50 protein-coding genes (1 of these 50 running past the window's edge) are annotated in these 56,093 nt (G+C 72.4%); 19 read left to right on the top strand and 31 right to left on the bottom strand.

What is annotated here, in order from left to right; translation table 11 throughout:
- From Q7A36_RS24615 to Q7A36_RS24595, 5 genes are all read right to left on the bottom strand, one after another.
- Positions 1-822: the 5' portion of a CaiB/BaiF CoA transferase family protein gene (locus tag Q7A36_RS24615; RefSeq protein WP_305106411.1), read on the bottom strand. The gene continues 396 nt to the left of window position 1, outside the view; the window shows 822 of its 1,218 coding nt (coding positions 1-822); the start codon lies at positions 820-822; the stop codon falls past the left edge of the window.
- A 144-nt stretch (positions 823-966) separates the two neighbouring features.
- Positions 967-1,389 carry a CBS domain-containing protein gene (locus Q7A36_RS24610; protein WP_305106410.1) on the bottom strand — a complete coding sequence of 141 codons (423 nt, stop codon included), beginning with the start codon at positions 1,387-1,389 and terminating at the stop codon, positions 967-969.
- A gap of 186 nt (positions 1,390-1,575) precedes the next feature.
- Positions 1,576-2,721: an iron-containing alcohol dehydrogenase gene (locus tag Q7A36_RS24605; protein ID WP_305106409.1), complete on the bottom strand. Its 1,146-nt coding sequence runs from the start codon at positions 2,719-2,721 to the stop codon at positions 1,576-1,578.
- Positions 2,722-2,773: 52 nt separating this feature from the next.
- Positions 2,774-3,538, bottom strand: coding sequence for an endonuclease III domain-containing protein (locus Q7A36_RS24600; RefSeq protein ID WP_305106408.1), 765 nt, complete (start codon positions 3,536-3,538; stop codon positions 2,774-2,776).
- Positions 3,539-3,666: 128 nt separating this feature from the next.
- Positions 3,667-4,623 carry a Bug family tripartite tricarboxylate transporter substrate binding protein gene (locus tag Q7A36_RS24595; RefSeq protein WP_305106407.1) on the bottom strand — a complete coding sequence of 319 codons (957 nt, stop codon included), beginning with the start codon at positions 4,621-4,623 and terminating at the stop codon, positions 3,667-3,669.
- Between the two features lie 203 nt (positions 4,624-4,826).
- Between Q7A36_RS24595 and Q7A36_RS24590 the strand changes: the two genes are divergently transcribed.
- Complete coding sequence (locus Q7A36_RS24590) at positions 4,827-5,501, top strand: DUF1194 domain-containing protein (protein ID WP_305106406.1); 675 nt, start codon at positions 4,827-4,829, stop codon at positions 5,499-5,501.
- A gap of 14 nt (positions 5,502-5,515) precedes the next feature.
- Entirely contained in the window at positions 5,516-6,688 is a 1,173-nt protein-coding gene (locus tag Q7A36_RS24585; protein WP_305106405.1) for a 2-aminoethylphosphonate--pyruvate transaminase, read from the top strand.
- Between the two features lie 41 nt (positions 6,689-6,729).
- Here Q7A36_RS24585 and Q7A36_RS24580 read toward each other — a convergent pair whose 3' ends face one another.
- The 3 genes from Q7A36_RS24580 to Q7A36_RS24570 all read right to left on the bottom strand — a co-directional run bounded on the left by Q7A36_RS24580 (position 6,730) and on the right by Q7A36_RS24570 (position 8,283).
- On the bottom strand, positions 6,730-7,386 hold the full coding sequence (locus Q7A36_RS24580) for an OmpW/AlkL family protein (RefSeq protein ID WP_305106404.1): 657 nt from the start codon (positions 7,384-7,386) through the stop codon (positions 6,730-6,732).
- Positions 7,387-7,542: 156 nt separating this feature from the next.
- Positions 7,543-7,755, bottom strand: a complete 213-nt coding sequence (locus Q7A36_RS24575; RefSeq protein WP_305106403.1) for a DUF1289 domain-containing protein — start codon at positions 7,753-7,755, stop codon at positions 7,543-7,545.
- Between the two features lie 57 nt (positions 7,756-7,812).
- Positions 7,813-8,283 (bottom strand): cupin domain-containing protein, encoded by a 471-nt coding sequence (locus Q7A36_RS24570; protein WP_305106402.1) that lies wholly within the window; start codon positions 8,281-8,283, stop codon positions 7,813-7,815.
- Positions 8,284-8,448: 165 nt separating this feature from the next.
- Here Q7A36_RS24570 and Q7A36_RS24565 point away from each other — a divergent pair, with 165 nt between their 5' ends.
- Together Q7A36_RS24565 and Q7A36_RS24560 are read left to right on the top strand one after the other, a co-directional pair.
- The gene (locus Q7A36_RS24565) at positions 8,449-10,119 is read left to right on the top strand and encodes a formate--tetrahydrofolate ligase (protein WP_305106401.1); all 1,671 of its coding nucleotides are present in this window, start codon (positions 8,449-8,451) and stop codon (positions 10,117-10,119) included.
- Positions 10,120-10,403: 284 nt separating this feature from the next.
- Positions 10,404-10,940, top strand: coding sequence for an RNA polymerase sigma factor (locus tag Q7A36_RS24560; RefSeq protein WP_305106400.1), 537 nt, complete (start codon positions 10,404-10,406; stop codon positions 10,938-10,940).
- Positions 10,941-10,981: 41 nt separating this feature from the next.
- On the opposite strand, the gene Q7A36_RS24555 is transcribed toward Q7A36_RS24560, so the two are convergent.
- Positions 10,982-11,152 carry a hypothetical protein gene (locus tag Q7A36_RS24555; RefSeq protein WP_305106399.1) on the bottom strand — a complete coding sequence of 57 codons (171 nt, stop codon included), beginning with the start codon at positions 11,150-11,152 and terminating at the stop codon, positions 10,982-10,984.
- A gap of 252 nt (positions 11,153-11,404) precedes the next feature.
- On the opposite strand from Q7A36_RS24555, the gene Q7A36_RS24550 reads away from it, so the two are divergent.
- A complete protein-coding gene (locus Q7A36_RS24550) occupies positions 11,405-12,613 on the top strand; it encodes a methyltransferase domain-containing protein (RefSeq protein ID WP_305106398.1) in 1,209 nt (402 codons plus the stop codon).
- A 101-nt stretch (positions 12,614-12,714) separates the two neighbouring features.
- On the opposite strand, the gene Q7A36_RS24545 is transcribed toward Q7A36_RS24550, so the two are convergent.
- The 7 genes from Q7A36_RS24545 to Q7A36_RS24515 all read right to left on the bottom strand — a co-directional run bounded on the left by Q7A36_RS24545 (position 12,715) and on the right by Q7A36_RS24515 (position 20,503).
- Positions 12,715-14,415, bottom strand: a complete 1,701-nt coding sequence (locus tag Q7A36_RS24545; RefSeq protein ID WP_305106397.1) for a dihydroxy-acid dehydratase — start codon at positions 14,413-14,415, stop codon at positions 12,715-12,717.
- Positions 14,416-15,102: 687 nt separating this feature from the next.
- Complete coding sequence (locus Q7A36_RS24540) at positions 15,103-15,750, bottom strand: GNAT family N-acetyltransferase (protein ID WP_305106396.1); 648 nt, start codon at positions 15,748-15,750, stop codon at positions 15,103-15,105.
- A gap of 85 nt (positions 15,751-15,835) precedes the next feature.
- Positions 15,836-16,948, bottom strand: a complete 1,113-nt coding sequence (locus Q7A36_RS24535) for a formyltransferase family protein (protein WP_305106395.1) — start codon at positions 16,946-16,948, stop codon at positions 15,836-15,838.
- A 291-nt stretch (positions 16,949-17,239) separates the two neighbouring features.
- A complete protein-coding gene (locus tag Q7A36_RS24530) occupies positions 17,240-18,190 on the bottom strand; it encodes a tripartite tricarboxylate transporter substrate-binding protein (RefSeq protein ID WP_305106394.1) in 951 nt (316 codons plus the stop codon).
- A gap of 266 nt (positions 18,191-18,456) precedes the next feature.
- Positions 18,457-19,578 (bottom strand): toxic anion resistance protein, encoded by a 1,122-nt coding sequence (locus Q7A36_RS24525; protein ID WP_305106393.1) that lies wholly within the window; start codon positions 19,576-19,578, stop codon positions 18,457-18,459.
- Positions 19,575-20,333: a hypothetical protein gene (locus tag Q7A36_RS24520; protein WP_305106392.1), complete on the bottom strand. Its 759-nt coding sequence runs from the start codon at positions 20,331-20,333 to the stop codon at positions 19,575-19,577. Before Q7A36_RS24520 ends, Q7A36_RS24525 begins: the two co-directional genes overlap by 4 nt.
- Complete coding sequence (locus Q7A36_RS24515; RefSeq protein ID WP_305106391.1) at positions 20,333-20,503, bottom strand: hypothetical protein; 171 nt, start codon at positions 20,501-20,503, stop codon at positions 20,333-20,335. Before Q7A36_RS24515 ends, Q7A36_RS24520 begins: the two co-directional genes overlap by 1 nt.
- Positions 20,504-20,641: 138 nt before the next feature.
- Between Q7A36_RS24515 and Q7A36_RS24510 the strand changes: the two genes are divergently transcribed.
- On the top strand, positions 20,642-21,571 hold the full coding sequence (locus Q7A36_RS24510) for a 3-hydroxyacyl-CoA dehydrogenase (protein WP_305106390.1): 930 nt from the start codon (positions 20,642-20,644) through the stop codon (positions 21,569-21,571).
- Positions 21,572-21,636: 65 nt separating this feature from the next.
- On the opposite strand, the gene Q7A36_RS24505 is transcribed toward Q7A36_RS24510, so the two are convergent.
- Both Q7A36_RS24505 and Q7A36_RS24500 read right to left on the bottom strand, forming a co-directional pair.
- On the bottom strand, positions 21,637-27,393 hold the full coding sequence (locus Q7A36_RS24505) for a PAS domain-containing protein (protein WP_305106389.1): 5,757 nt from the start codon (positions 27,391-27,393) through the stop codon (positions 21,637-21,639).
- 8 nt (positions 27,394-27,401) lie between these two features.
- A complete protein-coding gene (locus Q7A36_RS24500) occupies positions 27,402-28,055 on the bottom strand; it encodes a Crp/Fnr family transcriptional regulator (protein WP_305106388.1) in 654 nt (217 codons plus the stop codon).
- 713 nt (positions 28,056-28,768) lie between these two features.
- On the opposite strand from Q7A36_RS24500, the gene Q7A36_RS24495 reads away from it, so the two are divergent.
- A complete protein-coding gene (locus Q7A36_RS24495; protein ID WP_305106387.1) occupies positions 28,769-29,929 on the top strand; it encodes a serine hydrolase domain-containing protein in 1,161 nt (386 codons plus the stop codon).
- A 30-nt stretch (positions 29,930-29,959) separates the two neighbouring features.
- Here the strand turns inward: Q7A36_RS24495 and Q7A36_RS24490 are convergent, their stop codons facing one another.
- Positions 29,960-31,540: an ABC transporter substrate-binding protein gene (locus Q7A36_RS24490; RefSeq protein ID WP_305106386.1), complete on the bottom strand. Its 1,581-nt coding sequence runs from the start codon at positions 31,538-31,540 to the stop codon at positions 29,960-29,962.
- 112 nt (positions 31,541-31,652) lie between these two features.
- On the opposite strand from Q7A36_RS24490, the gene Q7A36_RS24485 reads away from it, so the two are divergent.
- Entirely contained in the window at positions 31,653-32,435 is a 783-nt protein-coding gene (locus Q7A36_RS24485) for a class II aldolase/adducin family protein (RefSeq protein ID WP_305106385.1), read from the top strand.
- 32 nt (positions 32,436-32,467) lie between these two features.
- Positions 32,468-33,901, top strand: coding sequence for an amidohydrolase family protein (locus Q7A36_RS24480; RefSeq protein WP_305106384.1), 1,434 nt, complete (start codon positions 32,468-32,470; stop codon positions 33,899-33,901).
- A 10-nt stretch (positions 33,902-33,911) separates the two neighbouring features.
- Here the strand turns inward: Q7A36_RS24480 and Q7A36_RS24475 are convergent, their stop codons facing one another.
- Positions 33,912-34,127: a hypothetical protein gene (locus tag Q7A36_RS24475; protein WP_305106383.1), complete on the bottom strand. Its 216-nt coding sequence runs from the start codon at positions 34,125-34,127 to the stop codon at positions 33,912-33,914.
- A gap of 181 nt (positions 34,128-34,308) precedes the next feature.
- Here Q7A36_RS24475 and Q7A36_RS24470 point away from each other — a divergent pair, with 181 nt between their 5' ends.
- On the top strand, positions 34,309-35,475 hold the full coding sequence (locus Q7A36_RS24470) for an iron-containing alcohol dehydrogenase (protein ID WP_305106382.1): 1,167 nt from the start codon (positions 34,309-34,311) through the stop codon (positions 35,473-35,475).
- Between the two features lie 91 nt (positions 35,476-35,566).
- Positions 35,567-35,902, top strand: a complete 336-nt coding sequence (locus tag Q7A36_RS24465; RefSeq protein WP_305106381.1) for a hypothetical protein — start codon at positions 35,567-35,569, stop codon at positions 35,900-35,902.
- A gap of 72 nt (positions 35,903-35,974) precedes the next feature.
- Here Q7A36_RS24465 and Q7A36_RS24460 read toward each other — a convergent pair whose 3' ends face one another.
- Together Q7A36_RS24460 and Q7A36_RS24455 are read right to left on the bottom strand one after the other, a co-directional pair.
- A complete protein-coding gene (locus Q7A36_RS24460) occupies positions 35,975-36,742 on the bottom strand; it encodes an arginyltransferase (RefSeq protein ID WP_305106380.1) in 768 nt (255 codons plus the stop codon).
- Between the two features lie 69 nt (positions 36,743-36,811).
- Positions 36,812-39,274: a penicillin acylase family protein gene (locus tag Q7A36_RS24455; RefSeq protein WP_305106379.1), complete on the bottom strand. Its 2,463-nt coding sequence runs from the start codon at positions 39,272-39,274 to the stop codon at positions 36,812-36,814.
- Between the two features lie 101 nt (positions 39,275-39,375).
- On the opposite strand from Q7A36_RS24455, the gene Q7A36_RS24450 reads away from it, so the two are divergent.
- Together Q7A36_RS24450 and Q7A36_RS24445 are read left to right on the top strand one after the other, a co-directional pair.
- Positions 39,376-40,299, top strand: coding sequence for a dihydrodipicolinate synthase family protein (locus tag Q7A36_RS24450; RefSeq protein ID WP_305106378.1), 924 nt, complete (start codon positions 39,376-39,378; stop codon positions 40,297-40,299).
- A 126-nt stretch (positions 40,300-40,425) separates the two neighbouring features.
- Positions 40,426-41,475, top strand: coding sequence for a zinc-dependent alcohol dehydrogenase family protein (locus Q7A36_RS24445; RefSeq protein WP_305106377.1), 1,050 nt, complete (start codon positions 40,426-40,428; stop codon positions 41,473-41,475).
- Positions 41,476-41,496: 21 nt separating this feature from the next.
- Here the strand turns inward: Q7A36_RS24445 and Q7A36_RS24440 are convergent, their stop codons facing one another.
- The 6 genes from Q7A36_RS24440 to Q7A36_RS24415 form a co-directional block, all read right to left on the bottom strand.
- Entirely contained in the window at positions 41,497-41,652 is a 156-nt protein-coding gene (locus tag Q7A36_RS24440; protein WP_305106376.1) for a hypothetical protein, read from the bottom strand.
- Between the two features lie 173 nt (positions 41,653-41,825).
- The gene (locus Q7A36_RS24435) at positions 41,826-42,011 is read right to left on the bottom strand and encodes a hypothetical protein (protein WP_305106375.1); all 186 of its coding nucleotides are present in this window, start codon (positions 42,009-42,011) and stop codon (positions 41,826-41,828) included.
- Between the two features lie 131 nt (positions 42,012-42,142).
- On the bottom strand, positions 42,143-42,466 hold the full coding sequence (locus Q7A36_RS24430; RefSeq protein ID WP_305106374.1) for an I78 family peptidase inhibitor: 324 nt from the start codon (positions 42,464-42,466) through the stop codon (positions 42,143-42,145).
- Positions 42,467-42,471: 5 nt separating this feature from the next.
- Positions 42,472-43,983, bottom strand: a complete 1,512-nt coding sequence (locus Q7A36_RS24425) for an aldehyde dehydrogenase family protein (protein WP_305106373.1) — start codon at positions 43,981-43,983, stop codon at positions 42,472-42,474.
- A gap of 62 nt (positions 43,984-44,045) precedes the next feature.
- Positions 44,046-44,363, bottom strand: coding sequence for a hypothetical protein (locus tag Q7A36_RS24420; RefSeq protein WP_305106372.1), 318 nt, complete (start codon positions 44,361-44,363; stop codon positions 44,046-44,048).
- Between the two features lie 151 nt (positions 44,364-44,514).
- Positions 44,515-45,258 (bottom strand): GntR family transcriptional regulator, encoded by a 744-nt coding sequence (locus Q7A36_RS24415; RefSeq protein WP_305106371.1) that lies wholly within the window; start codon positions 45,256-45,258, stop codon positions 44,515-44,517.
- 101 nt (positions 45,259-45,359) lie between these two features.
- Here Q7A36_RS24415 and Q7A36_RS24410 point away from each other — a divergent pair, with 101 nt between their 5' ends.
- The 6 genes from Q7A36_RS24410 (at position 45,360) to Q7A36_RS24385 (ending at position 52,693) form a co-directional block, all read left to right on the top strand.
- A complete protein-coding gene (locus Q7A36_RS24410) occupies positions 45,360-46,841 on the top strand; it encodes a malonyl-CoA decarboxylase domain-containing protein (protein WP_305106370.1) in 1,482 nt (493 codons plus the stop codon).
- Positions 46,842-46,862: 21 nt separating this feature from the next.
- Positions 46,863-48,188 (top strand): SLC13 family permease, encoded by a 1,326-nt coding sequence (locus tag Q7A36_RS24405; RefSeq protein ID WP_305106369.1) that lies wholly within the window; start codon positions 46,863-46,865, stop codon positions 48,186-48,188.
- 89 nt (positions 48,189-48,277) lie between these two features.
- The gene (locus Q7A36_RS24400; RefSeq protein ID WP_305106368.1) at positions 48,278-49,483 is read left to right on the top strand and encodes a CaiB/BaiF CoA transferase family protein; all 1,206 of its coding nucleotides are present in this window, start codon (positions 48,278-48,280) and stop codon (positions 49,481-49,483) included.
- A gap of 145 nt (positions 49,484-49,628) precedes the next feature.
- The gene (locus tag Q7A36_RS24395) at positions 49,629-50,471 is read left to right on the top strand and encodes an alpha/beta fold hydrolase (RefSeq protein WP_305106367.1); all 843 of its coding nucleotides are present in this window, start codon (positions 49,629-49,631) and stop codon (positions 50,469-50,471) included.
- Positions 50,472-50,795: 324 nt separating this feature from the next.
- Positions 50,796-51,563, top strand: coding sequence for an acyltransferase (locus Q7A36_RS24390; protein ID WP_305106366.1), 768 nt, complete (start codon positions 50,796-50,798; stop codon positions 51,561-51,563).
- A gap of 83 nt (positions 51,564-51,646) precedes the next feature.
- Complete coding sequence (locus tag Q7A36_RS24385) at positions 51,647-52,693, top strand: alpha/beta fold hydrolase (protein WP_305106365.1); 1,047 nt, start codon at positions 51,647-51,649, stop codon at positions 52,691-52,693.
- On the opposite strand, the gene Q7A36_RS24380 is transcribed toward Q7A36_RS24385, so the two are convergent.
- From Q7A36_RS24380 to Q7A36_RS24370, 3 genes are all read right to left on the bottom strand, one after another.
- Positions 52,671-53,465: an SDR family NAD(P)-dependent oxidoreductase gene (locus Q7A36_RS24380; protein WP_305106364.1), complete on the bottom strand. Its 795-nt coding sequence runs from the start codon at positions 53,463-53,465 to the stop codon at positions 52,671-52,673. The genes Q7A36_RS24385 and Q7A36_RS24380 overlap by 23 nt on opposite strands.
- 73 nt (positions 53,466-53,538) lie before the next feature.
- On the bottom strand, positions 53,539-54,600 hold the full coding sequence (gene hemB / locus Q7A36_RS24375) for a porphobilinogen synthase (RefSeq protein WP_305106363.1): 1,062 nt from the start codon (positions 54,598-54,600) through the stop codon (positions 53,539-53,541).
- Complete coding sequence (locus Q7A36_RS24370; RefSeq protein ID WP_305106362.1) at positions 54,600-55,916, bottom strand: O-acetylhomoserine aminocarboxypropyltransferase/cysteine synthase family protein; 1,317 nt, start codon at positions 55,914-55,916, stop codon at positions 54,600-54,602. Before Q7A36_RS24370 ends, hemB begins: the two co-directional genes overlap by 1 nt.
- Positions 55,917-56,093 lie beyond the last annotated feature (177 nt).

Below are 56,093 nucleotides of genomic sequence, written 5' to 3'. Positions count from 1 at the left end.
CCATTCGGGGTGGCCGACGGCCCTGGCAAAAATGTCCCAGAGCTTGGGGGAGGAGGCCGCGATGTTGATCGGCTTGTCGGCGGTCGGGAAGACGCCCATCGGGATGTTCACGGGGTGGTCGTTGCCGGCCTGGCCCGGGACCTCCTTGTCCATCAGCCAACGCGTCGCCTGGAAGTCCAGCATGAAGACCTGGGCCTCGAGCAGCGAGGTATGGACATAGCCGCCCTGGCCCGTGCGCTCCCGGTCGTAGAGCTTCATCATGATCCCCATGGCCAGCAGGTTGCCGGCCGTGAGGTCGTTGATCGGGATGCCGACGCGCATCGGGCCGCGGCCCGGCTCGCCGGTGATGGACATCAGCCCGCCCATGCCCTGGGCGATCTGGTCGACGCCGCCGCGGGTGGAATAGGGGCCGGTCTGCCCGAAGCCGGAGATCGAGGCGTAGATCAGCCGCGGATTGATGCCCTTGAGGTCGTCATAGGCGATCTTCAGGCGGTGCTTGACCTGCATCCGCATGTTCTCGACCAGGATATCGGCGGTCGCGGCGAGCTTGAGGAAGGCGGCATGCCCGGCCGGGTTCTTCAGGTCGATCGAGAGGCCGCGCTTGTTGCGGTGCAGGTTGATCTGGTCGAAGCCGTCGCGCGCCCCGCCGAGGCCGTCGCCCTGGCCCGGCGGCTCCACCCGGATGACATCCGCGCCCCAGTCCGCGAGGTGCCGCACGCAGGTCGGGCCGGCGCGGGCGAGGGTGAGGTCGAGCACGCGCAGGCCGGCGAGCGGCAGCCTGGTCTCGGTGACGAGCTTCGGGTCGATCGGGCTTTCGGGCATGCGGTTCCTCCCCGGGTCGCCGGCAGGTTAGGGCCGGGCGCGCGGGGAGGCCAGATGCCCCGCCGGGAGTCAGCCGGGGCGGCCCGAGGCGGCGGGCCGCGCAGGCCCCGGGCCTGCGAAACGCGACGTCCGGTCCGCCCGGGTTTACAGCCGCTCCCAGAGGTTGTTCTCCGCCTCCAGCCGGCCGCTCTCGTCCGCCAGGAAATCGCCGCGGGAGACGATGCCGACCAGCCGGTGGCCGTCCACCACCGGGACATGCCGGAAGCCGCCGTCGCGCATCAGCCGCAGCGCCTCGATCGCCCGGCAGTGCGGCGGCATGCATTCGGGGTTCGGCGTCATGACGTCGCGCAGCCGGGTGGCATGCGGGTCGCGCCCCTCCGCCCCGATCCGGCAGATGGCGTCGCGGCCGGTGAAGATGCCGAGCAGCCGACCATGCGGGTCCGTCACCAGGATTGCGCCGATGCGGTGGTTCCGCATCTCCTGGCAGGCATGCTGGACGCTCGCCTCGGCCGGCAGGGTGACGGGATGCCGCCGAGTGATGATCTCGTGCATGTGCCGGTTCGTCATGGCGCCCTCCACCCGCGTTACGTTCTTGCGACAGCCGCGGCGAGCATCGGGCCAATGCGGCCTGCCGGCCTTGATCCCGCGCAACGGCATGCATCGCATTCCCGCGCGCGGCCGGCAGCCGGCGTCACCGGCGGCCGGGCCGCGCATTTCGGCCTCTGCGTCGGACGGCGCCGGCGGCAGGGGCGCTCAGGCCGCCAGCGCCAGGATCTCCGCAACCTGCTCCGGCCCCGCGATCGGCCGCGGATTGCGCGGCACCCAGGGGGTGGCCATCGCCGCCTCGGCGATGCGGCCGAAGCTCTCCGGCCCGATCCCGACCGCCGAGAGGCTGCGCGGCATGCCGAGCCCGGCGATGACGCGGTCCAGCAGGTCGCCCGCGGCCTCGCCCGGGGCGCCCATGGCAGCCGCGACCAGCGCCTGCCGCCCGGCATCCGCCGTGGCGTTCCAGCGCATCACCGCCGGCAGCATGATGCAGGAGGTATGGCCGTGCGGGATGTCGAAGACCGCGCCCAGCACATAGCCGATGCCGTGGCTCGCCCCCATCGGCACGCCGGTCGCCAGCGGCGCCATGGAGAGCCAGGCGCCGAGCTGGCAGTCGAGCCGCGCCTCAAGGTCGGCGGGATCGGCCTTCACCCGCCCGAGGCCGGAGACCAGCAGCGCGAGGCCGCGCAGCGCCTGGGCATCGGCATAGGGATGCGCCTCCTTCGAGCAGATGCCCTCGACGCAATGGTCCACCGCGCGGATGCCGGTCGAGAGGAAGAGCCATTCCGGCGTGTGCAGGGTCAGCGCCGGGTCGAGCACCACGGCCTGCGGGATGATGCGGGGGTGGCGGAACAGCTCCTTCACCCGTGTCCGCTCGTCCGTCACGCCGGAGATGGCGCTGAACTCGCCGGCCGAGAGCGTGGTGGGGACGGAGACCTGCCGCACCGCTGGAGGCTTCACCGGCGCCGGGGCGCGTAGCGCATCCATCGCCTCGGCCGAGCGGATGTCGTTGGCGAGGCAGAGCTGCACCGCCTTGGCACCGTCGGTGATGGAGCCGCCGCCGATGGTGACGATCAGGTCGGCGCCGGCCTCGCGGGCCATCCCCGCCGCCTCGACCACCGCCTGGCGCGGCGTGTGCGGCGGCATGCGGTCGAAGACGGCCGCGACCTTGTTGCCGAGCGCGGCGCGGATGCGGGCGATCTCATCGGTCTGCCGCTGCAGCGTGCCGGAAACCATGAGCATGATCCGCTCCGCCCCGGCGCGCCCGGCGATCTCCGCCAGCGCCTCGGCGGCCGCGCGGCCGAAGACGACTTCCTCCATGGCGCCGAAGACGACGCGGCCCTGCTGCGGCATGGCGCTTCCTCCCGCTTGTCTGCCTTGGCGGCAGCATAGCGGGGCAGGGGCGTCAGGCGGAACCGGCAAGCCGCGCCTGCCCCTCCGGGCAGAGGTCGCGCAGCACGCAGCGGCCGCAGGCGGGGTTGCGGAAGAAGCAGCAGCGCTGGCCGTGCCGCATCAGCACCTGGTGGTGGTCGTAGACCTGCTGCGCGTCCCACTCCGCCGGCAGCAGCGCGGCGAGCACGGCATGCGACGGGCCGACCGCGAGGCCTCGGGGGATCAGCCCGAGCCGCTGCGCGACGCGGTGGTGGTGGCTGTCGACCGGCAGGGCGCGGCCCCGCAGCGTGCTGAAGGAGAGGACGGCGGCCGCGGTCTTCGGCCCGACGCCGGGCAGCACCGCGAGCCAGGCCGCCGCCTCGGCCTCCGGCATGGCCTCGAGATGCGAGAGGTCGAGCGTGCCGCGCTGCCCGGTGATGGCACGCAGCGTGCGCTGCAGGGCGGGGGCCTTGGCCTCGGGCCAGGTGACGCCGGCGATGGCCTGCTCCACCGCCGCGACCGGGGCGTCGCGCACCGCCGCCCAGTCCGGGAAGGCGGCGCGCAGCGCCTGGAAGGCGCGGGCGCTGTCGCGGTTCTTGGTGCGGTGGGAGAGGAGGGAGGAGACCAGCTCGTCCAGCGGCGGCAGGGCATGGAAATAGGCGATGGGGCAGTCGTATTCGGCGCAGAGCCGGGCATGCGCCTCCAGCGCCAGGGCGCGCTTCGCGGCGTCGGGCGCGGGCGGCAGGCGGGCGGTGCGGCGGGGTGCCTGCAGCGGCAGGGAATCGGCATCAAGGGGCATGGCGGCTAAACGGCCAACGCAACCTCTGGTTCAGGCCGCGCCCGCCCGGGATGCGGGCGCCTCCGGCAGCGGAGCCGGGACCCGTGGCCGCCCGACCGCGTCCGGTGCCCGCCCGCGGGCAGCGTGCCCTATTCCGGCTCGAACCTCGCCAGCCGCAGCAGCGCCGCGTTGCGCGCCACGTCGCGCTCGATGAAAGCGGCGAACTGCTCCGGCGTCTCCGCCAGTGCCTCGATCCCCATATCGGTCAGGCGCCTCGCCACCTCCGGCCTGCGCATGCCCTCCTGCAGCGCGGCGTTCGCGCGCGCCACGATCTCCGCCGGCAGGCCCTTCGGCCCCCAGAGCCCCCACCAGGAGAAGAACTCCCAGCCCGGCAGCCCGGCCTCCGGGGCGCTCGGCACCTCGGGCGCCGCCGGGCTGCGCCTTGCCTGGCTGATCGCCAGCGCGCGCACCCGTCCCCCGCGCAACAGCGGCACCATCGCCAGCACCGGATCGACCATGAGCTGGATGTTGCCCGCCACCATGTCCTGCACCGCCGGCGCGGTGCCGCGGTAGGACGCGATCGGGATGTCGAGCCCGGTCATGCGGTTGAACTCGACCGTCGCCAGATGCCCCGCGGCGCCGAGGGAGGAGGTGCCGAAGGTCCAGCCGCGCGGGTTCGCCCTCACCGCGGCAACCAGTTCGGTGATGTTGCCGGGCGGCAGCGCCGGGTTCATGCAGAGAAGCAGCGGCCCCTGGCCGGTCCGCGCCACCGGCACCAGGTCCGCCAGCGGGTCATAGCCCGGGTTCCGCATCACCCAGCGCGCCATCACCTGGATCGAGGCGCTGCCGCAGAAGGTGTAGCCATCGGGCGCCGCCTGCGCGACCGCGATGCCGCCGACCGTGCCGTTGCCGCCCGGGCGGTTCTCGACCACCACTGTCTGCCCGAGCCTGTCCTGCAGCGTCTGCGCGGCGATGCGCGCCATGCCGTCGGTGCTGCCGCCCGGCGTGAAGGGCACGATCAGCCGGATGGGGCGGTTCGGCCAGGCACCCTGCGCCCGGACGGCCGGCATCGCCAGCGCGAGCCCGGCCGCCCCCGTTCCCACCATCACCCCCCGTCTCCGCATCGTCCCGGCCCCGATCGCATGGATCCGCCGGACCCTACGCAAGCCTCCCGGGGATTGCGCCCGGAAAGCGACTGCGGCGGCCTCCTCCCCGCATGGCCCGGCCCCCGTGCGGGCCAGGCGACGGAAGCCCGGCCGGGACGCCGAAGCCCGCTGCGGATCACCGCGCATCGCGGTATCGGAGGGGCATGGACCCGGTCGACCTCGCCCTCTGCCTCGCCGTCGATGTCTCGGCCAGCGTCGACTACGACGAGTTCGGCCTGATGGTCGGCGGCTATGCCGCGGCCTTCCGCGATCCCGGCATCGCGGCGCTCTGCGCCGGCGGGCCGCGCGGGGCGATCGCCGTCGCCATGCTCTTCTGGTCCGGCGCCTGGCCCTCCATGCGCCCGGCCGCGGGCACGCCGGAACTCGCCGTGCCCTGGATGCGGGTGGACGGGGAGGGGGCGGCGGCCGCGCTGGCCGAGGCGATCGACGGCGCCCCCCGCCTGCCCCTGCCGGGCGCGACGGCGATCGGGGAGGGGATGGCGGCCGGCCTCGCCCTGCTGGCGCGCTGCCCGGCGCCGGCCACGCGGCTCGTGCTCGACGTCTCGGGCGACGGGCGGCACAACCAGGGCCGCCCGCCCGGGCCGGTGCGCGACATCGGCGTCGCGGCGGGCGTGACCATCAACGGCCTCGCCGTGCTGAACGAGGAGCCGGACCTGCTCGAGCATTACCGGGCCGAGGTCATCGGCGGCACCGGCAGCTTCGCCATGGCCTGCGCCGACTATGCCGCCTTCGCCGAGGCGATCCGCGAGAAACTGGCGCGGGAGATCGCCGGGCTTCTCCTGTCCGGCATGGATCGGGTATCCCCGGCACCTTCCTGACAGGTGCCGCTCCCATGCTGTTGCTCATTCCGGGCCCCGTGCAGACCAGGCCCGAGACCCGTGCCGCCATGGCGCAGGACATCGCCCCCTGGGACAACGACTTCCGCCCCGTCTATGCCGGGATCCGGGACCGGGTGCGGGCCCTGGCCGGCGGTCGGGAGGGCGAGCACGCGACGCTGCCGCTGCAGGGCGGCGGGCATTTCGTGATGGAGGCCGCGCTGCGCACCTTCATCCCCGAGGGCGGCAAGGTGCTGGTGCCGCAGAACGGCGCCTATGCCGACCGCGCGGTGCGGCTGGCGAGCGCCGCCCACCGGCAGGTGGTGGCGCTTCCCATCCCCGACACGCGCTCGGCGAGTGCCGAGGAGGTCGGCGCGGCGCTCGCCGCCGACCCGGCGATCTCCCATGTCGCCATGATCCACAACGAGACGGGCAGCGGCATCGTCAACGACGTCGAGGGCATCGGCGCCGCGGTGCGCGCCGCGGGGCGGCGGCTGATCCTCGATTCCGTCTCGGCCTTCGGCGCACTGCCCTTCTCGCTCGCCGACCACCCCGAGGTGGACGCGATGCTCTTCACCAGCGGCAAGTGCCTCGAGGGCATGCCGGGCATGGGCTTCGCCGTCGCGCGCGTCGACCGGCTGGAGGCCGCGGCCGGCCAGGCCGGCTCCTGGTGCCTCGACCTCTCGGACATCCACGCGCATGCGCTGCGCGCGGGCTGGGGCAGCATCCGCTTCACCCCGGCGGTGCAGGTGATCGCCGCCTTCGCCGTCGCGCTCGACCTCTACGCCCAGGAAGGCGGGCAGCCCGCGCGGCTCGCCCGCTACCGGGAGAATGCGCGGGTGCTCTACGAGGGCGTGAAGTCGCTCGGCCTGACGCCCTATCTGGACTGGGCGGATCAGGGGCCGGTGATCGTCACCGTGCACCAGCCGGCGGACCCGGATTTCGCGCTGCAGCCCTTCGTCGACGCGCTGAAGCGCCGCGGCGTGCTGATCAGCAATTTCTGGAACACCCATGCGCCGAGCTTCCGCGTCGGCTGCATCGGCGCCGTCACGCCGGACGACATGCGGATGGCGGTGGCGGCGATCGGCGGGGCGCTCGACGAGCTCGGGATCCGGGACCGGGCCGCCTCGGCGGAGGTGCGGGAGATCGAGGGCGACCCCGGCACCCAGTCCGCGACGAAGCGTGCCTGAGGGATCGGCGGGCGCGGCCTCGGCCGCGCCCGGCCCTGCGATCAGAAGCGGTAGCGGACGCTCGCGCCGACGACCCAGGGGTCGAGGTTCACGCGGGCATGCACCAGCCCGGAGTTCACGCTCGCATCCGGGCGCAGCAGGATCTTCTTGGCATCGACGTTGAGCAGCCAGTTCGGCGCCAGCTCGTAGTCCACGCCCGCGACCATGGCGAAGGCCGGCGTCGAATCGACGCGCACGCGGCTCACCGGCGCCGTCTTGCTGCCGCCATAGCCGTAGAAGAAGGTGTAGTTGATGCCCGCGCCGAGATAGGGGCTGATGCGGGAGGTCGGCAGCGGGTGGTACTGCAGGGTCAGGGTCGGCGGCAGCACCCAGACATGGCCGAGCTTGACGTCGGTGTTGAGCGCCGAGCCGCGCAGCGTCAGGTCGTGCTGCGTCGTCGCCGCGATCAGGTTGGCCGCGATGTTCGGCGTGAAGAAGTAGGTGAAGTCGAGCTGTGCGGTGCCGCTGTTGCTCGCCTCGACCTTGCCGCCGACCAGGCTGGTCCGGCCGCCGTCATTCGCGGGCAGCACGCCGATGCCGCCGAGGCCGATGACGAAGTCGCCCGCCTTCTTGCCGCGGACCTCCTGTGCGGCGGCGCCGGTGCTCACCGCGGCAGCCAGCGCCAGGGCACCGGCCAGCATCCCAAGGGACTTGCGCATTGTCTTCCAGTTCCATTCCAGGCGCCGTGTCGCGCCTGACGCCGGATTAGGCGCGGAACCGAGATGGAACCTTGAGGGAGATCAAGTTCCTGGCGAAACCAACACTGGATCGCGACACACTGTGGCCAGCGCGGCACAGCGGGAAGGCAGCAGGGATCAGCCCTTCTTCTTCTTCTTGGCAGCCGCCTCGCCGGTCGGCTGGCCGGCGGCGGCCAGTGCCTCGAGCCGCCCGGGCAGCACCGCCCGGATCTCCGGCCGACGCTCCTTGTCCTTCTTCCAGTGCTTCTTGTCCTTCCGCGTCATGCCGCAGCCGAGGCACCATCCGGTGGCCTCGTCGTAGCGGCAGATATCGATGCAGGGGCTGGCCATGCCGGCCCCTGCGGCAGCCGCTGCCAGCGGTCAAGCCGGCGCGCCTTACCCGGAACGTCACATATGCGGGTCCTGCATCATCTCCTGCGGCACCACGTCGGAGGAGATGAGGATGACGGGCTGCGAGCCCCTGTTCTCCCACCAATGGGCATGGCCGGGGCCGAATTCCGGCGTGGTCTCGCCGGTGCGGTGCAGGATGGGCACGGCGCAGAAGGCGCTGTGCTCGGTGATCTCGCCGACGACGACGGTGACGATGGAGGGCCTGTCGTCATGCTGGTGCGTCGGCACGATGCCGCCCGGCAGGACGATCAGGCGGCGCGTGCGCAGCAGGACGTCGCCGACGCCGCGCCAGCCCTTCAGGTCGACGGTCGTGAGGATCTCGCGCAGCGTGGCGACGTCGGGCGCTTCCTCGATGGCGCGCGGCCTGGTCAGCCGGTGCTCCTCCGGACAGCCGCCGGCGCGGGCCGTGGCGAGGGGGGAGAGGGCCGCGGCCAGGGCAAGGCCGGCGGCGAGGACGAGGGGTCGCATGGGTCTGTCTCCGTGATGGCGCGCCCATCCTCCCGCGGCGGCCCGGGGCGCGGAAATGCCGCCTGGGAACCGTCTCCATGCGCCCGCGTCATCGGCCGCCGCTTGCTTGCTGTGCGCCCTGGCTTCCGGTAACGCTGCCGCGCAACGGGGGAGAGGAGCCTGCGCATGGCCACGGATCTCGAGATCGCGCGGGCCGCGACCCTGCAGCCGATCACCGCCATCGCCGCGACGGCGGGCATTCCGGAGGAGGCGCTGATCCCCTTCGGCCGGCACAAGGCCAAGATCGACTACGGCTTCCTCAAGGCCCAGGCCACGCAGCCCCGCGGCAAGCTCGTCCTCGTCACCGGCATCAGCCCGACCGCGGCCGGGGAGGGCAAGACCACCACCACCATCGGCCTCGCCGACGCGCTGAACTCCATCGGGGCGAGGACGATGATCTGCCTGCGCGAGCCCTCGCTCGGCCCCTGCTTCGGCGTGAAGGGCGGCGCGACCGGCGGCGGCCGGGCGCAGGTGGCGCCGATGGAGGACATCAACCTCCACTTCACCGGCGACTTCCACGCCATCACCGCCGCCAACAACCTGCTCTCGGCGATGGTGGACAACCATCTCTACTGGGGCAATGGCCTCGGCCTCGACCCGCGGCGGGTGACCTGGCGGCGCGCCATGGACATGAACGACCGCAACCTGCGCAACATGGTGGTTGGCCTCGGCGGCGCGGCGCAGGGCATCCCGCGCGAGGACGGCTTCGACATCACGGTCGCCTCGGAGGTGATGGCGATCTTCTGCCTCGCCTCCGACCTGCACGACCTGCAGGAGCGGCTGGGCAGGATCATCGTGGGGCAGACGCGGGAGGGCCGCAGCGTCACCGCACGCGACGTCAAGGCGGACGGCGCCATGGCCGCGCTGCTGCGCGACGCGCTGCAGCCCAATCTGGTGCAGACGCTGGAGGGCTCGCCCGCGCTCGTCCATGGCGGGCCCTTCGCCAATATCGCGCATGGCTGCAACAGCGTGGTCGCGACCCAGCTCGGCCTCTCGCTCGCGGATGTGGTGGTGACCGAGGCGGGCTTCGGCGCCGATCTCGGCGCGGAGAAGTTCCTCGACATCAAGTGCCGCAGCGCCGGCCTCGCGCCCGACCTCGCCGTCGTGGTGGCGACGGTGCGGGCGCTGAAGATGCATGGCGGCGTCGCGAAGTCCTCGCTCGGCGCGGAAGATGTGGCGGCGGTCGAGCGCGGCGTCGTGAACCTCATCCGCCATGTCGAGAACATGCGGAAATTCGGCCTGCCCGTGGTGGTGGCGCTGAACCGCTTCACCACCGACACCGCGGCCGAGATCGCCGCCGTGCAGCACGCCATGGCGCGCATCGGCGCGGAGGCCTTCCTCTGCACCCATTGGGGCGAGGGCGCGGCCGGCGCGGCGGACCTGGCGCGGGCGGTGCGCAAGCTGCTCGCCGAGGGGCATGCGAAGTTCCGCCCGCTCTACCCGGATGCCCTGCCGCTGGCCGAGAAGCTGCGCGCGATCGCGCGCGAGATCTACCACGCCGCCGAGGTGCAGATCCCGCCCGCCATCGCCGCGCGCCTGGCGAAGTTCGAGGAGATGGGCTTCGGCCATGTCCCGGTCTGCGTCGCCAAGACCCAGTACAGCTTCAGCGCCGACCCGACGAAGCTCGGCGCGCCGGAGGGGCATGTCCTGCCGGTGCGGGAGGTGCGGCTCTCGGCCGGCGCCGGCTTCGTCGTCGCGGTCTGCGGCGACATCATGACCATGCCCGGCCTGCCGCGGCACCCCGCGGCGGAGAGCATCGGGCTCGACGCCGAGGGGCGGATCGAGGGGCTGTTCTGACGCCCGCCTGAGCGGGCCGCGGCGGGGCGAGACCCGCGCGGCCCGGCGGCCGCGGCCGCCACGGCGTCATCTCCCCCGCGGCTGCTCGTATCGGTTGCGGCGAAACCCGCCCTGCACGGGGCAATTGATGCACTCATGACCAATCCATGAGTGCCCCACGCAAGCGTGCATCGATGCTGGGCGGGCCACACGCAAGGGTGTGCCCGCCGCGACACCGCCAGCCGCGGGCATCGGATAGTGTCGCGCCCGGCGAGATTGCAGCGCGAGGGGGCCACCGGTTTTCGATGAAAGAGGACAGGGCGCCCGAGGCGGACGCCTTCGCGACCGCGGTCGCGGCCGAGATCCCGCGGCTGCGCCGCTTCGCGCGCGTGCTGGTCAGGCACGGCGATGCCGCCGACGACCTTGTGCAGGAGACCCTCATGCGGGCGATCGCTGCCCGCGAGCAGTTCCAGGAAGGGACGAATCTCCGCGCCTGGCTGTTCACCATCCTGCGGCACGCGCGGGCGGCGGCGGTGCGGCGCGCGGCGCGCAGCCCCTTCCTCTCGCCCGAGACGATGCCGGAGGCGGCGATCTCCGGCGGGCAGGAGGAGCGGCAGGCGATGCGCGACGTGATCGCCGCCTTCCGGCGCCTGCCGCCTATCCACCGCGAGGCGCTCTGGGTCGTGGTGGTCGAGGGGCTCGACTATGCCGAGGCGGCGAAGGTGCTGAGCGTGCCGGCCGGCACGCTGCGCTCCCGCCTGTCGCGGGCGCGGGAGGCGCTGCGGCGCGGCGTCGGCCTCGAGCCGAAATCCGGCCCGGAGGCGGAGAGCGAGGAGGGCTAGGATGGGTGCCGCCGGGCGGAGGCGCGCGGCCGAGTCGGAGGCTAGTCCGCCTGGCCCTTGAGGATGCGCAGGAAGCGTTCCGGTACGGGTTCGGTCAGCACGCCGGCATGCAGCCCCTCGAGGTGGCGGCGCAGCCAGGCATCGAACTCCGGTGGCTCCGGTGGCGGCTCCGCCAGGGCCTGCGGCAGGGCGGCGAGGGTGGTGTCCAGCATCCCCGTGCCAATGCCGGCCGGGGCCGACGGTTCCGTCGAGGCGGTCACTGACTCGGTTACCCCCTTGGATCGCCCGGTCTGCGGCAGGGTCGACATGTGGTCGGTGCGCTCCGGTCCCCGCCAGGACCGGCGAGTCTGAACGCGAAAGTAGATAAAGATCGGTTTACAAGCAAGTACAGGTTATTGACCGCGGCGCCGAGGTGGCGGGTGGGTCCGGATTGCGCCCGGGCGTCCGGCTGCGCAGAGTGCCGCATGCCCCAGGACGACCCGATCGCGCTGCTGCAGGCCGGCGCCGCCCGCCACGCCGAAGGCCAATGGACGAAGGCGGAATGGCTCTACCGCCAGGTGCTGAAGCGCCGGCCGCAGGACCCGAATGCCCACAACCTGCTCGGCGTGCTCGCCCGCCAGCGCGGCGATGCCGCGGGCGCCCTGCGCCATACCGAGCGGGCCCTGGCCGCGTCGCCGGAGGAGCCCGTCTTCCTGGCGAATCGCGGCGCGGCGCTGGCCGAGGCCGGTCGGCTGGCGGAGGCGGTGATCGCCTTCCGCGCCGCGCTGGCCCGCCGGCCGGAAGACCCGGTGACCCTGCGCAACCTCGGTCAGGCGCTCTGCGGCCTGGGCGATCCGGCGGCGGCGCTCCCGCCGCTCGCGCAGGCGGCGGCGCTGCTGCCGGAGGCGCCGGAGCCGCGGCTGGCGCTGGCGCATGCGCGCCGGGAGGCGGGGGATGCCGCGGGGGCGGCCGCCGCGGCCGGGGAGGCGCTGGCGCGCGCCGCCAGCCAGCCCGCGCTGGCCGAGCAGGCGCGCTTCCTGCTGGCGGCGCTGGGCGGCGGACCGGCGCCCGGGCGCGCCCCGGCCGCCTATGTGCGCGACCTCTTCGACCAGTTCGCCCCGCGCTTCGAGGCGGAACTGACGGGCCGGCTGGACTACCGCACGCCGGCGCTGCTCGCCGGGCTGCTGGAGCGGGCGGGCCTGGCGCCGGCGCGCCGGCTCCGGGTGCTCGACCTCGGCTGTGGCACGGGGCTCTCGGGCGCGGCGCTGGCCGGCTTCGCCCGGCGGCTGGAGGGGCTCGACCTCTCGCCGCGGATGCTGGCGGAGGCGCGCCGGCGCGGGCTCTACGACGCGCTGCACGAGGCCGACCTGCTGGACTGGCTGCCGCGGCACCCCGGCGGCTTCGACGTGGTCGCCGCGGCCGACGTGCTGAACTACCTCGGCGACCTGGCGCCGGCGCTGGCGGCGATCCATGGCGCGCTGGCGCCGGGCGGGGTCGCGGCGTTCAGCCTTGAGGCGGGGGTGGGGGCGCCCTTCGCGCTCGGCGCGGCGATGCGCTTCCGCCACGACGCAGGGCACGTGGCGGGGCTGGCCGAGGCGGCGGGCTTCGCGGTCCTCGCGCAGGAGGCGGCGGTGCTGCGGCAGGAGAAGGGCGCGCCGGTCGAGGGCCTGCTCTTCGTGCTGCGGCGGGACTGAGCGCGGCGACGGCACGGAGAACAGGACGCGGCGGGCGCTTGTCGGACCCCGGGCGCGACGGCGCCGATGCGACCCGCCGCCGCGCCCGCGCAGCCGCGCTGCTACTCCCCGTCGGGCCGCAGGAAGGCGAGGTCCGCGCCCTCCGTCGCCTGCAGCACCTGGTCGTAGACCAGCCGGTCCCAGCCGCGGCGCGGGCGCGGCGGCGGGGCCCAGGCGGCGCGGCGGCGGGCAAGCTCGGCCTCCTCCACCAGCAGGTCGAGCCGCCGCTCCTTCACCGAGAGCCGCACCCGGTCGCCGGTCTCGACCAGCCCGAGCGGCCCGCCGGCCGCGGCCTCCGGCGTGATGTGCAGGACGATGGTGCCGAAGGCGGTGCCGGACATGCGGCAATCGCTCATCCGCACCATGTCCTTCACGCCGGCCCGGGCCAGCTTCTTCGGGATGGGGAGATAGCCGGCCTCCGGCATGCCGGCGGGCGTCAGCGGGCCGACATTCTTCAGGATCAGGATGTCCTGCGGCGTGACGTCGAGGTCCTCGGCATCGATCCGGTCGGCGAGGTCCGCGAGCCCGTCGAAGACGACGCAGCGCGCCTCCGTCTCGAACAGCGCCGGCGTCGCGGCGCTGCGCTTGAGGATGGCGCCGTCCGGCGCCAGCGACCCGAAGAGCGAGACGAGGCCGCCGACCGGGCTGATGGGCGCGTTGCGGGCGCGGATGATGGCGCGGTCGACGAAGGGCGTGCCGGCATCGATCTGCTCGGCCAGCGTCCGGCCATAGAGGTCGATGGTGTCGAGGTGCAGCAGGTCGCGCAACTCCCGCAGCAGCGCCACCATGCCGCCGGCGGCGTGGAAGTCCTCCATGTAGCCCTCGCCGGTGGGCTTGAGGTCCACGAGGACGGGTGTCTCCTCCGACAGCGCATCGAGCCGGCGGAGGTCCACCTTGACGCCGGCGCGGCCGGCGATGGCCGTCAGGTGCACCAGCGCATTGGTCGAGCCGCCGAGCGAGAGCAGGACCCGCAGCGCGTTCTCGACCGACTTCTCCGTGATGAGCTGGCTCGGCTTCACGGGATGGGTGATGAGGCGGACGGCGAGTTCCCCGGCCTCCTCCGCCATGCGCAGCCGGTCGGAATGCACCGCCGGGGCGGAGGCCGCCATCAGCGGCATGAAGCCGAGCGTCGCCGCGAGGCAGGCCATGGTGGAGGCGGTGCCCATGACGCCGCAGGTCCCGGAGGTCGTGGCGAGCTTGCCTTCGATCTCGCCGATCCGCTGCTCGCTGACATCGCCGGCGCGGTAGCGCGCCCAGTAGCGGCGGCAATCGGTGCAGGCGGCGAGCCGCTCGCCCTCGAAGCGCTGGGCGAGCATCGGGCCGGTGACGAGCATGACGCTCGGCACATCGGCGCTGGCGGCGGCCATGAGCTGGGCGGGCACGGTCTTGTCGCAGCCGCCGATCAGCACCGCCGCGTCCATGGGCTGGGCGCTGAGCATCGCCTCGGTGTCCAGCGCCATCAAGTTGCGGTAGTGCATGGAGGTCGGCGTCAGCGAGGGCTCGCAGAGGCTGACGGTGGGGAAGGCGAGGGGCAGCGCGCCGGCGGCCAGCACGCCGCGCTTCACCGCCTCCTTCAGCTCGGGCACCGAGCGGTGGCAGTTGTTGTAGTCGCTGGCGGTGTCGGCGATGCCGACCACCGGCTTCTGCAGCGCCTTCCGCGAATAGCCCATGGAGGCAGCGAAGCTGCGGCGGAGATAGAGGGCGAAGTCGCGGTCGCCGTAATTGGCGACGTTGCGGGAGAGGCCCTTCTGTGTGTCGGTCACGCGTGTCCTCCGCCATCGGCCGCGCGGCCCCGCCCCGATCAGGCGGGGCGGTGGCAGGTGCGGCAGAGTTTGTTGCCGTCGGGGTCGCGCCGGGCGGCACCGTCGTCGTCGGCATGGTAGTGCGGCCGGAGGCCCGGTCCACCCTCATCCATCCCGCCCGTCCGGGGCGCCGCGGCGCGGACCGCATCGACGGGAGGGCGGCGTCAGGGAGTGTCGCCCAGGAATTCTGCGGAAATCGTCTCTCGGGCCCTTGAGAGTATCACGAAGTTCGTCTTCTTTTTTGCCATATTTGAATCTTTTGCTCCGTTCTGGAAACGGTGCCTGGCTTGTTGATGACATGGCGAAAGTGGACTGCAGACGCGGACAGATTCTTGGCTGGGTCCTGACGACACATGGATGTGGATTTCAGGAAAAGAGAGGTTAGAACAAAAATAAAACAAGATCAAAACACAATATTTTCCAATTTATCATAAATAAATAAGGGTAGTATTATTTAGAGATTTCATTTGATGTCTGACGATAAAATACCTCAAATTGACGGGATTGTTGGGGCGCGCAACATCGTCCGTAGGGGTGCGGCGGGGCCGGCCTTCCGTCCTATGTGCCGGAGTCGGCACAGGAGCCGCGGTCATTTCCCGTACAGCTTCTGAGCGGACCGGGGCCGCGGCCACGGCGATCGCGCCCTTCCTACAACTCCCATCCTTCAAGGTTTTTCAGCATTTCTCTTGAAGCAAAATCGTTCTTTATTCGAAAGATCGGTGGCTTGGTTTGCCAACGATAAGCGTCCATCTCTCTTCTTGATCCCATATACGATTCCTGTCCCACATACCGCTTCAATCTCCAGACGTTCTTGTCCTGTTTGACCCATTCGGCACTTTTGAATGGGTTCAGTTGCATGACCGGATCATCTTCAGTCAGTCCTTTCTTGATTTCGATAAATCCGAGACTTCTATAGAAACGCGTCGCTTCCCCATCGAGGGAATGAAGCGCCACTGCCCCGTTCAAGCCGCTCCGCTCGGAGTAGTTCACAGCAAACTCGACAAGTATCGCACCTGCCGCGCTGGAGCCGGGATGGGTCACGAGATAATGTATCATCGTGCAATTCTCTTTGATGCCGAACCCTTCGTTCGGCTCGATGTTCTCCATCGCAAGAATTCCGATCGGAACTCCGCCTACAACATAACCAAATACTTCCCACTCCTCTGAATAATAATATTCAAGATGATTCAGTATATGTTTTGTCGATTCCAGACGCTTATTCCATTCTTTGACCTCTCTTGGTGTGCCGGAGGATGGATTGGAGAAGGTGTACTTGGGAATTCTGCCTAGGCCCATGGGATTGGTCCTTTCAGAATCATTCGGCGCACGCATTCACCTGCCGGCCAAGCGGGAACCGCAAGCGCAATCTTATCCGTCACGTTCAGGTTTCGGAGAGGTCCCGACCATCGGGGTAAACCGCCCCGTCCGGGGGTGCCATCACGGGCGCAAGCAGAGTTTCGGCGTCGAGCCCGGGGTGGCGCGCGGTGGCCTCCGGCAGGGCGCCAAACTCGGCCTCTCCCGGCGTCGGGATCGGCGGCGCGGCGTGGACCGCCCGGACCGGCTCCCGCAGCGCGGCGTGCAGCGCATCGGGCATGCCGGCCACGAGGTCGAGCGAGCGCAGCGGCCCGGTCAGGCCGGCGGCATGGCGCTGGGCCAGGCTGTCGAGCAGCCGCAGCACCATCCAGCCGACCGGCAGCAGCATGCGGTCGAAGAAGACCATCGGCTCGGCGACCGGCCGCCCCTGCGGGTCGGCCAGGTTGACCGGCGCCGTCTGCCCGACCACCGGGCCGCCATCCACGACCTCGGTCATCCGGTGCAGGGTCCAGATCTCCTCGGTGCCGTTCCGTGCCGCCAGGTCCGCCCAGGGGGAGGGCCCGGCGCCGAGCCCCCGCGCCAGGTCGGAGGGGTGGCAGTTGTAGGCGCCCGCCGGCACGCTCTGCAGGATGGCGGTGTCGAGCACCTGGCCGAAGCCGCAGGTGACGATGGCATGCGGCCGCCAGGCGGCGAGCATCCGCCGGAAGCCCGGCGTCTTGATCTCGCCGGTATAGACGGGGCAGCCGATGTCGAAGGCGCTGCCGACCAGCGCCAGCTTCATCTCCAGCCGCTCGCCTTCCGTCATCAGCGCCCAGGCGCGCTTGCGGAGGCTGATCCGCGCCTCGGGGCTGAGCGGGTCGTCGGTCACCACCGCGACGAGGTCCACGCGCCCGGGATAGCGGTGGAGATAGGCCAGCACCGCCTGCAGGGCGGCGCGGCCGATCCAGAAGCTGCCGAGGAGCACGATCCGGACGGCATCCGGGGCCTTCGGCAGGCCGACCGGGCCGGGCGGGAGCAGCAGCCTGCCCCAGCGCGCGCCCTCCAGCCTCCGGGTGGCGGTGCCGGGATAGGCCGCCTCGAGGCAGGCCAGGAATCGATCCAGGCTCCTCGTCGCCGGCCCGGGTCCGTGGCCGGGCATCATGTGCAGTGCGGGATGGACAGGAATCGGCTGGTTCGTCATGGGTGCCCGTCTCAAATATGTCGGTGTCGCCCTGCCAGCCGCCCGGTTGCGGAGCGGGCGACGCCTGCTACCGAAAGACTATCTAACTTAGCAACCATTCGTGGAAGAAAATTTTGATACATCGCTCTCGGCGGGAAATTCGCCGCGGCCGGCCTCAGCAGGCTTTCGCGGGTTGGGCCATACTTCGTGCGGCCCAACTCCTTGAAGCGAAAGCCTGCTGAGGATTTGTTGCGGCGCAAACCCCGAGGGGTTTGCTGAGCGATGCCCGAAGGCGCGCGGTGGCAGCCGGCGCTATTCGGCCTTGATGCCCCGCTCGCGCACCACCCGGCCCCAGGTCTCCGACTGCCGCTCCAGGAAGCCGGCGAATTCCTCGGGGGAGGAGGCGAGGACATCGACCCCCTGGCCTTCCTCCAGCCGCCGGCGCGTCGCCGGATCGGCCAGCGCGCTCGCGAGGGCCGCGTGAAAGCGGGCGACGACCGGGGCCGGCACGCCCGCCGGGCCCAGCATGCCCCAGAAGGCCTCGGCCGCGACGCCGGGGAAGCCGGCCTCGGCGAAGGTCGGCACGTCGGGCTGGATCCGCGACCGCGTCGCCCCGCTCTGCGCCAGCGCCCGCAGCCGCGTGCCGACCTGGCCGCCCAGCCCGGCCGGCGAGGCGATGGCGAGGTCGACCTCCCCGGCCACGGCCGCGCTCGCCAGCGGCCCGCCGCCGCGATAGGGGACATGCGTAAGCCGTAGCCCGGCCGTCTGCTGCCAGACCTCCATGGTCAGATGCGCCAGGCTGCCATTGCCGACCGTGCCGTAGGTGATCGTCTCGGGCCGCGCCCGCGCCGCCGCGGCGACCTCCTGCAGGCTCTGCCAGGGCCGCCCGGCCGGGGTGGTCAGCAGCATCGGCGCCGTCGCCACCAGCATGACAGGCGTGAAGTCGCGCCGCGCATCGAAGCCGGCCTGCGGGTTCAGCGCATTGACCGTGGCGTGGCTGTCGAAGACCAGCACCCAGGTCTGGCCGTCCGGCAGGGCCCGCGCCGCGGCGGCGGTGCCGAGCGCGCCGGCGGCGCCCGAGCGGTTCTCGATCACCACCGGCACGCCGAGCGTCGCCTGCAGCGAGGGCGCGAGCAGCCGGGCGATGGTGTCGACGCTGCCGCCGGGCGGGAAGGGGGCGATAATGCGGATCGGGCCGGCGGGCCAGGCTTGCGCGAGGGCCGGCGTGGCGACCAGGGCGGAGAGGATGGAGCGGCGGCGCATCAGGCAGGTCCGGCAGAGGGTCGGCAGCGGCCTCGTCCCGAGTCCGTCGCGGCGTCAGGCTCGGCCATGCCGGGCCGCGCGGCAATCCCGCCGGGCAGGCAAGCGGGCCTTCGCCGGCCCGGCGGGCTCGGGCGCATCGCCCGCGGGCCCGGCGCCACGCGGCCCTTATGTGTTGGCGGGCCGATTCAGACCTCCGTGCCATCCGGGGCACCCCACGAAGCGCTGCTTCGTGGGGACCCCTCCGGCCCTGCGGTCATCGGCGCGCCTCAGGCCGCCGGTCGCGTCCCGCCCGCCGCCCGCGTGGCCAGCAGGGCGCGGCGGATCTCGCCCTCGGCCTTCTCCAGCTCCTTCGTCGCATTCGCCCGCTGCGCCTGGGCGTCCTGGGCAATGCGGAGGGAATCCTCGATGGTGGCGACCAGCGAGGCATTGGCGCGCTTGACCGCCTCGATGTCGAAGACCCCGCGCTCGAGCTGCACCCGCGCCTCGGCATTGCCCTGGCGCAGCCGCTCGGCATTGCCGACCAGCAGCTCGTTGGTCAGGTCGGTCGCCTCCTTCAGCGACCGCCCGGCCTCGCGCATGGTCTGGATGGCGAGCGCCTGGGCGAGCTGCTGGCGCCAGAGCGGCACGGTATTGGCGATGACGCTCTGGATCTTCGCCGCGAGCGCCTTGTCGTTCTCCTGGATCAGGCGGATGGAGGGCAGGGCCTGCATCGCCACCTGCCGCGTCAGGCGCAGGTCGTGCACCCGCCGCTCCAGCTCGTCGCGCGCGCTGCGCAGGTCGCGCAGGCGCTGCGCCGCGACGCTGTCGCCGCCCTCGACCTCCTGCGCCATGGCGGGGATGGCCTGCTGGTCGACCCGCGCCAGCACCGTCTCGCCGGCGGCGATGTGGTCGCCGAGGGCATGGAACCACTCGAGCGTCGCGCGGTAGAGCCGCTCGAGCTTCTCGACATCCTCGAGCAGCTTGGTGCGGTGCGCGTCGAGCCGGTCGCCCACCTCCTCGACCTGGCCCTTGATGGTCTCGTAGCGCTGGACGACCTTCGCCGTCTCGGCGCCGGCCTTGTTGAAGAGGCGCGCGAAGAAGCCGGGCTTCTCGGCGAGGCCGCGCATGTCGAAGCCGCGCAGCGTGCCGAGCAGCGTCGAGAGGGTGACGCCGGCCTCGCCGGCCTCGCGGTTCCGCGCGCCCTCCAGCATCGCATCCGCCGCGACCGTCGCGCGGTTCTGCGCATCCTGGCCGAAGCGCAGGATGCTGCCGGGATCGGCGATGTCGATCCGCGAGGCCAGCTCGGCGACCGCCGTCTCGCGGCCCTCCGGCACCCTCTCCAGCGCCGCCTGCAGGGCCTCGGGCGTGATGCTGGGCAGACGGGTGCCCGTGGTGGCGGTGCCGCTCATCGGTAGCCTTCCTCGCGCAAGCGGTCCGACAGGACCTTCACCTGGATCTCCAGCGCCTCGGTCTCCTCGCGCGCAATGCGGCTGCGCAGCTCGGTGGCCGTGCGGGTCAGCTCCTCCAGCAGCGGCGGCAGCGCCGCGGGCGGGGCCGCGCCGGCCTCCAGCCGCTGGACGATGCGCTCCACGCCGTCGAGCTGGACGGTGAGGAAGCGCCGCGCCATGGGCAGCCGGTCCGGCCGCGCCGTCAGGTCGTCCAGCACGCCCTCCATCGCCTGCGCGACGCCGCGCAGCCGCGGATCGGCCAGGCGCTGCGCCGCGGATTCGATGCGGGCGAGGCGGGCACGGCTCTCCTCGATCGGGCCGGGCGGGGCGGGGGGAGGCGGCGGCGGCTCGGGCGGGGGCGGCGGCGCGGCCTCGGGCAGGGCCTGGTACATCAGCCGCGTGCCGAGCAGGGCGCCGCCCGCCATGACGAAGGGGAAGATGGTGCCGAGATCGGCCGCGAAATGCGCGGCGAGCCCGGTGCCGACCGCCATCAGCCAGGCGGCGCGGTTGGCGTCGCCGGTGCGGCCGCGCCGCAGCCGCCGCGCCGCCAGCAGGCTGGCGCCGAAGCCGAGGGCCGCGCCGAGCACGATCTGCTCGTCGCCGCCGATGGCGGCGATCAGGCCGGCAAGCACCAGCGGGGAGGCGAAGATCGGCAATCCGTAGCCGCGCCAGCGGGCGCGCAGCCCGATCCAACCGTCAAGCAGGTCCTGGAACATCAGTCGAACAGGCTGGCCAGGCTGTGGAAGAGCGCGATGACGCCGGTGAGCCAGGTCGTCACGGTCAGCAGCAGCCCGCCCCAGGCCCAGACCAGGGGGGTGTGCAGCGGCGGCGGGGGCGGCGTGGTGGCGACGGGCCGGTCCATGGTGGCGCAGAGATCGCCCCGCACGGTCCGGCGATCAAGCGCCGGCCGCGAAACCTTGCGTGACGATGCGGGGAGGCCCTTCGCCCCCTGGCGCCGGACTGGGGGTGTCTGCCCGCCGCGCCGCGCGCTATGGGCGAGGGCAGGATGCATGGGAGGATGCCTATGGACAGGATCGCCGTGGTGGGCGCGGGCCTGATCGGCCGGGCCTGGTCGATGGTCTTCGCGCGGGCGGGGCTCGCCGTCTCGCTCTGGGACAAGGTGGACGGCGTCGCCGACCGCGCCATGGGGCTGATCGGCGGGAGCCTCGCCGATCTCCGCGCCGCCGGGCTGGTGCAGGAGGCGCCGGAGACGATCCTCGCCCGCATCACCCCGGCCGCCACGCTGGCGGACTGCGTCGCCGGCGTCGTCCATGTGCAGGAGAACGGGCCGGAGCGGGTCGAGCCGAAGCGCGAGCTCTTCGCCGAGCTCGACCGGCTCTGCCCGGCCGAGGTGGTGCTGGCCAGCTCGACCTCCGGCATCCCCGCCAGCGAGTTCACGGGCAACCTCGCGGGACGTGGCCGCTGCCTGGTCGCGCACCCGGTGAACCCGCCCTATCTGGTGCCGCTGGTCGAGCTGGTCGGCGCCCCCTGGACCGACCCGGCGGTGGTGGCCCGCACCCGCGCCCTGATGGAGCGCGTCGGCCAGGTGCCGGTGACCGCCTTCAAGGAGACGCGCGGCTTCGTCCTCAACCGCCTGCAGGCGGCGCTGGTCGCCGAGGCCTTCCGCATGGTCCGCGACGGGGTGATGAGCGCCGAGGACGTGGATGCCTGCGTGAAGGACGGCCTCGGCCTGCGCTGGTCCTTCATGGGGCCTTTCGAGACCATCGACCTGAACGCGCCGGGCGGCGTCGAGGACTATGTCGGCCGCTTCGGCCCGCTGATGGGCGGGATCACCGAGGAGCAGACGCCCTATGACTACGACGCGCCGACGGTCGGGCGCGTGACGGCGGAGCGGCGCGCCGCCCTGCCGGTGGAGAGGATCGAGGAGCGCAGCGCCTGGCGCGACCGGCGGCTGATGGCGCTGGTGGCGCACAAGCGCGGCCAGCCGCACTGACGGGCTGACGGGACGGTTCGGGGCCGGCTGCCGGCGGGTCCGGCAGCCGGCCCCGCTCGCAGCGCTCACCGCGCCGCCCGGCCGACCACGCCGCTCTGCCGCAGGACGCGCGCGAGGCGGTCGAGCAGCGCCTCGGGCGAGGCCGGCTTGCGCACCAGGGCGAAGGGCCCGCTCCGCTCGGCCTCCTCGAAGCGGCCGGGCATCGCGTCGCCGGCATGGCCGGTCACCAGCACCGCGGGCAGACGCGGCAGCAGGCTGCGGGCGCCGACCACGAGGTCGAGGCCGTCCTGCGTGCCGGGCATCGTCAGGTCGGTGATCAGCGCATCGGGCCGCAGCCCGTGCCGCAGCATCGCCAGCGCCGCGGCGGCGTCCTCGGCCTGCCGCACCGCATAGCCATGGTCCTCGAACTGCGCCGCGAGCACCGCCCGCACCTCCGGCTTGTCCTCGACCAGCAGCAGCGTCGCGGCGCCCGGCGGCAGTCCGGCGAGGTTTGCCGCAGGCAGGTCCGGGATCTCGTATTGCGGCGGGACCTCCTCCTGCACCCGCGGCAGCCAGATCGAGACGGTGGTGCCGCGCCCGGGCGCGCTGTCGATGGACAGGCCGCCGCCGGACTGCTCCGCGAAGCCGCGCGCCATGGCCAGGCCCAGCCCCGTGCCCTTGCCCTCCGGCTTGGTCGTGAAGAACGGCTCGCTGACGCGGGCCAGCACCTCGGGCGGCATGCCCTCGCCCTCGTCGGCCACCAGGATCTGGACATAGACGCCGGCGGCGAGGCCGGAGGGGGAGCCGGCCTTCCTCGGCACGGCCACCGCCTTCGCCGCGAGGGTCAGCGTGCCGCCGCCGGGCATGGCATCGCGGGCATTGTTGGCGAGATTCGCCAGCACCGCCTCCAACTGGCTGCGGTCGGCGAGCATCGGCGGCAGGCCGGCCGCCGCCTCCACCCGGATGGCGATGTTCGGGCCGATCGCCGGCCGCAGGAACTCGGCCATGCCGGCCAGGAGCGGTCCGGGGGCGAGCGGCTCGGCCCGCAATTCGCTGCGGCGGGCGAAGGAGAGCAGCCGGCCCGTCACCGCCGCGCCGCGTCCGGCCGCCTCGCCCGCCAGCCCGAGATAGCGCTGCACCGCGGCCGGGTCGCTGTGCAGGCGCTTGCTGGCGAGGGTGATGCCGCCCTGGACGGCCTGGAGGACGTTGTTGAAGTCGTGCGCGATGCCGCCGGCGAGCCTTCCCAGCGCCTCCATCTTGGAGGCATGCGCCAGCCGGGCCTGGCTCTCGGCCAGGGCCCGGCCACGCTCCTCGGCGAGGCGGTCGAGTTGCTCGGCCTCGCGCGCCAGCACCGCCTCCGCCTCGCGCCGGGCGGTGACGTCGAAGTTCAGGCCCACCATGCGGGTGGCGCGGCCATCCGGGCCCGGCACCGCATGGCCATGGCCCGCGAGCCAGCGCACCCCGCCCCGGTGCACGACGCGGAACTCGTGGCTGAAGACGCCGTCGCCCGCGGCCAGCGCGCTCTCGATGGCGGCCGTCAGGCCCGGCAGGTCGTCCGGGTGGACGGTCGAGAGCGCCTCCTCGCCGCTCGGCTGCCCGCGCGTCGGGTCGAGGCCGAAGAGCGCGAATTGCCGCGCGTCCCATTCCAGCCGATCGGTGGCGAGATCCCAGGACCAGTAGCCCATGCCGCCCGCCTCGAGGGCGAGGCGCAGCCGGACCTCGTTCTCCCGCAGCCGCTCCTCCGCCGCGCGGCGCTGCCCGGCATCGAGCAGCACGCCCGGGAAGCGCAGCGGCGTGCCGTCGGGCGCGTGGTCGACGCGGCCATTGGCCTCGATCCAGCGGTAGATCCCGTCGCGCCCGCGCACGCGGTACTCGTGGCTATAGGCGCCGCCGCGTCCGATCACCTCGGCGATCGCCGCCCGGAGACCCGCGAGGTCGTCCGGATGCACCGTGGCGATGACCTGCTCGAGCGCCAGCCCCGTGCGGCCGAGGGCCGGGTCGATGCCGAAGCTCTCGGCGAAGCGCTCGTCGACGGTGAAGCGGTCGCTCGGCAGGTCCCAGTCCCAGGTGCCGAGGATGGCGCCGGCGCGGAGGGCGAGGTCGACGCGCTCGGCCTCGATCCGCAGCCGCGCCTCGCTCTCGCGCAGCGCCGCCTCGGCCTGCCGGCGGTCCTCGATATCGGTGCAGGTGCCGACCCAGCGGGCGATGCCGCCCCCGCCGTCGCGCACCGGCACGGCACGGCCGAGGAACCAGCGGAAGGCGCCGTCGTGGCGGCGCAGGCGGTATTCGATATCGTAGCTGCCGCCGCTGCGGATGGCGGCCGTCCAGGCCTCGGCGGTGCGCGCCCGGTCCTCGGGATGCAGGATCCGGAGCCAGCCGTCGCCCGTCAGGGCATCCTGCGGCAGGCCCGTATACTCGGTGAAGCGCGGGTTCAGGTAGATCGCGCCACCCTCGGCATCGGTCTCGAAGAGCAGCGAGGGGATCGCCTCGGCCAGGGCGCGGAAGCGCGCCTCGCTCGCGGCCAGCGCCGCCTCCGTCGCGCGGCGGTCGGTGATGTCGCGCTGGCCGCCGCGCACCAGCCGCGCGCGCCCGGCCGCGTCGCGCACGAACTCGCCGCGGGCGGCGATCCAGCGTTCCTCCCCGGTCTCGGCGCGGAGGATGCGGAACTCGTGCTCGAAGAGGTCCGCCGCCGGGTCCGCGACCATGGCCGCGCGGCGCTCGCCGAGCCAGCCGCGGTCCCCGGGGTGGACCAGGGCGGTGTGCCCCCCGCCCGGCGCCATCCCCGGCGCGGGCCCGGCGGGATCCAGGCCGTAGAGGCGGAACATCGTCGCCGACCACTCCGTCCGTCCGGTGGCCAGGTCGCATTCGAAGATGCCGACCCCGGCCGCCTCCTGCGCAAGCCGCAGCAGGGCCTCGCTCTCCCGCAGGGCGGCCTCGGCGGTCACGCGCTGGCTGACATCGCGCACCACGCCGGTGAAGAAGCGCTCGCCGCCGACCTCGAAGGAGCCGACCGAGAGGTCGATCGGGAATTCGCTGCCGTCGCGCCGTCGCCCCATCAGGGTGCGGCCGGGCACGCCGATCGCGCGCGCCTGCCCGGTCGCGCGGTGGGCGGCGAGGTAGCCGCCGTGCCGCGCCGCCTCGGCTTCGGGCATCAGCCGTTCGAGGTCGCGGCCGAGCAGCCCGTCGGGGTCGTCGTCATAGCCGAAGATGCGCAGCGCGGCGCGGTTGGCCAGGACGACGCCCCCGGCGGCATCGGCGACCAGGATGCCGTCGGCCGCGGTCTCCACGACGGAGCGCAGCCGCGCCTCGCTCCCGGCGAGCGCCGCCTCGGCCTCGCGCCGCTCGGTGGCGTCGAGGTTCACGCCGATGACGCGGCGCGGCGCACCGTCCGGGCCGTGGTCGAGGAAGCGGCCGCTGGTCTCGATCCAGCGCTCGGCGCCGTCGTCGCGGCGGCGGATGCGATAGGCCAACCGGAACGGCGTCGCGCCGCGCATGGCTGCCCGGTTCGCGGCCTCGATGGCGGGCCAGTCCTCGGGGTGGATGCGGTCGCACCACATGGCATAGGTGGCACGGCCGGAGGGCTCGGGCGCGTAGCCGAACATCCCGAAGTGGTTGGGCGACCAGACCGCCTCGCCGGAGGCCAGGTCGACGTCCCAGGTGGCGAGGCCGGTGCCCTCGACGGCGAGCCGCAGCCTTGCCTCGCTCGCGGCCAGCGCCGCCTCGGCCCGGCGCTGCGCCGTGACGTCCTCCAGGACCTCCAGCACGGAACCAGGGCCGCCTTCCTTCTCCTGCCGCAGCACCTTGCGCGCCGCCACGACCACCTCGCGCCCGTCGCGCCTGCGGTGCCGGAGGTCGCCCGCCCATTCGCCGTCTCGCCTGAGCGCCGCCTCGATCTCCCCCCGCGTCACGGGGAAGACGGTCCGCAGCAGGTCATGCGAGATCCGGCCGACCGCCTCCGCCGCCGTCCAGCCATAGAGGCGCTCGCAGCCCTTGGACCAGTGGCGGATGGTGCCGTCCATGTCCCGCGCCATGGCGGCCCCGAGGTCGAGGGTCGCCAGCAGGTCCCGCAGGCGCGCCTCGCTCGCGGCGAGCGCCGCCTCGGCCCGCTTCCAGTCCGTCACGTCGATCGCCACGCCGAGCACGCGGAGCGGCGTGCCGTCCGCGGCGTATTCGCAGCGCGCCCGCATCTCGACATCGAGGACGGCGTCGGTATCGGGCCGGACGACGCGGTACTCGAAATGGGCGCCCGGATCGCGGCGGTCGAGGGCCTCGGCGCGCTGCCGCGCGATCCGCCCGGCATCCTCGGGATGGATGGTGGAATGCCACTCCTCCAGTGTCATGCCATCCCGGTCCGGTGCGAAGCCGAAGACCTGCATGGCCCCCGGCGCGCAGCGCAGCATCCCGGACCGGAGGTCGAGGCTGAAGCTGGCGATCCTCGCCTGCTCCTGCGACAGGCGCAGGACCGCTTCGCTGTCGGCCAGCGCCTCGGCCGCGCGGCGGCGCTCGGTGATGTCGGAGGTGAGCCCCGCGGCCCGGCGCGGCGCGCCCGCGGGCGTCGGCACCGGCCAGCCGCGCTCGCGCAGCCAGCGCAGCTCGCCGTCCGGGCGCCGGATCCGGTATTCCAGGTCGTAGCCGGTCGTCAGCGCCCGGGCGCGGAAGGTGGCGACGGCGCGCTCCCGGTCCTCCGGGTGGATGGCCTCGATCCAGGCGGCGTTGGGGCCCGGCACCGCCGGCAGGGGGCGGCCGAAGATGCGGGCGAAGGCCGGGCCGATATAGAGGCTGCGGCCCGTCTCGGGCTCGCACATCCAGAAGACGTCCTCGACGCCCTCGACCAGCAGGCGCATTTGCGCCTCGGAGGCGGCGAGTTCCGCCGTGCGGGCGGCGACCGCGGCCTCCAGCCTGGCATTCGCGGCGGTGAGGCGGGACAGCGCGGTGCGGCGTTCGGCCGTTGCCGCCGCGAGGAGCTGCGCGGTCGCGGTGGCGACCGCGATGAAGAGCTGGAGCAGGACGGCCTGCCCGGACGGGGCGAGGCTGCCGTGGTCGAAGGGGCCGAACCCGGCCGCGACGGCGCCGACCGCGCAGAGCGCCAGGAGCGCGGAGGCCGAGGCGGTGGCGAGCGGGCCGAGGCGGAGCGCCGCCCAGAGCAGCGGCGGCATGGTCAGGAAGGGCAGCGGGACCATGGGCGTGGCCAGCCAGAAGACCGCCGCGGCGGCGCCGAGCACGGCGGCATGGGCCGCGGCGGCCTCCAGCCACCAGAGCGGGCCCGCCGCGGCCCTGCCGGGGCGGCGCCATGCGGGCGCGGCCGCGAGGAGGAGGGGCGCGACGACCAGGTTGCCGACGACGTCGGCGGCCCACCAGACGGGCCAGACCGCGGCGAAGGGAGCGCCGGCGAGCGCATTGGCGGCGGCCGCGCCGACCGCGCCGCCGACGGCCGGCGCCGCCAGGGCAGCCGCGCCGAGCGCCACCGTGTCGCGGAGCCGGAGGCCCGGCTGCGGCCTGCGGCCGCGCAGCAGCAGGCGGAGGAGGGCGGCGCCTGCCAGCACCTCGAGGGCATTGGCCAGGACGAAGCCGAGCACCAGGAGCGGCGGACGCCCCATCACCAGCACGTCCGCGGCCAGGTTCGCCGCCGCCGCGGCGCCGATCAGCGGGGGCCAGCGGCGCGGCGGGGCCAGCAGCAGCGCGGCCAGGTAGAGGCCCGCGGCGGGCCAGACGCTCGCCACCGCGACGGGCCGCAGGGTGAGGGCATGCCCGAGCAGCGCCGCGAGGAGGTAGGCGAGGCCGAAGGCCAGGACGCGCGCGGCGTCCCCCCCTCGCGGCGCCCCGGGCAGGGCGCCTGCTGTCACGCTGGTCCTCACGGCGCGGTCCCGGGCCCGATATGCTCGCTCAGCCGGGCGAAGCGGCGGCGCACCGCGGCGCGGCAGCCGCAGGCGGCGTGCTCCAGCGCGGCGCGGTCCAGCACCAGCACCCGCCCGCGCCGGACGCGGAGCATGCGGTCCCGCCGGAGGGAGAGCAGCGCCGGGCTCAGGGTGGCGCGATGGATACCCAGCCTCTCCGCGAGGAACTCCTGCGTCAGGGGGATGGCCGGCTCGCCGCGCGGGGCGCGGTCGAGCGCGGTCAGCAGCCAGGTGGCCAGCCGGGCAGGCAGCGGGTGCCGGCCGTGGCAGGCGGCCGCGTGCAGGGCCATGGCGACGGAAGCCTCGGCGTGGCGCGCCAGGAGGCGCCGGAGGAGGGGCGAGCCCGCCGCGGCATCCGCCAGCCGCGCGGTGGCGATGCGGTCGGCGGGCCCCGGGATCCGCACGATCCCGCGGGTCAGCGGGTCGGGCTCCGGGTCCGCCGCGTCCAGGCCCAGCCCGGCCGCGCCCTCGTCGCCGATGGTCGCCATCTCGGCGCTGCCGCCCTCCGCCAGCGGCAGGGCGAGGGCGATCATGGTCCCGGCATGCGGGAAATAGACATGGCCGGGGACGATGCCCGGCTCGAAGAGGACCTCGCCGAGGGTGAGCGTCACGGCGTCCAGATGCGGCGCCAGCCGGGCGCGGTCGCGCTGCGGGAAGGTCGAGAGCAGGCGGTTGCCGGGCCGACCGGGGGATTGGCGGGCCGGACGGGCCCGGGTAGCGGATCGGAAGCGGGGCGCGATATCCGCCGAAGGCTGCAACCTTTGCGATTTCAATAGGGATCCATATGTCTTGGCCACGACATATCAATTAAACGGGAAGATGTTCGGGCGCCACCGTTTTTCACAGCGGGCGCCAGTCGTTGCAAGTTCCTTGGAAGACGTGACGGAATAAATCCAGCGCCTGGCGACCGAAGATCCAGACTGAGAAGGGCCAAGGGAAGAGATGTGTCGGTTTCCGCAATGGAGGTCATGCGGATCCACTCCGTGGCCTCGCAGGAACGTTCAGCAGGAATTCCAGGCGAAGCCATCAGGAGGCATTCTTCTCTTTGCAATGATTGTGGATCTGCCGGCGGAGCTCCGCGGCGCGCCTGCCACCCCGCGCCTCCGCCCCGGAGAGCCGCGACGCCCGCCCGCCAGGGCCGCCGTGCCGCGCCGACCGCGGAACGCCGGCTGTCGTGAAGGCCGTCGCCGCCGACCCTTGCGGGAGATGGCTTCGATATCGTGATGCCCAGGTGAGGCAGGCTGCTGCACCCTCCGGAATTGCCGTGCGGGATCGGCGCATCCGGGCCGATCCCGCCGGTACGGGTAGGAAAGGGAGGACGGCAATGAGCGCGAAGACGAGCATCGAGACCCTCTTGCGCGACGCGGTGGCAAGCGGCGTCGCGCGCGGCATCGCGGTCGCGGCCGGCGACAGCCGGGGCACGCTGGTCGAGGCCGCGGCCGGCGAGCGGGCGCCCGGCCAGCCCATGGCGCCGGACACCGTGGTCTGGATCGCCTCCATGACCAAGGCGATCACCGCCACCGCGGCGCTGCAGCAGGTGGAGAAGGGGCGCCTGACGCTGGACAACCCCATCGCCGAGGTGCTGCCGGAGCTTGCGCATCCCGAGGTGCTCGTCGGCTTCGCCCCGGAAGGCGGGGAGGCGATGGTCCGCCCGGCCCGCAGGCCGATCACGCTGCGCCACCTGCTGACGCATACCAGCGGATTCTCCTACGACATCTGGAATCCCGGGATTGGCGCCGTCATGGCGGCGCAGGGCATTCCCGGCATCATCACCTGCCAGCGCGCCGCGCTGCGGACGCCGCTCGTCGCCGATCCGGGCGAGCGCTGGGAATACGGCATCGGCATCGACTGGGCCGGCCTCGCCGTGGAGAAGGTCACCGGCAAGCCGCTGGCCGATGTCCTGCGCGAGGATGTCCTCGGCCCGCTCGGCATGCGCGACACCGGCTTCCGCCTCGGCGAGGCGCAGCGCGCGCGGCTCTCGGCCATGCATGCCCGCGGCGAGGATGGCGCGCTGGCGCCGATCGAGTTCGAGATCCCGCAGGATCCGGAATTCCACATGGGCGGCGGCGGGCTCTACGGCACGGTGCGCGACTATCTCCGCTTCTGCCGCATGTGGCTGAACCGCGGCACGCTGGACGGCGCGCGCATCCTCTCCGAGGCGATGGCGACGGAGGCCATGCGCGACCAGATCGGCCCGCTCTCCGTCACGCCGATGAAGACGGCGCTGCCGGGATCCTCGCACGATGTCGAGCTCTTCCCGGGCATGCGGAAGGGCTGGGGCCTGTCCTTCCTGATCAACGAGGAGGCGGTGCCGGGCGGCCGCGCCGCGGGCAGCCTGGCCTGGGCCGGCCTCGCCAATACCTATTACTGGATCGACCCGCAGCGCGACCGGGCCGGCGTCATCGCGACGCAGCAGCTTCCCTTCGGCGACCCGAAGGTGCTCGACACCTTCGAGCGCTTCGAACACGCGGTCTACGCGGGCTGAGCGGGTCGGGCCCGGGCGACGCGCCCGGGCCTATTTCTTCTCGACGCCCCAGAAGACCGGGATCGTCGTCGGCCGCAGCCCCTCGATGTTGGTGCGGTGCGCGGCGAGCGTGCGGAACTGCCCGGCATTGATATAGGGCAGCACCTGGTAGGCGCGGGCCTGCACCGCATCCAGGATCTGCTTCCGCTTCGCCGTGTCCGGCTCCTCCCACCAGCTCCGGCGCAGCCGCTCCAGCTCCTCGTCGCAGGGCCAGCCGGCGAGGCCGCCCTGGCAGGGGCTGGCGAGGTAGAGGTTGGTCAGCGGGTTCTGTGCGTCGAGCACATTGGCGACGGTGACGAAGAGGTTCCAGCCGCCCTGCTCGACGGGCTCGCGCTTGTTGCGGCGCTGGGTCACCGTCGCCCAGTCCATCGCGGGGACATCCATGGCGAGGCCGCCGCGCTGCATCGCCTGCGCCATGGTCAGCGTGACCGCGTTGTTGATCGGGCTGTCCGTCGCGTTGAGAAAGACCACCTTGCGGCCGTCATAGCCGGCCTCCCGCAGCAGGGCGCGCGCCTTCGCCGGGTCGGCCTCCCGCAGCCCCTCGGCGCTGGCCTGGCTCTCGAGCGGCGTGCCGCAGAGGAAATAGGCGGGGCACCAGGGCACCTGCTCGCTCGGCCGGATGCCGGCGGCCTGCAGGTTCTCCTGCTGGTTCACCATGTGCAGCAGCGCCTGCCGCGCCTTCGGGTTGTCGAAGGGCGGGATGGCGTGGTTGGGCCGCAGCCAGACCATGAAGCCGGTGGGGTTGAGCGCGAAGAGACGGATGCCGCGGTTCCTCTCCAGCACCGGCACCAGGTCGGGCGAGGGCTGCTCGATGAAGTCCACCTCGCCGTTCTGCAGCGCCGCGCCGGCGGTCGCGGCATCCGGCATGGCCAGCCATTCCAGGCGGTCGATCTTCACCACCTTGCCCCCGGCGAGACCGTCCGGTGCCTCCGGCCGCGGCCGGTAGGCGGGGTTCCGCAGATAGACCGCGCGGTCGCCGGCGCGCCATTCGGCGGCGCGGAAGATGAAGGGGCCGGAGCCGGTGGCGTCCGTCACCGCGGTCGTCGCCGGCGTCTGCGCCAGCCGCTCCGGCATCACGAAAAGGGCGCTCGCGGTCGGGCGGGCCAGCGCCTCCGTCACCAGGGCGAAGGGGCGGGCGAGGGTGAGGCTGAAGGTCTTCTCGTCCACCACCTCGAGGCTCGCGGTCGCCGCCGCCAGCGCCCGGCCCACCACGTCCCGCTGCGCCCAGCGTCGGATGGAGGCGACCGCATCCGCGGCCCGCACCGGCGCGCCGTCATGGAAGGCGAGGCCGTCGCGCAGGGTGAAGCGCCAGGCCATGCCGTCCGCGGAGCGCTCGAAGCGCTCCACCATCTGCGGCTGCGCCTCCCCCTTGCTGTCCAGCGCGAAGAGCTGGTCGTAGACCATGAAGCCGTGGTTCCGCACGAAGGCGGCGGTGGACTGCACGGGATCGAGGCTGGTCAGGTCGTTGATGAGCACGACCTTCAGCGTGGTCTCCGCGGCGGCGGGCAGGGCCAGCAGGGCGGAGAGCGCGGCCGCGGCGAGCAGGCGGGCGGGACGGGGCAGGGCGGGCAAGGCGGGATCCTCGGCTGTCATTGCCATGCTGGCCCGGGCCCGGCCGCCCCGCAACGCGGATTGACGCCCCCGTCCCCGCATCGGACGATCATGCCCAGCAAGGAGACCGGCCATGAACGTTGCGACCCCGCCCGCCTCGCTCCGCCCCTGGTCGGAGGAGGAATGGCGCGTCCGGTGCGACCTGGCGGCGCTGTACCGCCTCTGCGCCCATCACAAATGGACGGACTGGATCTTCACCCATATCAGCGCCCGCGTGCCCGGGCCGGAGCACCATTTCCTGCTGAACCGCTACGGCGTCATGCACCACGAGATGCGCGCCAGCGACCTGGTGAAGATCGACCTCGACGGCAATCCGGTGGAGGACCAGCCGGGCTGGGACGGCAGCGGCGAGCTGGTCAACAAGGCCGGCTTTGTCATCCATTCCGCCGTGCATGCGGCGCGGGAGGATGCGCATTTCGTCATCCATACCCATACGCGGGACGGCATCGCGGTCTCCGCCCAGAAGGACGGGCTGCTGCCGATCAGCCAGCACGCGCTGAAATACTACGGCCACCTCGCCTATCACGGCTACGAAGGCATCGCGCTGGACGAGGACGAGCGGGTGCGGCTGGTGAAGGATCTCGGCACCCACGACGCCATGATCCTGCGCAACCACGGCCTGCTGGTCTGCGGCGCGAGCGCCGCGCATGCCTATCACGAGCTCTACTACCTCGAGCGCGCCTGCTCCGCCCAGGTCGCGGCGATGAGCGGCGGCGCGCCGCTCATCTTCCCGCCGAAGGAGGTCTGCGAGCGCACCGCCGCGCAGTACCGGCTCCCCGGCAGCGACCATATCCGCGCCCTGGCCTGGCAGGCGGCGCTGCGGCTGATCGAGGGCGGGCCGGACTGGCGGAGCTGAGCGGCACCGCCACGAGAAGGGACATCCCGGGCATGACCACCACGCTGATCCGCAATGCCGACGTCGCCATCGCCTGGGACGCCACGGAGAAGCAGCACACCTACCTCACCGGCGCCGACATCGCCTTCGAGGATGGCCGGCTCACCTTCGTCGGCCGCGGCTATGCCGGCCCGGTCGACGAGACCATCCCCGGCAGCGGCCTGATGGTCATGCCGGGCCTGGTCAACATCCATTCCCACCCGTCGAGCGAGCCCATGAACAAGGGCTTCACCGACGAGGTGGGCACGCCCGGCCTCTACAACTCCTCCCTCTACGAATACCTGCCCATCTTCCGCGGGGATGCCGAGGCGGTGCCGAGCTGCGTGCGCGTCGCGCTCTCCGAGCTGCTGCTCTCGGGCGTGACCACCGTCGCAGACCTCTCCATGGCGCATCCCGGCTGGCTCGACCTGCTCGGCGAGAGCGGCATGCGCGTCTGCATCGCGCCCATGTTCCGCTCCGCCCGCTGGTTCACGAAGAACGGGCATGTGGTGGAATACGCCTGGGACGAGAAGGCGGGCGAGAAGGCCTTCGCCGAGGCGCTGACGCTGATCGAGCGTGCCGAGCAGCACGAGAGCGGCCGCCTCTTCGGCATGGTGGTGCCGGCGCAGATCGACACCTGCACGCCGGAGCTGCTGCAGGACAGCCGCGCGGAGGCGCGGCGCCGCGGCGTCTCCTGGCAGATCCATGCCGCGCAGGCCGTCGCCGAGTTCCACGAAATCACCCGCCGCACCGGCTTCACGCCGATCGGCTGGCTGCACGAGCAGGGGCTGCTGCAGGAGCGCAGCATCATCGGCCACGGCATCTTCCTCGACGACCATCCGAGCACGCCCTGGCACACCCAGCGAGACCTCGACATCCTGGCCGAGACCGGCACCACCGTGGCCCACTGCCCGACCGTCTTCGCCCGCCGCGGCATCACCCTGAAGCATCTGGGGCGGTACAGGCGGCGCGGGGTGAACATGGGCCTCGGCACCGACACCTATCCGCACAACATGCTCGACGAGATGCGGCTGGCCGCCTATCTCGCCCGCACCCAGGCGACGGATCCGCGCAGCCTGACCACGACCGAGCTGTTCGAGGCGGCGACCATCGGCGGCGCCAGGGCCCTCGGGCGCGACGACATCGGCCGGCTGGCGGCGGGCTGCCGGGCGGACCTGGTGCTGGTGGACATCACCCATCCGATGATGCGGCCGGCCCGCGACCCGCTGCGCAGCCTGATCTATGCCGCCGGTGACCGGGCGCTGAAGGCCGTCTATGTCGACGGCACCAGGGTGGTGGAGGATGGCGAGGTCCTGACCATGGACTACCGCGCCGCCGCCGCCCACCTGCACGAGGCGCAGAAGCGCGTCGAGGACCGCGTGCCGGAACTGGACTGGGCGCATCGCCCGGCGGAGAAGATCGCGCCCTTCACCTTCCGCTGGAGCTGAGGGCCGGCCCTCAGCCAGTCCCGCCGCGGCGCTGCCGCCGCAGCCGCTCGCGTTCGGCCCGGTCCTCCTCGATCATGCGCAGGAGATCCTCGGGGACCGGCTCGCAGGCGACCTCGTCGAAGGCCTGGCGCAGGCTCTCGCGCAACCAGAGGTCGAAGGCGTTGTCGCCCGGCTGAAGCTCGGCCGGGGCGTCCGTGCGGCGGCGACGTGCCGGCAGGTCGGTCATGGGCCCGGGCTCCCCTTCTTCGCCTGTCATATGCAACGCCGGGGCAGCCCCTTGGCTGCGACCGCGCGCACATTGTCGGCAATTGATATGCTGCTGACACAGCCGCCGAAGCCTCCGGCGCTCGCCTTGCCGCGCCGCCCGCCGTCGGTATCCTGCCCGCCCCGAAGGAGGAGGGGCGCCCATGACCGCAACCATCGTCTCGCCGCGCCTGATGCGCATCGGCGGCGGCAGCGTCGGCCAGATCGCGGAGGTGCTGGGCCTCTTCGGCCTGTCCCGCCCCCTCGTCGTCACCGATCCCTGGATGCTCTCCTCCGGCACGGTGGAGCGCTGCCTCGCGCCGCTGCGGGCCGCCGGCCTCGCGCCGCAGGTCTTTGCCGAGACGGTGCCGGACCCCACCGACACGGTGATCGAGGCCGGCGTCGCCGCCTTCCGCGCCGGCGACTACGACTGCCTGATCGGCTTCGGCGGCGGCAGCCCCATGGACACGGCCAAGGCCATCGCCATCCTCGCCGCGGCCGGGCCGGGGCAGAAGATGCGGGACTTCAAGGTGCCGGCCCAGGCCGACAAGGCGGCCTGCCCCATCCTCTGCATCCCGACCACCGCCGGCACCGGCTCCGAGGCGACGCGCTTCACCGTCATCACCGATACGGAGACCGACGAGAAGATGCTGATCGCCGGCCTCGGCGCCCTGCCGCTGGCGGCCATCGTGGATTTCGAGCTGACCTACAGCGTCCCGGCGCGGACCACGGCCGATACCGGCATCGACAGCCTGACCCATGCGCTCGAGGCCTATGTCTCGAAGCGCGCCAACCCGCATGCCGACAGCCTCGCCCTCTCGGCCATGCGGCTGATCGGGAGGCACCTCCGCATCGCCTACCACCAGCCGCAGAATGCCGCGGCGCGGGAATCGATGATGCTCGGCGCCATGCAGGCCGGGCTCGCCTTCTCCAACAGCTCCGTCGCGCTGGTGCATGGCATGAGCCGGCCGATCGGCGCGCATTTCCACGTCCCGCACGGCCTGTCCAATGCCATGCTGCTGCCGGCGGTGACCGAGTTCGGCCTGAACGACGCCCTGCCGCGCTATGCCGAGGCGGCGCGCGCCATCGGGGTGGCGACGGAGGAGGATGCCGACCAGGTCGCCGGGTCGAAGCTGCTCGAGGAGCTGCGGGCACTGAACCAGGAACTCGGCGTGCCGACGCCGAAGGAGTACGGGATCGCCGCCGGGACCTGGGAGGGGCTGCTGCCGCTCATGGCGAAGCAGGCGCTCGCCTCCGGCAGCCCGGCGAACAATCCGCGCGTGCCGACCGAGGCGGAGATCATCGCCTTGTACCGCAAGGTCTATGCCTGAACCGCCCTGCCGGGTTGCTGCCTCGGTAATGGCTTGCGGCGGCGCGGGGCGGGGTGACCCTCGTGGTGTCCGACCCCGAGGGGAGGACGCGATGAGCGTGATGGGCCTGCCGATCCGCGACGACGTGTCGGCCGGCGGGCTTCGCCGGCTGGCCCGGCCTGCGGGCGACCGGCCTGCGGGCGAGCGGGCGGCGGCGCGGAGGCCGGCGATGACTGCCATCGCGGGTTGGCCCGCGGCCAGCGCCCGGCGCTGCACCCGGGTCCACCTGGTCGCCGCCTTCGGGCCGGCCATCGGCGAGGCGATCCGCATCGCATGCCTCGCGCTCACCCAGGACCGACTGCGGGCGCTGATCCGGATCGTTCTGTGGCGCTTCCGAGCGGACAGGCCAGCGTCACGGCCCGCAAGAGGTCACCAGCGCAGGCCATGATGCCGGATGGTCCGGCTTGCCTCGCCGGTGACATTGCGACGCTTGGGTGGCGCCACTCAGGCGCCGGTCGTTCTACCCCGCCGTCTCCGGCACCACGGGCGCCTCGGCGGGGATCATCTCCTCCTCCAGCACCCGCCAGATGCCGCCCGTGAGGACCTCGCTCGGGCGGAAGCGGCTCTTGTAGGACATCTTCCGGCTCTCCGGGACCCAGTAGCCCAGATAGACGAAGGGCAGGCCGAGCACCCGCGCCCGGGCGATCAGCCAGAGGATGGCCCAGGACCCCAGCGAGCGCCGCGCCTCCGCCGGGTCGTAGAAGGAATAGACGGCCGAGAGCCCGTCGCTCAGCCAGTCCGTCAGGCAGGCGCCGAGCAGCCGGTCATGCGCGTCGCGGAACTCCACCATGCCCGTGGTGATCGGCGTGTCCTCGACCATGGCGCGGTAGTCGTAGAAGCCCATCGCCGCCATGTCGCCATCGCCGTGCCGCGCCTGCTGGTAGCGCTGGAAGAGCTGGAACTGCTCGGCGGTCGCGCGCGCCGGCATCTCGAAGCCGGCAAGGTCGGCGTTGATCTTCTGCAGCTTCCGCTGCGCCCGGTTCGGCTCGAATTCCGGCGCCAGGATGCGGATCGGGACGCAGGCGTTGCAACCGGGGCAGACCGGCGAATAGGCGATGTTGTGGCTGCGCCGGAAGCCGGCGCGGGACAGGCGGTCGTGCAGCGCCTCCGCCTCCGGCCCGGTCAGTTCGGTCACGATCTTCCGCTCCGTCCTGCCGGCCAGGTAGGGGCAGGGCAGCGGCGCGGTGGTGTAGAAGAACTGCGGACGGCGATTGGGACGGTGCAGCATCGGCCAATGCAGTGTCGGGGTGGGGAGCGCTGAAATCAACCACTTCGATGCAACGAGGTTCGCCGGGAATCAAGGATCCAGGCGGATTCGCCCGCGCAGCTCCTCGGGCGCCCGTCGCAACGTGATCATGGCGCCGTCCCGCCAGCGGGCCAGCAGGTCCCCCCAATGGGCGGAGGCGGGATTGCCGGACTGGCCGGTGGCGATGACCGCGAGCGTCCGGTCGGGGTCGGCGAGGTCGGCGACGAGCCGCAGTCCGGCACCATGCACGTGCTCCCAGGGGTTCGGCCCGGCGCCGCGGATGCCGCCGCGCATCACGGTCCATTCGTCGCCGCCCGTCGCGGCGGCCAGGGTGGTGAGCGGCCCGAGGCCGGGGAGCATGCGCAGGATCGGGTGGCCGAACTGCGCGACATGCACCCGCCCCCAGCGCCAGGCCGCCGGGTCCGGCCCCTCGGTGACGGTCAGGCCCTCGACCGCCTCCCGCAGCGCGCGGCCGGCAAGCGCGGCGCAGTCGCCGCCGCACCAGGCGGCGCCGCCTCCGTCGGGCGCGAGCACCTGGCGGAGGAACTCCGCGCGTGGCCGCACCGTGCCCTCCGGCACCCCGCCCTGCGCCAGGGCCAGCCGGCCGACCGCGGCGATCCAGGCATTGAAGACGAGGCCCTCCGGCCGGTCGGCGGCGACGTCGCCGTCCCAGGCCAGCAGCAGGTCGAGGGCCGCCCCGGCCGCGCCCTCCGGCCGGGGGATGCGCCGCAGCAGCGCCCCCGGCCCCAGCAGGTCCTGCGCGAAGGCGGAGACGGTGTCGCGCTGGATGGCGACGAAGCTGGCAACGTCGTGCCGCGGCCGCGCCGCCAGCAGCGTGCCGAGGCGCCGGAAGCGCCAGTCGTCGGGCCAGTCGCGGCCGAGGAAGACCGGGCTGTCCGGCGGCACCGGGCGGTTGTTGGCATTGGCGATGGCGCCGCTCGCGGGGTCCTCGACATGCGGCATGGCATCGAAGGGGATCCAGCCGGTCCAGTCATGGCTGCCGTCCCAGCCCGGGGCGGGCAGCATGCCGTCGCCGGCGCGGCGGATCGGGGTGCGTCCCGTGAGGTACATGCCGATGCGGCCATGCCGGTCGGCGGCCATCAGGTTCTGCGGCGGGCTGGAGATCAGGGCGGCGGCCGCGCGTGCCTCGGCGAGGCTCCCGGCCCGGTTCAGCGCCAGCAGCCCCGCCGCGGCGGTATCGGCCGGCGCCAGATTGGCCATGGCGACGGCGAGGACCCGGTCGGCGGGCGGTGCGTCATCGAGGTCGGAGACCACCGGCCCGTGCCGCGTCTCCCGCACCCGCAGCGTCACGGGCTCGGCGCCGCGGATGCGGATCACCTCCTCCCGCACCGCGAAGGGCTTCGGGCCATCCGGCGTCTCATAGGCATCCCGCCCGGCCAGGCGTTCGACGAAGACGTCCTGGGTGTCGGAGGTGGTTGTCGTGAAGCCCCAGGCGAGGTCGGCATTGCGGCCGATGACCATCAGCGGCACGCCCGGGCTGGTGGCGCCGGCGAGCAGGCGCCCGTCGGCCAGGTCGATCCGGGCGAGGTACCAGAGGATGGGCGCCTGGAAGCCGAGATGCGGGTCGGAGGCGAGCAGCGGCGCCCCTGTCGCCGAGCGGCCGGGCCCGACCGTCCAGGCATTGCTGGCCGAGGCGGGGAGGGTGCCGGGCTCCGGGAAATGCGGCAGGGCCGCGGCCAGGCGCGCGAGGTGCCCGGGATCCACCGCCGCCAGGTCCGGCCGGCCGGGGCTGGCATCCTCCGGCCAGAGCTCGCGCTGCCGCTCCGGCGGCAGGGTGGCGGCGAGGCGGGCGCGGGTGATCTCGCTCTGCCAGTTGGCCGAGAGCCAGATGCCCATGACCTTGGCCCAGAGCAGGCTGTCCGCTGGCTTCCAGGGCTCCGGCGCGCCGAGGGCGAGGAATTCCGGCGCGGCGAAACGGCCCCGGGCGGCTATCCAGGCATTCACCCCAGCGGCATAGGCCTCGAGCAGGGCGCGCGCACCGGCGGGCAGGGTGGCGAGGTCCGCCTCCGCCCGGCGGGCGAGGCCGAGGGTACGGACGAAGCGGTCGGCGCGGAGCGTGGCGGTGCCGGCGATCTCCGACAGCCGGCCGGAGGCGCCGCGACGCATCATCTCCATCTGGAACAGCCGGTCCCGCGCATGCAGCCAGCCCAGCGCCATGGCGGCATCCGCCTCGGTGCGGGCGGCGATACGGGGGATGCCGTGCTGATCGAGCGTGACGATGACGCGGGCGGAGAGGCCGGGCAGGCGAAGCTCGGCATTCTGCGCGGGCAGCGTCCACCAGACGGCGCCGGCGGCGAGCCCGGCGGCCGCCAGCGGCAGCGCCAGCAGGCCCAGCAGGATCCGGCGCGGCCAGCGCCAGGGGCTCCGGCGCGGCGGGCGGGTCAGCGGGCGGCGGCCGCGGCGCGGCCCGGTCGGGTGCGGATCATCGGCCGGACCATGCCCGCGCGCCGCCGCCGCGTCCATGCGCGCGGTGCCGGCCGGTGGCGATGTCACGTCCCGGTCACCGGCCGGGCGGGCCTTGACCGCCGCCGCGCAAGGCGCAGAAGCGGGGCATGCAGGAAGGCCGGGCGGACCGGCCGCGCGGAGGAAATCGCATGGCCAAGGCGACCGCCTACCGGGGCGTCTTCCCGGTGGTGCCCACCATCTTCGACGCTACCGGCGCCCTCGACCTTGAGGGGCAGAAGCGCTGCGTCGACTTCATGATCGATGCGGGGTCGGAGGGGCTCTGCATCCTGGCCAACTTCTCCGAGCAATTCGTGCTCGAGGACGCCGAGCGGGAGCGGGTGATGCAGGCCGTGCTGGCGCATGTCGCCGGGCGCGTGCCGGTGATCGTCACCACGACGCATTTCAGCAGCGCGGCCTGCGCCGAGCGCAGCCGGCGGGCGCAGGAGTCCGGGGCGGCCATGGTGATGGTCATGCCGCCCTATCACGGCGCGACGATCCGGGTGGGGGAGGCGGCGATCTTCGACTTCTTCCGCCGGGTCTCGGAGGCCATCTCGATCCCGATCATGATCCAGGACGCGCCGGTCGCCGGCACGACGCTCTCGGCGCCCTTCCTCGCCCGCATGGCGCGGGAGATCCCGAACGTCGCCTATTTCAAGATCGAGGTGGCGCAGGCCGCGGCCAAGCTGCGGGAGCTGATCGCGCTGGGCGGCGAGGCGGTGGTCGGCCCCTGGGACGGGGAGGAGGCGATCACGCTGCTCGCCGACCTCGATGCCGGGGCGACGGGGTCGATGACGGGTGGCGGCTTCCCGGACGGCATCCGGCAGATCACCGATCCCTATCTCGCCGGCGACCGGGAGGCGGCAGTGGCGGCCTATGCGAAGTGGCTGCCGCTGATCAATTACGAGAACCGGCAATGCGGGCTGCTCGCGGCCAAGGCGCTGATGGAGGCGGGCGGCGTGATCCGCTGCGGCGCGCCGCGGCACCCCCTGCAGCCGCTGCATCCGGCGACGCGGGAGGGGCTGCTGGACGCGGCGCGGCGGCTCGACCCGCTGGTGCTGCGCTGGGGGAAATAGCCACGCCCGCGTCGTGAGCGCCCCTCGAGGGGCGCTCGACGCCGTCGAAGGCGCCCGAACGCGCCTTCCGGCGCCCGCTGACGCGGTCTAGCATCCGCGGCAACGACAGCGATCAGGAGGAAACGCATGCACGGCATCGTGTTCACGGGCGACCGGGAGCTGGAGATCATGTCCTTCCCCGACCCCACGCCGGGCTTCGGGGAGGTGGTGCTGGAGATGAAGGCCTCCGGCATGTGCGGCAGCGACCTGAAGCAGTACCGCCGGCCGCGCGGCCTGCGGCAGAACAACGGCCTCGCCACCGCCGACGGGCCCGTCATCGCCGGGCACGAGCCCTGCGGCGTCGTCGCGGCCGTGGGCCCGGGCGTCGATCCGCGCCAGGCCAAGATCGGCCAGCGCGTCATGGTGCACCACTACCAGGGCTGCACCACCTGCAACCACTGCCGCACCGGCTGGCAGCAGCTCTGCCAGAAGACCTCGGTCAAGGTCTATGGCAACAACGCCCATGGCGGCCATGCCCAGTACATGGCGGTCCCGGCCAATACGCTGGTCCCGCTGCACGAGGCGCTGAGCTTCAAGGCGGGCGCGGCCATCTCCTGCGGCACCGGCACGGCCTGGGGCGCGCTGCGGCGGATGAACATCTCCGGCAACGACACCATCGCCATCTTCGGGCAGGGGCCGGTCGGCCTGTCCGCGACCCAACTGGCGACGGCGATGGGCGCGCGGGTCATCGCGCTCGACATCTCGCCGCAGCGGCTGGAACGCGCGAAGCAGTTCGGCGCGGCGGACGCGATCAACCCCTCCAACGTCGATCCGGTGGCGGCGATCCGAGACCTGACGCATGGCCTCGGCGCCGACCTCACCCTCGACACCTCCTCCTCGCCGCAGGCGCGCATCCAGGCGATCCGCGCGCTGAAGGTTTGGGGCACCTGCTGCTTCGTGGGCGAGGGCGGGGAGGTCACGATCGACGTCTCGCCGGACATGCTGCGGCGGCAGGCGACGGTCATCGGCTCCTGGACCTTCTCCTCGGTCGGACAGGAGGAATGCGCGCAGTTCATCGTCGACCGCGGCATCACGGTGGACGACCTGTTCACCGAGGAATGGCGGCTCGACCAGGCGGAGCAGGCCTATACGCTCTTCGACACCCAGACCAGCGGCAAGGGCGTCTTCCTGCTCTGAGGCCTTCCGGGACCGGCGCCCTCAGTCGCCGGTCCAGGCCAGGTGGTCCGGCGCCGCGGCGGCGGGTGCGCCCCCGGGCAGCAGGACGACATGGGCACCGACGATCAGGGCGAGGACCGCGAGGTTCGCCAGGATCAGCAGCACCGGGATGCGGCCGGCGGCGCGGCGGGGCCTCACCGGACCGCTCCGGGCCTGCGGCCGGCGATGCGCGCGCAGCCGCCCTCGCGCTGCGTGGAATGGCTGGTCTGCATGGCGCTCGCTCCTTCACCTGTCGCGGCGAGACTGGCGCGATCGGCGGGCGGCGTCCGTGCGGTGGCGCACCTCCCGCAGCACCGGCCGGCGGGCGCGGATCACTCCGCCGGATGCCCCATCGGCGTCGCGGCGATGGCGGCGATGCGGTCGGGCGTCGCCAGCATCTCGAGGCCGCCGAGGAGGGCGAGCATGACCATCGGCACCAGCAGGAGCGACCGCGGCCATCCGGCGCGCAGCCCGCTGGGGTGACGGTCGGGCCGGTAACGGATTGGGGTGATCATCATCGTCGTTCTCTCCACGCCTTCCTGGCGTGGGAAGTGTCCCGGTGACATCCGCCGCGGCGCCATGCGCAAACGCACATAGTATGCAATACAAGCGCGGAATGGTCCGCGGCCCGGCCGCGGGACGGCCGGGCTCAGCCGCAGATCACCCGCTCCACGCGACCGTCGCGCAGGAGGATCGTCGCGCGCTCCGGCCGGTAGTCCCGCGTCATGGGCTGGCCGGGGCCGGCGACGCGCGCGGTGCGGATGCCCGGCATCCGCTCCATGGCCGCGATCGCCTCCTGCTCCGTCAGCCCGGCCAGCGCCGCGAGCCCGGCCTGGTGCGCGGCGCAGCCGCCGGTGCCGGGCGGGCCGGCGGTCTGCGCCTCCGCCGCGGCGACGGCGGCGGCCAGGATGAGGGCCGCCGCGAGCCAGGCGCGCGCCGGGCCGAGCCTGGCTAAGCCGGCGCGCAGCGCCATGACCCTCAGGCCATGTTCACCATAATGGTCTTCTTGTGCATGAAGTGCTCCAGCATGGCCTCCAGCGAAGCCTCCTTGCCGAGGCCGCTGCTCTTCACGCCGCCATAGGACAGGTTGGCCTGCACCACGAGGTTCTGGTTGATCTGCACCAGCCCCGCCTCCAGCCGGTGCGCGAGATCCAGGCCGACCTTGAGGTTGTTGGTCCAGAGGCTGGCGGCGAGGCCGTACTCGCTGTCATTCGCCTCGGCCAGCACGGCCTCCGGGTCGTCGAAGGGCGCGATGACGGTGACGGGGCCGAAGATCTCCTCGCGCACCAGCCGGCTGTCCTTGGTCAGGCCGGTGAAGATCACGGGCTGGATGAACAGGCCCTTCTTCAGCGCCGGGTCCTTCGGCATCGCGGAGCACACATGCGCGGTCGCGCCCGGGGTCTTCGTGCCTTCCTCGATGAAGCCGCGCACCTTCTCGAGCTGCCCCTCGCTGACGATGGTGCCGATATCGGTCTTCTCGTCCAGCGGGTCGCCCATGACCATGTTGTCGACGGCCGACGTCATGGCCTGGACGAAGCGGTCGAAGATCGGCCGCTCGACATAGATGCGGCTCGCCGCCGTGCAGCTCTGGCCCTGGCGGGTGAAGCGCATGGAGGTCAGCGCGCCCGACACTGTCTTGTCGAAGTCGCAATCGGCGAAGACGATCATCGGCGACTTGCCGCCGAGCTCGAGCGTGACCGGCACCAGCTTCTCCGCCGCCGCGCGGGCGACGATCTTGCCGGTCTCGACCGAGCCGGTGAAGGTCACCTTGCGGACCTTCGGGTGCTCGACCAGCGGTGCGCCGCAGTCCGGGCCGAAGCCCGAGAGGATGTTGAAGCAGCCCGCCGGCAGCACGCGGTTCATCAGCTCGCAAATGCGCATGACCGCGAGCGGCGCCTCCTCGGCGCTCTTGACCACCACCGTGTTGCCCGCCACCAGCGCCGGCGCGACCTTCAGCGCCATCAGCAGCATGGGCACGTTCCAGGGAATGATGGCGCCGACGACGCCGAGCGGCTCGCGCACCGTCACGCTCAACACGTTGGGCGCGAAGGGCACGCTCTCGCCCTTCAGCTCGGAGCCGAGGCCGCCGAAGAACTCGAAGATGTCGGCGACCACGCCGGCCTCGACCCGGCTCTCCGTCCGCAGCGCCTTGCCGGTCTCGAGCGCGATGAGCCGCGCCAGCTCCTCCTGGTGCTCCTTCAGCAGGGCGGCGCACTGGTAAACGAGCGCGCCGCGCTTGCGCGCCGGCACCTTGGCCCATTCCTTCTGCGCGCGGGCGGCGCTCCGGACGGCGGTGTCCACGTCATCCGCATCGCCCTCGGCGGCGCGGGCGACCTCGATGCCGGTCGCCGGGTTCACCACCGCGAAGGTCTTGCCGTTGCGGCCCGGGACATAGCCGCCATCGATGAAATGGAAGCCGGACAGCGCCTTCGCCAGCGCGAAGGGGTCGAGGACCGGCTCGGCGGGGGTGGGATGCGGGCGGTCGAGCATGGCGTTGCCTCCTCAGCGGTCGGCGGACCATGGCGCCGGGGAGGGGCGCGGGCAAGGGAGGGTCAGCGGAGCCTGCCGCGCCAGGCCAGGGATTGCCGGTTCAGCCCCGGCAGCAGCCCGGGCTCCGCGGCGATCCGCGCCGCCGCCGCGACGGCCGCCTGCAGCTGCGCCGGCGTCAGGTGGCGGATGGCCGGGCGCCGCACCGCCGCGTCCCAGCGGCCGCCGAGCGCCGCGTCCAGGCAGACCCGCATGAAGCAGTGGTCCCGCCGGATCGGCCAGCGCTGCGCCACGGCCATGCCGGGCAGGACGCGGCGGGTCAGGTCCAGCCAGCGGGCCAGCAGGGCGGCGCGGTCGGGATCCGGGTCCTCGGGCGGCGGCATGGCGGGCCAGCCGCGCGATCCCGCCAGCCACCTTGTATATTGGGCGAGCCGATTCAGACCTTCGGGCCATCCGGCCATCCGGCCATCCGGCCATCCGGCCATCCGGCCATCCGGCCATCCGGCCATCCGGCCCTTCGGTCATCGGCATGCCTCAGCCCGGCCCGCGCATGGTGGCGGCGAGGCTGGCGCCGGCCGCCAGCATATGCGCCCGCATCTCCCGCCCGGCCGCCTCGCCATCGCCGCGCAGCACCTCCCGCAGCACCGCCTCGTGCTCGGCGAAGCTGCGGCGCAGCCGGTCCGCGCCGTGGAACTGCGCCCGCCGGAAGGGGGCGAGGCGGAGCCGCAGCGCCTGCGCATGCTCGGCGAGGAAGGCATTGTGGGTGCAGCGATAGAGGGCCGAGTGGAAGTCCCGGTTCAGCGCGTCGTAGCCGCCGACATCGCCGGCCGCGACCACCGCCGCCGAACGCTCGTGCAATGCCTGCAGCGCGATTCGCTCGGTCGCCGTCATGCGGTGGGTGGCGAGGCGGGCGCACATCGCCTCGGTCTCCGCCATCACCTCGAACATCTCGCCGAGGCGTTCCATGGTGAGCGCCGCGACGCGCACGCCGCGGCGCGGCTCGATGGTCACCAGCCCGGCCGCGGCCAGGTCCCGCAGCGCCTCCCGCACCGGGGTACGGGAGGCGCCGAAGCGCTCGGCCGCCTGCTGTTCCTCGATCTCGGTCCCGGGTGGCAGGCGGCCGGCGATGATCTCCTCGGCCAGGGCCAGGCGGATGCTCTCGGCCAGCGTCGTGGCCGCCGCCACGAGCGGCACCACCCGGGCCTCCTCCGCGTTCCCCTCGCGCGCCATGCCGCCCGTTCCGTCCTGTCCCGCGGCGAGGCCCGTGGGCTTCGCCATGAATATACAGAAACCGTCTTGTCAGGTCGTCAAGCATACTGACACAATCGGAAACACATCGTGTGTATACCAGAACGGGCCAGCAGGCCCTTGGAGCGAGCATGCAGGACGTCGTCGCGAGTGCCCCGCCCAGCCCCTCCGCCCTGCCCGAGACCCGCACCTGGCTCGAGCGCCTCTGGTCCAGCATCGCCGAGCGTGGCCGCCCCTATGCCGATGTCCCCTCCGAAGGCCTGCCGCCGCTCGAGCGCGCGCGCCGCCTGGCCCGCTCGCTCCTCTCGGAGCGCGGCGAGGCCTCCGGCGCCGCGGTGGCGCGCGAGCTGCACGACGCGGTCTGCGGCCTCGCGGGCGAGGACCGCCTCGGCTTCTTCCGCTTCCTGGTCGAGGATTTCGGGCCGGAGCCCGAGCGCCTGCGCAAGGCGGCCGAGACCTGGCTGGCCACCCCGACCATCGAGGCCGCGGCGCGCCTTGCCGAGGTCGCCGAGGCGCCGCGGCAGGAGCTGCTGCGCCGGATGAACCTGGCCCCCGGCGGCACCCATGCCCTGGTCACGCTGCGCGAGGAGCTGACCGGCCTGACCAAGTCCGAGCCGGTGCTGAAGGTGCTGGACAGCGACCTCCGGCACCTCTTCGCCTCCTGGTTCAACCGCGGCTTCCTGGAGTTGCGCCGGATCGACTGGCAGACGCCGGCCGCGGTGCTGGAGAAGCTGATCCGCTACGAGGCGGTGCACGAGATCCAGGGCTGGGAGGACCTGCGCCGGCGGCTGGAGGCGGACCGGCGCTGCTTCGCCTTCTTCCACCCCTCCCTGCCGGGCGAGCCGCTCATCTTCGTCGAGGTCGCGCTGGTCAAGGGCATGGCCGAGGCGGTGCAGCCGCTGCTCGCGCGCGACGAGCCACCGGGCAGCGCGAAGGATGCCGACACGGCGATCTTCTATTCCATCTCCAACTGCCAGGAGGGGCTGCGCGGCATCTCCTTCGGCAATTTCCTGATCAAGCAGGTGGTCGAGGAACTGAAGGCCGAGCTGCCGCAGCTCACGCGCTTCGCCACCCTCTCGCCGGTGCCGGGCTTCCGCCGCTGGCTGGAGCACGAGATCGCCGGCGCGCCGGAGGGCGGGCTCTTCCGCGCCGAGGAGGCCACCGCCCTCGGCGGCACCGGTCCGGCCGAGGCCTTCAAGGCCATGACCGAGGGCGCCTGGTGGACCGACGAGGCGAAGCGGGAGGCGCTGCGGGCGCCGCTGCTGCGGCTCGCCGCCACCTACCTGACGCGGCCCAATTCCGGCACGGGCGGCATCGACCCGGTGGCGCGCTTCCACCTCGGCAACGGGGCGCGGCTGGAGCGCATCAACTTCCTCGGCAATACCGGCGGCCGCGGCATGCGCGAGAGCTACGGGGTCATGGTGAACTACCTCTACGACCGCGAGCATATCGAGGCGAACCACGAGCGCTTCGTGCATTCCGGCCAGGTCGTGCGGTCCGCCGGCGTGGACGGGCTGCTGAACCTGCCGCGCCTCGCCCCCGCCGCCCCGTCGCGTTCCGCCTTCGCGCGCCTGCTCGGCGGCGAGGAGAAGTCGCCACCCAGGCCCAACTGAAAAACACCGGGAGGAAACGCCATGTCGCCGCAAACGGCCACCATCCTCGGGTTGGTGGCGATGTTCGTCATCGCCACCGCCCTGCCCATCAACATGGGCGCGCTCGGCCTCGCCATGGCCTTCCTCATCGGCACCACCCTGGTCGGCATGACGGCCAACCAGATCATCGCCGGCTTCCCCGGCGACCTCTTCGTCACGCTGGTCGGCATCACCTACCTCTTCGCCATCGCGCAGAAGAACGGGACGATCGACTGGCTGGTGCACCAGGCGGTGCGGGCGGTGCGGGGGCGGATCGCCGCCATTCCCTGGATCATGTTCGGCGTGGCGGCGGCGCTGACGGCTGTGGGCGCGGTCTCGCCGGCCGCCTGCGCCATCCTCGCCCCCGTCGCGCTGCAATTCGCTCGGCAATACAAGATCAGCCCGCTGATGATGGGCCTGCTGGTGATCCATGGCGCGCAGGGCGGCGGCTTCTCCCCCATCTCGATCTATGGCGGTATCACCAACCAGGTGGTGGCGCGCTCCGGCCTGCCGGTCGGCGAGACCTCGCTCTTCCTGGCGAGCCTCTTCTACAACCTGCTCTGCGCCGTCGGCGTCTTCCTGGCCTTCGGCGGGCGCGACCTGCTGGGCCGGCGGGCGATGCCAGACGGCGTGACGGGCGACGAGCACGGCCCCGTGGGGCTGCCCATGTACGGCCACGGCACCAGCGCCGATGCGGCGATCGCGGCGCCGGCGCATCCGGCCCTGGCGCGGCTCGACCTGCAGCAGATGGCGACGCTGGTTGGCCTGGCGGCGCTGGCCGTGGGCGCGCTCGCCTTCAACATGAATGTCGGGCTGGTCGCGGTGACGGTCGCCGTCGTGCTGACGCTGCTCGCGCCTTCCGAGCAGAAGGGGGCGGTGGACAAGATCGGCTGGTCCACCATCCTGCTGGTCGGCGGCGTCATCACCTATGTCGGCGTGCTGCAGAAGTCGGGCGCCATCGACAGCGTCGGCCAGGGCGTCTCCGGCATGGGCGCGCCGCTGCTGGCGGCGCTGCTGCTCTGCTACATCGGCGGCGTGGTCTCGGCCTTCGCCTCCTCGGTCGGGGTGCTGGGCGCCATCATCCCGCTCGCCGTGCCCTTCCTGCAGCAGGGGCAGATCGGGGTCGCCGGCATGATCGCGGCGCTCGCCATCTCCTCCACGGTGGTGGACGTCTCCCCCTTCTCGACCAACGGCGCCCTGGTGGTGGCCAATGCGGCGCCGGAGGAGCGGGACAGTGTCTACAAGAGATTCCTCATATACAGCATCCTGGTGGTGCTGGCCGGCCCGCCGCTGGCCTGGCTGATCTTCATCCTGCCGGGCTGGATGTAGGGGAGGGGCCTCGCTTCGCCCACCTATGAAGCCTCGCCCGTCTGGTGCATGACATGGCAGAGACGACGACACCCCAAGGGGAGCAGACGATGCAGGAAACCAGGGGCCCGCTGACGGGCATCCGCGTCCTCGACCTCACGCGCGTGCTGGCCGGTCCGACCTGCACCCAGATGCTGGGCGACCTCGGCGCCGAGATCATCAAGATCGAGCGGCCCGAAGCCGGCGACGACACCCGCGGCTTCGCCCCGCCCTTCATCCCGAACACCAAGGAATCCGCCTATTTCGTCGGGGTGAACCGCAACAAGAAGTCGGTCACCGTGGACATCGCCAAGCCCGAGGGCCAGGCGCTGGTCCTGAAGCTGCTCGAGCACTGCGACATCCTGGCCGAGAACTTCAAGGTCGGCGCGCTGGCCAAGTACGGCCTCGGCTACGAGCAGTTGAAGGCGAAATTCCCGAAGCTCATCTACTGCTCCATCACCGGCTTCGGCCAGACCGGCCCCTATGCCCCGCGCCCGGGCTATGACGCGCTGATCCAGGCCATGGGCGGCGTCATGTCCCTGACCGGCGAACCCAATGGCTCCCCGCAGAAGGTGGGCGTGCCGGTCGCCGACCTCTTCGCCGGCCTCTATGGCTGCATCGGCATCCTCGCCGCGCTGAACCACCGCAATGCGACGGGGGAGGGGCAGCAGATCGATATCGGCATGCTGGACACCCATGTCGCCTGGCTGGCGAACCAGGGCATGAACTACCTGGCGACGGGGGAGAATCCGCCGCGCCTCGGCAACCAGCACCCGAACATCGCGCCCTACCAGGAATTCCCCTCGAAGGACGGCTACATCATCCTCGCCGTCGGCAACGACCCGACCTTCGAGCGCTTCTGCAAGGCCTTCGGGCAGGAGCACCTGCTGAGCGACCCGCGCTTCGCCACCAACGCCATCCGCGTGCAGAACCGCCAATTGGTGACGGACACGCTGACGCCGGTCATGAAGTCGAAGACCACGGCCGAGTGGATCGAGGCGCTGGAGGCGCTCAAGATCGGCTGCGGCCCGATCAACACGCTGGAGCAGGTCTTCGCCGACCCGCATGTGAAGGCCCGCAACATGGTGCTGGAGATGCCGCACCCGACCGGCGAGACGGTGAAGGTCATCGCCAACCCGGTGAAGCTCTCCGCCACGCCGCCGACCTATCGCAGCGCGCCGCCGGTGCTCGGCCAGCACACCGCCGAGGTGCTGGGCGGGCTGCTGGGCCTGGGCGAGGCGGAGATCGCCGGGCTGAAGGAGAAGGGCATCACCTGACCGTCACGGGGCGGACCGTCCCGGCTTGAGGCAAGGCAAGGACCCCGGCGGAAGCCCGGGGCAGGGTGCGCGGAAGGCAGGTCCGGACTGCCCGCGCACCCCGCGGTAGGAGGGGAGCGTCCAGCACCAATCGAGAGGGTCCCTGATGCGCCGCAACCGCCTGCGCTACCTCCTGCCGCAGGGCTTCTTCACCCTGGCCTGGACCGAATGGGGGCCGGATGACGGCCGGCCGGTCATCTGCGTGCATGGCCTGACCCGCACCGGGCGTGACTTCGACGCGCTGGCCGCGGCGCTGGCAGCGGAGGGGCGCCGGGTCCTCTGCCCGGACATGCCGGGCCGCGGTGCCTCGGACTGGCTGCCGGACCCCGCCCTCTATGTCGCCCCGACCTACAATCTCTGCCTCTCGCACCTGCTGGCGTGGCTGGAGGGGCCGGTCGACTGGGTCGGCACCTCGCTGGGCGGCATCTGCGGCATGCTGCTGGCCGCGACGCCGGGCCATCCGATCCGGCGGCTGGTGCTGAACGACATCGGCGCGCATGTGCCCAAGGCCTCCATCGCGCGGATCGGCGAATATCTCGGCCATGCCATGGAATTCCCGGATCTCGAGGGGCTGGAGGGGCATCTGCGGGAGGCACATGCACCCTTCGGCGCGCTGACCGATGCCGAGTGGCGGCACATGGCCGAGACCTCCGCACGCCCGGCGGCGGGCGGGCGCGTCGCGCTGCACTACGACCCGGCGATCGTCACCGCCTTCCGCGCGGTGGAGCCCGCGGATATGGACCTGACGGCGGTGTGGTCGCAGGTGACGGCGGAGGTGCTGGTGCTGCACGGCGCCGAGAGCGACCTGCTGCTCGCCGAGACGGCGCGCGCCATGGCGAGGCGGCCGGGCGTTCGGACGGTGGAGATCCCGGGCTGCGGCCATGCGCCGGCGCTGATGCATGCCGACCAGATCGGGGTGGTGGCGGAGTTTCTGCGTTCGGGCCTTTAGACGCGTCGCGAGCGGTCTGCCGCGGACATCGATCAAGGCTCCGCAAGACCGGTGCGGGCCGCGCGCCGGCGCGCGCCGGCTCGGGTCATCACGGGGCGAGCCTCCGCCGCGCCCCGATGTCCAGAATGCGGCAACCATCGGCTGGCAAGCGACCGGAATGCTGCCTGTCTCGCGCTGATGGCGCGGCAGGCCCGCTCCCCCTTGCGGCGGAGCCATTGCACCGGTCGGAGATCGTCTGTGACCCCAGGACATGCTGTTGCATCCGTGCCGGATGGGCAGGCTTTCGGCAGGCTGTGGCGTGATGGTGGACGGGGTGTTCCGGCATTGATCGGGCGGCCGGGATTCGCGACGCCGGATCTTTCGTCCCTGGTCCGGCATGCGGCATCCGACCTGGCGGGGCAGCCGAATCTCCAGATTGAGGGTGCCCATCCCGCCGCCGGGAACTGGATCTTCGCACCGCCCGGATTCCGCCCGCCCTTCAACCTGCGCATCGTCTTCAACGCCAAGACGAGCGGCAACGTCATCGTCTTCGCCGAAGGCGCCATGCCCTTCGGCACGATCAAGCTGGCAGGACAGGATGCTCTCCTGGTCTTCGGCGGCGACATGCGCTTCCCGAGCCACTTCGACGTCAACATCAACGGCCGGGACAACACCTTCTTCTGGGGCCGCTACGGCAGCTCCAACGGCCTGCATGCCAACATCGAAGGGCCGGGATGCGGCGTGGTCATCGGCGAGGACTGCATGGTCGCCAAGGGCGCCAGCATCTACACCTCCGACGTGCATCCGGTCATCGACATGGACACCTCGGAGTGGTTCAACCCGCCCGGCGACGTGGTCGTCGAGCCGCATGTCTGGCTGGGCATGGAGGCCCTCATCCTCAAGAAGACGGCAATCGGCTTCGGCGCGATCGTCGGGGCGCGGTCACTCGTGACCCGCGACGTGCCGCGGCGCGCGCTGGTGTCGGGATCGCCGGCCAAGGTCCGGCGGACCAATGTGAGCTGGCTGCGGCCCGGGGTCCCGAACCCGAGGCTGATCGAGGAACTGAAGGCGACGGAAGCGGCGTTCCTGGCAGGTCACGCCGAATCGTCCTGAAGGCGGAAGACCGCCTGGACGTCAGGCCGGCCGGCCGCTTCGCGCCCGCGTGCCGACGCGCCGCCGACCATGGAAAACGGGGCGTGGCGAATACCTTTTCCCTGCTTTGCGTTCCCGCTGGCATGGTGCCCTTCCATCCCCGCCCGCCCTGGCTGACCGGCCGGCTGCAGACCATTCGCGCGCTGCGCTGGCCCATCGCCGCGCCGCTGACCGAGGGGCATCGGTTATGGCTGCCGCTCGCGGATGGCGATGCGCTGGCCGCGATGCTGCACTTTCCCGCGCGGCCCGCGCGGCCCATGCCGCTGGCCGTGCTGGTCCATGGCCTCACGGGCAGCGAGGACGATCCCTATCTGCGGGAGGCCGCGCATGGCCTGCTGCGCCGCGGCTTCCGCGTGCTGCGGCTGAACCTGCGCGGCAGCGCGCCGAGCAACCCGCGCAGCACCAGCCACTACCATATCGGACGGTCGGAGGACCTGGCGCAGGCCCTGGCCGCGCTGCCGGAGACGCTGACGCGCGACGGCGTGGTGGTCGCGGGCTGGTCGCTGGGCGGGGCGCTGACCCTGCTGCTGCTCGGGCGCCTGACGGAGACGCCGGGTATGCCGCGCATCCTGGCCGGCGCCGCCATCGGCGCGCCGCTGCAGCCCGAACTGGCGCATGCGACCATCGATGCCAACCCGATCCTCGGCCGCGCCCTGCTCGCGCTCTACCGCCGCGAGGTGCTGGCTGTGCCGGCGAAGGACCTGCCGCCCGCGCTACGCAAGGCGGCACGGGAGGCGCGCTCGCTCCGGGAATTCGAGGCGCGGGTGACCGCGCCGCGCTTCGGCTATCCCTCCTATGGCGTGTTCTGCGAGGTGAACCGCCCGGCCGCCGTGCTGCCGCGCATCCGCGTCCCCACGTTGGTCATGCTGGCGGCCGACGACCCGCTGGTGCCGCTCGCCTCCATGGACGGCATCGCCTGGGCGGACTGCCCGGCGGTGCTGCCGCTGCCCGTCGCGGGCGGCGGGCATTGCGGCTTCTACGACCGGCGGGCAGAGGCGATGTCGGTGCGCGCGCTCGCCGCCTTCTTCGAGGGCGCGGCGGAAGGGCGGCCCGCCGCGCTGCCGGACCTCAGAATCCCGGCCGCGGCGTGAGCTCCATCATCACCTGGTCGAGCCCGCCATCGACCAGCAATTCCGCCCCGTTGACGTAGCTGCTGCGCGGCGAGGCGAGGAAGGTCACCGCATCGGCGATGTCCTGCGGCGTGCCGATGCGGCGGCTGGGCAGCATCTTCTCCCGCCGCTCCTTCACGTCGGGCTGCTGGTAGAAGCTTTCCGACATCGGCGTGCGGATGAAGCCGGGGCTGACGATGTTGCTGCGGATGCCGTCCGGCCCCCATTCCAGCGCGAGCTGGCGCGACAGCATGGCGACCGCGGCCTTGCTCGGCGAATAGGCGCCGCTGCGCGGCTGCGGGTTGGACGCCGCGATGGAGGCGATATGCACCATCGCGCCGCCGCGGCCGATCATCTGGTGCCGGAAGGCCTGGGCGCAAAGCAGATAACCCGTGAGGTTCACGGTGAGCAGCGTGTTCCACTCCTCGAGCGGCAGGCTCGCCAGCGCGCCCGGCCGCAGGATGCCGGCATTGTTCACCAGGATGTCCGCCGGCCCGATGCGGTCGGCGCTGGCGAGCGCCGCGTCGGCGATGCTGCCTTCGCTGCCGGTGTCGCAGAGAATGGCGGTGACGCGCCCGCCGGCATCGAGCAATTGCCGCTCGAGCGAACGCAGCGCATCCATCTCGCGGTCCAGCAGCGCGACGGCGCAGCCCGCATCGACGAAGGAGGTTGCGATGGCGCGGCCCATGCCACCGGCGGCGCCGGTGACGATCGCGATCTTGCCCCCGAGGCCAAGCCAGTCGGTATTGCTCATATCCACCCTCCCGGTCCCGCCGAATGAGACGCATCCGGGACGGAGGAGGTCAAGGCCGTATGGCGGTGCGCGGTCAGCCCGCGCGCAGGCGTTGCGCAGCCTCCACGGCGAAATAGGTGAGCACGCCATTGGCGCCCGCGCGCTTGAAGCCCATCAGGCTCTCGAGCATCGCGCGCTCATGCTCCAGCCAGCCGTTGTTCACCGCCGCCATGATCATCGCGTATTCGCCGCTCACCTGATAGGCGAAGGTCGGCACGCCGAACCTGTCCTTCACGCGCCGGACGATGTCGAGATAGGGCATGCCCGGCTTGACCATGACCATGTCGGCGCCCTCGGCGAGGTCGAGCGCGACCTCGCGCAGCGCCTCGTCCGAATTGGCGGGATCCATCTGGTAGGTCTTCTTGTCGCCGCGCAGCGCCTTGCCCGACCCGAGCGCGTCGCGGAAAGGGCCGTAGAAGGCGCTGGCGTATTTCGCCGCGTAGGACATGATGCGCGTGTCGACGAAGCCCCGCGCGTCGAGTGCCGCACGGATGGCGCCGATGCGCCCGTCCATCATGTCGGACGGCGCGATGACGTCGATGCCCGCCTCCGCCTGGTTCAGCGCCTGCTTCACGAGCACCGCGACGCTGTCGTCGTTGTGGACATAATCGCCGCTGCGGGTCCCGCGGATCACGCCGTCATGCCCGTGATCGGTATAGGGGTCGAGCGCGACGTCGCCGACCAGCCCGACCTCGGGATAGGCGCGCTTCAACTCGCGCGCGGCGCGGCAGATCAGGTTGTCGGGGTTCAGCGCCTCGGTGCCCTCGGCATCCTTCGCGCCGGGCGGCGTCGCCGGGAAGATCGCCAGCGCCGGCACGCCGAGCGCGACCGCCCGCTCCACATGCTTCGCCACGCGGTCGACGGTGACGCGCACCTGGCCGGGCATGGAGGCAACCGGGCGCTCCTCGTTCGTCCCTTCGACGACGAAGATCGGCCAGATCAGGTCGTCGACCGAGAGCGTGTTCTCGGCGACCAGCCGCCGCGTCCAGGCGTCGCGGCGGTTCCGCCGCATCCGCACGGTGGGGTAGGCGCCGGGGGAGGGCGCCTCCTCCCGGATGTCGAGTTGCCCGAGGGCCGTCCTGCGATCCGCGTTCATCAGCCTGCCGCTTTCAGGGCCTGGTCCAGGTCCGCGATGATGTCGTCGATATGCTCGATGCCGATGGAGAGCCGGACATAGCCCGGCGTCACGCCGGTCTGGGTCTGCTCGTCCTCGGAAAGCTGGCTGTGCGTGGTGCTGGCGGGGTGGATCGCCAGCGACCGCGCATCGCCGATATTCGCCACGTGGTAGAACATCTGCAGTGCGTCGATGAAGTGCTTGCCCGCTTCCGCGCCGCCCTTCAGCTCGAAGCCCAGCAGCGCGCCGTAGCCGCCCCTGAGATAGGCATCGGCCCGGCGCTTCGCCTCGCCCGCCTGCACGCTCGGGTGGATCACCTTCGTCACGCTCGGCTGTTCGCTCAGCCAGGCGGCGACGCGGATGGCGTTGGCGCAATGCCGCTCCATGCGCAGCGGCATGGTCTCCAGCCCCTGGATGAACATGAAGGCGTTGAAGGGCGACATGGCGGCGCCGAGGTCGCGCAGCAGGCAGGTCCGCATGCGGAGGATATAGGCGATCGGGCCCAGCGGCTTCACCGCCTGCGTCCACACCGCGCCGTGATAGGACGGGTCCGGCGTGTTCAGCGTCGGGAAGCGCGCGGCATGCGCCTCCCAGTCGAAATTGCCGCCATCCACCACTATGCCGCCGATGGAGGTGCCATGGCCGCCGATGAACTTGGTGGTGGAATGCATCACGACGGCCGCGCCGTGCTGCAGCGGCCGGCAGATCACCGGCGCCGCGGTATTGTCCATGATCAGCGGCACGCCGAGCTTGCGGCCGATCGCCGCGACCTCGCCTATGGGGAAGACCTGCAGCTTCGGGTTCGGCAGCGTCTCCGCGTAGTAGCAGCGGGTGCGGCTGTCGGTCGCGCGGCCGAAGGCCTCCGGATCCGCGGGATCGACGAAGCGGACCTCGACGCCCATGGACTTCAGCGTATTGGCGAAGAGGTTCCAGGTGCCGCCGTACAGATCGGTGGAAGAGACGATGTTGTCGCCCGGCGTCGTCAGGTTCAGCACGGAGAAGGCGGTCGCCGCCTGGCCGGAGGCGACCGCGAGCGCCGCGACGCCGCCCTCGATCGCCGCGATGCGCGTCTCCAGCGCATCGGTCGTCGGGTTCATGATGCGGGTATAGATGTTCCCCAGCTCCTGCAGCCCGAACAGCCTCGCGGCATGGCCGGTATCCTGGAACTGGAAGCTGGTGGTCTGGTGGATCGGCACGGCGACGGAGCCGGTGGTCGGGTCCGCCCGGTGGCTGCCGCCATGCAGCGCCAGGGTCTCGGGGCTGGTCCAGCTCGGCTTGGCCATTCTGCGATCCTCCATGGGGATTTTCGTGCAGAGTCGTGCCATTTTCCGAGGGGGCACGGAAGGGGGAGCACGGCCGGCGCGACCCGGCCGCTCGCGGTTGGAGGATGCGCTGTGCTGCGGCACACGCCGCGACGCGCCCAGGGCGACACGGGGCGCGACGGCATGCGCGATGGTTGCGCTCTCGGACCGCGC

The sequence above is a fragment of the Paracraurococcus lichenis genome, from assembly GCF_030657435.1.
GTDB classification, from domain to species: domain Bacteria; phylum Pseudomonadota; class Alphaproteobacteria; order Acetobacterales; family Acetobacteraceae; genus Paracraurococcus; species Paracraurococcus lichenis.
This window is presented reverse-complemented; position numbering and strand designations above follow the sequence as displayed.

Bases quoted from the DNA above. Each gene is read 5' to 3' on its own strand.
- Q7A36_RS24610 (WP_305106410.1), bottom strand. From the start codon at position 1,389: ATGACGAACCGGCACATGCACGAGATCATCACTCGGCGGCATCCCGTC.
- Q7A36_RS24605 (WP_305106409.1), bottom strand. From the start codon at position 2,721: ATGCCGCAGCAGGGCCGCGTCGTCTTCGGCGCCATGGAGGAAGTCGTC.
- Q7A36_RS24600 (WP_305106408.1), bottom strand. From the start codon at position 3,538: ATGCCCCTTGATGCCGATTCCCTGCCGCTGCAGGCACCCCGCCGCACC.
- Q7A36_RS24595 (WP_305106407.1), bottom strand. From the start codon at position 4,623: ATGGTGGGAACGGGGGCGGCCGGGCTCGCGCTGGCGATGCCGGCCGTC.
- Q7A36_RS24590 (WP_305106406.1), top strand. From the start codon at position 4,827: ATGGACCCGGTCGACCTCGCCCTCTGCCTCGCCGTCGATGTCTCGGCC.
- Q7A36_RS24585 (WP_305106405.1), top strand. From the start codon at position 5,516: ATGCTGTTGCTCATTCCGGGCCCCGTGCAGACCAGGCCCGAGACCCGT.
- Q7A36_RS24580 (WP_305106404.1), bottom strand. From the start codon at position 7,386: ATGCGCAAGTCCCTTGGGATGCTGGCCGGTGCCCTGGCGCTGGCTGCC.
- Q7A36_RS24575 (WP_305106403.1), bottom strand. From the start codon at position 7,755: ATGGCCAGCCCCTGCATCGATATCTGCCGCTACGACGAGGCCACCGGA.
- Q7A36_RS24570 (WP_305106402.1), bottom strand. From the start codon at position 8,283: ATGCGACCCCTCGTCCTCGCCGCCGGCCTTGCCCTGGCCGCGGCCCTC.
- Q7A36_RS24565 (WP_305106401.1), top strand. From the start codon at position 8,449: ATGGCCACGGATCTCGAGATCGCGCGGGCCGCGACCCTGCAGCCGATC.
- Q7A36_RS24560 (WP_305106400.1), top strand. From the start codon at position 10,404: ATGAAAGAGGACAGGGCGCCCGAGGCGGACGCCTTCGCGACCGCGGTC.
- Q7A36_RS24555 (WP_305106399.1), bottom strand. From the start codon at position 11,152: ATGCTGGACACCACCCTCGCCGCCCTGCCGCAGGCCCTGGCGGAGCCG.
- Q7A36_RS24550 (WP_305106398.1), top strand. From the start codon at position 11,405: ATGCCCCAGGACGACCCGATCGCGCTGCTGCAGGCCGGCGCCGCCCGC.
- Q7A36_RS24540 (WP_305106396.1), bottom strand. From the start codon at position 15,750: ATGGGCCTAGGCAGAATTCCCAAGTACACCTTCTCCAATCCATCCTCC.
- Q7A36_RS24535 (WP_305106395.1), bottom strand. From the start codon at position 16,948: ATGACGAACCAGCCGATTCCTGTCCATCCCGCACTGCACATGATGCCC.
- Q7A36_RS24530 (WP_305106394.1), bottom strand. From the start codon at position 18,190: ATGCGCCGCCGCTCCATCCTCTCCGCCCTGGTCGCCACGCCGGCCCTC.
- Q7A36_RS24525 (WP_305106393.1), bottom strand. From the start codon at position 19,578: ATGAGCGGCACCGCCACCACGGGCACCCGTCTGCCCAGCATCACGCCC.
- Q7A36_RS24520 (WP_305106392.1), bottom strand. From the start codon at position 20,333: ATGTTCCAGGACCTGCTTGACGGTTGGATCGGGCTGCGCGCCCGCTGG.
- Q7A36_RS24510 (WP_305106390.1), top strand. From the start codon at position 20,642: ATGGACAGGATCGCCGTGGTGGGCGCGGGCCTGATCGGCCGGGCCTGG.
- Q7A36_RS24495 (WP_305106387.1), top strand. From the start codon at position 28,769: ATGAGCGCGAAGACGAGCATCGAGACCCTCTTGCGCGACGCGGTGGCA.
- Q7A36_RS24485 (WP_305106385.1), top strand. From the start codon at position 31,653: ATGAACGTTGCGACCCCGCCCGCCTCGCTCCGCCCCTGGTCGGAGGAG.
- Q7A36_RS24480 (WP_305106384.1), top strand. From the start codon at position 32,468: ATGACCACCACGCTGATCCGCAATGCCGACGTCGCCATCGCCTGGGAC.
- Q7A36_RS24475 (WP_305106383.1), bottom strand. From the start codon at position 34,127: ATGACCGACCTGCCGGCACGTCGCCGCCGCACGGACGCCCCGGCCGAG.
- Q7A36_RS24470 (WP_305106382.1), top strand. From the start codon at position 34,309: ATGACCGCAACCATCGTCTCGCCGCGCCTGATGCGCATCGGCGGCGGC.
- Q7A36_RS24465 (WP_305106381.1), top strand. From the start codon at position 35,567: ATGAGCGTGATGGGCCTGCCGATCCGCGACGACGTGTCGGCCGGCGGG.
- Q7A36_RS24460 (WP_305106380.1), bottom strand. From the start codon at position 36,742: ATGCTGCACCGTCCCAATCGCCGTCCGCAGTTCTTCTACACCACCGCG.
- Q7A36_RS24450 (WP_305106378.1), top strand. From the start codon at position 39,376: ATGGCCAAGGCGACCGCCTACCGGGGCGTCTTCCCGGTGGTGCCCACC.
- Q7A36_RS24445 (WP_305106377.1), top strand. From the start codon at position 40,426: ATGCACGGCATCGTGTTCACGGGCGACCGGGAGCTGGAGATCATGTCC.
- Q7A36_RS24435 (WP_305106375.1), bottom strand. From the start codon at position 42,011: ATGATGATCACCCCAATCCGTTACCGGCCCGACCGTCACCCCAGCGGG.
- Q7A36_RS24430 (WP_305106374.1), bottom strand. From the start codon at position 42,466: ATGGCGCTGCGCGCCGGCTTAGCCAGGCTCGGCCCGGCGCGCGCCTGG.
- Q7A36_RS24425 (WP_305106373.1), bottom strand. From the start codon at position 43,983: ATGCTCGACCGCCCGCATCCCACCCCCGCCGAGCCGGTCCTCGACCCC.
- Q7A36_RS24420 (WP_305106372.1), bottom strand. From the start codon at position 44,363: ATGCCGCCGCCCGAGGACCCGGATCCCGACCGCGCCGCCCTGCTGGCC.
- Q7A36_RS24415 (WP_305106371.1), bottom strand. From the start codon at position 45,258: ATGGCGAAGCCCACGGGCCTCGCCGCGGGACAGGACGGAACGGGCGGC.
- Q7A36_RS24410 (WP_305106370.1), top strand. From the start codon at position 45,360: ATGCAGGACGTCGTCGCGAGTGCCCCGCCCAGCCCCTCCGCCCTGCCC.
- Q7A36_RS24405 (WP_305106369.1), top strand. From the start codon at position 46,863: ATGTCGCCGCAAACGGCCACCATCCTCGGGTTGGTGGCGATGTTCGTC.
- Q7A36_RS24400 (WP_305106368.1), top strand. From the start codon at position 48,278: ATGCAGGAAACCAGGGGCCCGCTGACGGGCATCCGCGTCCTCGACCTC.
- Q7A36_RS24395 (WP_305106367.1), top strand. From the start codon at position 49,629: ATGCGCCGCAACCGCCTGCGCTACCTCCTGCCGCAGGGCTTCTTCACC.
- Q7A36_RS24380 (WP_305106364.1), bottom strand. From the start codon at position 53,465: ATGAGCAATACCGACTGGCTTGGCCTCGGGGGCAAGATCGCGATCGTC.
- hemB (WP_305106363.1), bottom strand. From the start codon at position 54,600: ATGAACGCGGATCGCAGGACGGCCCTCGGGCAACTCGACATCCGGGAG.
- Q7A36_RS24370 (WP_305106362.1), bottom strand. From the start codon at position 55,916: ATGGAGGATCGCAGAATGGCCAAGCCGAGCTGGACCAGCCCCGAGACC.